We start from the raw sequence: 57,671 nt of genomic DNA on the forward strand, positions 1-57,671 counted from the left end.
CAGCACGATGAGGCCAAGGTAATTGACATTCTTCAAAAAACATGGCGAAAAATGTCCGAAGAAGGGCATGAAGCCGCATTAAAACTGCCCCTTTCCAAGAATTCACTGGAGTTGGTTTCAAAAGCCATTGCAGGTTAATTTAAGGAATAGCAATAGTACCCATGTACCATGTCAAAAGAAAAAAGCCAATTACCGCTTGACTCTGAAACCTTTCTAAGTATAAGAAAGTGGTACCTATGGGCTTTGGCCGGTATTGCAATTACCATTATAGTCTCTCAAATTCTTATTCAGTTGCACCTTAATTCGCAGCTGAGTGATTCGCGAGTCATTAACGTGGCGGGTTTCCAACGGGCCTATAGTCAAAAATTGACCAAAGAATTATTGCTCATAAAAGATGCGTTTCCAAATAATTCCATTACCAAAAATGTAACGGCCCTCTCTAAAACCATTTCAATTTGGAAACACTCCCATTTGGCATTACAGAACGGAGATGCGGAAATAGGAATTCCTAAAGAGACCCATGTTGAAATACTAGAGTTATTCCAGAAGCTAGAACCCCATCATGCGGCGATGGTAGGAGCCGCAGAAAAGATAATCCAATCCTACCATGATAAAAGTCTAGACAAGGCTAATTTAGAAGAAAATGTTGCTGTAGTTCTCCAAAATGAGAATAGTTTTCTTCAATTGATGGACGATATCGTAAACCAATATGACCAACGGAGCAAGGAACAGTTAAAAATCCTTAAGCGAAAAGAATATGTTCTACTTGGCATTTCATTGCTCATATTATTGCTAGAAATATTGTTCATTTTTCGTCCTCTTTCTTTACAAATTAGAAAGACCATTGGCGATTTAATGCAAAACCAAGTAAACTCGGAAGCACGGGCAAAAGAGGTTCAGCAGCTTTATTCGGAAAAGGAAAAATCCCTTCAGGAACTACAGGAGCTTAACTTTGTAATAGACAATGCCGCATTGTTTGCCAGTACCAGAAAAGATGGGAGCATCGTTTTTATAAGTAAAAAATTCCTAGAGCTATTAGGGATAACCGAAAAGCAACTGAACAAGCCTCTTTCCGAAATTTTAACCGCCGATCAAGGCCAGCAAGAATACCTTAGGGAGGTTCTAAAGAACAATAGAAAAAACGTAATCCGTACAGAAGAGATTAAAATAACTACCCTAAAAGGAAAACACTTTTGGCTGGATATGTCCATAGTACCCATGCATCAATCCAGTAGACAACAGAGTATTCTAATTCTTTGTTCGGATATTACGGAACGGAAAGAAAACAGCATAAAAGTAGAGCAGCTTACCCAACAGAACTTTGAAGCCCGCATGTTACAGAAAAAAGTACAGGCAAGCCAAATTGTTGAGGGCCAGGAAGAAGAGAGAAAACGGATTGCAAAGGACATTCATGATGGTATTGGCCAAATGTTGACCGCCCTAAAATTCAATATAGAATCTATTGACCCTGAAAACAAGGCTAAGACCATTGAAAAGATTGCCTATTTAAAAACTTTGACTTCAGATTTGATAAAGGGTGTGCGCACGGCAACTTTTAACCTAACACCACCGGAACTGAGCGATCACGGTATTTTTCCGGCACTTCAAAAAATGACTGCCGAGCTTTCTAAACTCACGGGTAAAACTATTCTTTTTGATAACCGTACCGATGAACACATTAGGTTTGACTCCTTGGCCGAAACCAATGTCTATAGAGTAGTACAAGAGGCGGTAAACAATGCCATAAAATATGCCGAAGCCAATTATATTTTGGTGACCATTAATTATAAAGATGATATCTTAAGTGTTGTTATTGACGATGACGGCAAAGGTTTTGACGATTCTATTTTGGGTCAAGTACCTAAAAACAATAGTGAAGGCGGAATGGGACTCTTTTTTATGAAAGAGCGCATAGACTATATTAACGGTAGGCTATTTATAAATTCTATTCCCGGCGAAGGCACTCGTGTCACTATAAATTATAAAACAGAAAAAGAAGAAGAACATGGAGCGGAATGAACTGTACCCCGTATTTCTTAAAGTATCCAATCTAAATATTTTAATCGTGGGCGGCGGAAACGTAGCCTTGGAAAAATTGACTTTCCTATTAAAGTCAAGTCCTAGTGCTCAAGTGGAAATGGTATCCCCTTTCTATAGGGAAGAAACTATTGCTCTCGCGACCAAATTTGGCATTGTTATGCATTTAAGCGACTACAATAAATCTTTCTTAAAAAGCAAACACATGGTCGTTGCTACTACCGATAAGGTAAAAGTAAACGAACAAGTATACCATGATTGTAGGGTGGAGAGCATCTTGGTAAACGTAGCGGATAACCCTCCTTTCTGTGATTTTTATATGGGCGGAATCGTTACCAAAGGAAACGTAAAAGTGGCTATTTCTACTAACGGAAAATCGCCCACCACAGCTAAACGTTTGCGTCAGTTTTTTGAGGATGTCATTCCTGAAAATATAGACGACCTGGTGAAGAACCTCAACGAATTTAGAAAAACAATTAAAGGCGACTTTGAAGAAAAAGTAGAAACATTAAACGAGTTTACCAAAGGTTTGGTAAGCAAAAAAGACAAGGACCCTAACTAAGCCTATACACGATTACAAAGTGTACCACGTTGCCCAAAGCCTAAAAACAAAGGTTGCCCCAAGGCCAAAAATGATATGGGCACCCACTAGCTGAATTAGAAACAGTTGCAATTCTATTTTGGGCGGAGCGCTATGAAACCGTATCATGGTCAACCAACCCAGCACACCAAATAACCCCAATATACATCCAAGAACAATGGCCAACCACCACGTAGGGTGGTTTTCCGTTGAACAGAAATAGGCGGCCATGGCCCCTGCAAAAAGAAAGCCCGTTAGATAGTGGAATATCCAGCCCCAAATGCTATCCTCTGCAACTTCAATGTCTAAGCGTTTGGAACGATCCAAGAATTTATTAAGAAGTTTGGGCTCGCCAAGTTCAGCATCGCATAATTGCCCCACCAAATAACTGAAAGCAGTCATCAAAGTAGTACCAACAAGCCCTGCTAAAAGAATTTTTGACAACTCCATTTGGGTAGGTTTAAAGTATCCAAAGAAAGGTAATCAATTCAAAATTAGTTAATTCAAATAAACAAAAATCTTTCGCAATCGAATATGCGGAGCAGGTATCTATCTTTTTAACACCTCGGTTTCCCTATAATTCCTGCATAACCTCGGAAAAAAGTCGGAATGAATTTATTCTATCTTGCTGATTATAAATATGTGAGACCGCAATAATCTCGTTTACGCCCGTCTGTTTTATAAATTCCGCTGTTTTCTCTTTTACCGTAGCTTTACTTCCCACAAAAGCATACTTCAACATTCGCTGAAAAGCAGGGTCTACGGAAATCTGTTTAAGCTCTGCCGTCATTTTCACCGGCGGTTGCATATAATCTATCTTTCCTGTCATCACGCCCAACATTAAGCGCAACATAGAAGTAGAAATGGTATCTGCCTCCTCATCGGTTTCTGCTGCTACAACATTTACACCCGCCATGGTATACGGCTCGTTCAGGTATTTTGAAGGCTGAAAATTATTATAATAAATGTGCAGGGCCTCTTGGAGCTGACTAGGAGCAAAGTGACTTGCGAACACATACGGAAGCCCTTCTTTTGCCGCTAAATGGGCACTATCCGTACTGGAACCCAAAATATAGATGGGCACCTCTACGCCTTCGGCAATGGGAACCCTAACTTTGGCATTTTGGTTCTCTTTTGAAAAATACTGCTGAATGTTATGCATTTCTTCAGGAAAACGATACACGGCCTGCATTCTATCCGGACGAATGGCATTTGCCGTTACCTGATCCGTACCAGGAGCTCTACCCAACCCTAAATCTATCCGATCAGGATATAATGACGCCAAGGTACCAAACTGCTCCGCTATGAGCAGAGATGAATGGTTGGGCAACATAATACCCCCGGAACCAACACGTATTTTTTTGGTTCCTCCGGCAATATGCCCGATAAGTACTGTAGTTGCAGAACTGGCAATGCTTAACATGTTATGGTGTTCGGCCAACCAAAAACGGTTGTATCCAAACTCCTCGGCCTTTTGTGCCAATTCAAGACTATTATCAAAAACTTCCTTTGGCTTAAAACCGGCTCCAACGGTTGCCAATTCTAATATGGAATATGGTATCTTCTTATCTGTCATCTTCATTACGATATACGTTCAAAATTGTGAAATAAACCCCTCTTAAAACCTACAAACGCCAGACTATAAAACTTCAAACCAATGTAGTCTAGAGGTTTGCAAAAAGTTAGCTGTAAGAAGAACATATAAGTCGATACAAAGGTGATAAACTTACGGCGTAAATAACAGTATGGCCGTTGTAAATCCCAACCAAAAATTAACCCAAAAAAATAAATTTAAACCTGAAGCGGAAGACCCTTTCGGCTGGATTCGTAGATTTTCTCCAAAACCGAAATATTAGGAATATAATTAGAAACATCCGTTTCAAAAGGCGCTCCAGATTGGAGGTTTGCAATAAAGTGTTGTTGGGTAGCAAAGACACAATCGCCTGCAAAGTTCTGTTTCTTCAAGGTATACTGATGCGGACGTTCTTTCTCGCCTAAAAGTTGAACCGTAATCTTACCGTCATCATAAAGTCGTAAACTACCTTTGTCCCCTTCAATAAGTACGGCACCAAAAGTTAACCTTGGATCTTCGGAAGTGTTTTCATTGTACCTATTGGCATCCAAAAAGCCCAAGCTTCCGTTCGCAAAATCAAAATTTACCCAAGCAAAATCTTCGCCTTTAATGTTGTTGTTAAGCGTTCTGAGTTTAGCGTATACCTGTGTGATTTCTCCTGCCAAGTATCTGAACACGTCTATAAAGTGAATTCCTGTTTCGTAGATGAGCAAACGCTCCATTTCCCTAAAATAGGGCTGTCTATTCATATAGGCATCGGTCTGCCAACCGTCTCCCATTCGCATTCGCAAATTTATGGTGTGTAATTTGGAACCAATTGTTCCTACGTCCAAAAGCTTTTTGAGTTCCCGGTGCCAAGGCTGAAACCGGAAATTTTCGTGTACCATCATCCTAACCTCCGAACCTGCAATAAGCGCTTCAATCTCTTGGACTTCTTCTAAAGTAGGTGCCAAAGGTTTTTGACAAATGATATGAATGTTATGTGCCGCCGCTAATTTACAAAGCTCTAAATGACTTTCGGGAGGTGTAATAATATCTACAAAGTCCGGCTTTTCATTCCGGAACATTTCCTCAACGCTAGAATAGGCCTGCTTAAAACCATAGGTGTCAACTATATCCTCCGCTCGTTCTTTCACCGAATCGCAAACACCAACAATATCAACCGCATCAATTCTTTTCCAAGCTTCAAAATGAAACTGGCTAAAATAGCCAGCACCTATACAAACTCCCTTTAATTTTGCCATGCTCCCTATTTAATACGTACTAAAATGCCTTTGAGGCTTCATATTGAACCACATTACAATTGCAATAGTATTCAATACTGCGCCCACTACAAAGAACGGCGTGGTAGATTCTGTCCAAGACTGCAGGTATGGAAACGCCAATGCGGTCAAAAATGCTCCAATATTTCCGGCCATGTTCATTGTACCGGATACGGCACCGGAATGTTCTTTTCCAATATCTACACAAAAGGCCCAAGAAGACGGCAATGTCATATCGGCACCAAAAATAGCCAGACTTAAAAATAGGATTGCGCCTTCAACAGTATCCATATAAATACTTCCAATAAGTCCTACAGCGGCTAGAAAGAACCCAATTGATGCCGGAACAATACGAGACATGTCCCAGTTCCCCTTTTTATAAATACGATCACTTAGGGCCCCGGAAGTCCAATTTCCAAAAGCACCAAAAACCAAAGGTATTGCTGTGTATATGCCAGCTTCCATAGTATTTAGGCCGTACTCACTCTTAACATGAGGAAACAGCCATGTAAGGGCAAAGAAAAAGGTGAAATTGCTGCAAAAGTATTGCCCCATGGCCAACCATATATTTTTGGATTTTAACAGGTCTCCCATGTTAATTTTTTCGGCCTTTACTTTAGTATTTTGTTGTTGTCTTGTTGATAGGATAAATTCCTTTTCTTTATCCGAAACATGGGGATGTTCTTCCGGCATATCCCTAAAAAGCACATACCAAGCAACGGCCCAAAGTACCCCTATAACACCTAAAATAACAAAGGAGACCCTCCATCCAAAATCATCTATCATCCAAGCTACTACGGGAAGTGCAAATGCCGCGCCTAACCTAGAACCCGAAAAATTAATGCCGGTTACAAGACCTCTTTCCTGTAGAGGAATCCACGTATAAATAGCTCGAGACATACCTGGAAAGGCACCGGCCTCTCCCGCCCCAAAAAGAAAGCGGACAATCAGAAGTGATATAAAGTTAAACGCTGCTCCCGTTAAAGCCGTAAAAACGGACCATATAGCTACAATTGCAGAAAGTACTTTACGCGGTCCCAAAGAATCTGACAGCATACCGGCCGGAGTTTGAAAAAGGGCATACCCTAGAGAAAAAGCCGCTAGGACCCAACCCATTTGTTTATCACTCAAGTCCAACATTGCAGAAATGGGCTCCTTGGCCACAGAAATACAGACACGATCTACATAAAGAAGCAAGGCCAGCAGAAATGTACCTGCCACCATAAAATACCTTTTAGGAAAATAGCCTTGTGTCTTCATATTTTTTATTTCAATAAGGAAATCAGTTCGTGTAAAGCTGTCTCGTCACCAACATTACCAGGAAATACGATGTAAGGTATGTCAGGAAATTTTGCCTCGTTACCCAGTTGCCAAACAGGCACCCCTTTTAGCACTTGCCCCATGACATTCGCTCGGCGCACATTAAGCCCTTTTGTAGCTACATCACTAGAGGTAATTCCTCCCTTGGCAAGAATATATTTTGGGCGTACCCTTACCTTTTTTACAATAGAAATAAGTGCATTGGAAACCCGATTTACAATTTCAAGGCTTTCCTTTTTTGTAGCTCCTTTTATCACTTTTCTACTTGTAAACACCACCACATCCTCTCCGGTCTTGAGGTAATCGTTTGCTTTTTGGACCAGTTGAACCAGCTCGTTGCAAAAAACTTCAATATTGGAAATATGGGAAACATCCAATTCTAGGAAAAAAGCATTACTTCTCTCCTTTAAATACGCCAACTGTGCAGTGGTTTTTGGCACATAGGAACCAATTACGACCAATGCCCCATTGGAGGACGTATCCTTTAAGATTTCATTTTTTGTCAGACATGGTTTTAGGGCAATACCCGAAATGGCGTTAACAAAAGAAGCCGCCGTCCTGAAAACCAATGCGTCCTTACTTTTTAAAATGGCCAGCGCCAAGGCCTGCAAATCGGCATAACACGTTGCGTTCGCTATGATATGGGTCGTTTTTGGCTGTTCTATTATTGATTTTATTTCTTCGGAAGTGGTATTTCTAAGCGTTTGAACAGACACACTTGCAATCTGTGATTTGTTGACCCTTCCTTCGGATTTTTCTACAATCCAATCCTTTAAATTGGATGCTGAATAACCAAAAGTATTGTCTGCTGCAAAAGGGGTTTTTGCGGCAGGAACAAACTCATTTCCTTCCTTTACATAATGAACATCGTCATACGTATAGCGTCCGCCTTCAAAAAAAGCAGGGGCCAAAATATGTTTTATTTTGCTTAGGCCCATTCCTTTTACCAAGGCATCAACTTCATTGGGGTAATGCCCCCTTAAAGTAGAATCGCTTCTGCTAATGATAAGAAGTTTCTTTTGGTGCTTCTTGGCCAATTTCTGTAGCCGTGAGCCTATGAGCTCTCCCAGGGCATCGGCTTTATCAACTTGAAGACTTCTGGAGTTGGTAAGAATAAAAAAAATAGGACTCGTCAAGAGTTCGTTTTCCAAAATCTCTTCGGTCCATTCAGTAATAACGGGAACATCGTACACGGTTTGGGTGCCTGTTGGGTCATCATCTAAAACCACAATGGATTTGGGGTTTTGAGCAAGCTCTGACCGAATATCCTTCTCATGGCCCAAAAGCGTAACCCCTTCTTCAATAGATTTTAAAAGTGCTGGATGCGACATGAAGTTCAATTTTCTATTGCAATGATACGCGCGGGAGCACCATCGCCATTTTCAACCTTTAACGGTAGTGCCACAAGGGTCACTTTTGGTTGAGAAAGTGCTTCTAAATTAGTAAGTCCTTCAACTATAATAATATCGTTTTTCATTAAGATGGTATGCACCTCCGTAACCTCCTTGATATTGTTGACATCTGCTACGGAAGGAGGTTCCACCCCAAGTATATTTACCTTTTTTTCACCCAACCAATGGGCAAGCTCGGTGCTGATTCTAGGTAATGCATCACGGTACTCGTCCGTGCCCAACTTTTTGCTCCAACCCGTATGTAAGAGCAAACTTTGTCCTTCCTCTACTTTTTCCGCAATAGTGCCCAAATGTGCTACGGTAATAGATTCTTTAGGTTTGATATGCGTAAGGTTAACCACCCAAGCTTCAGAAATAAAACGAGCGACCGGCAATTGATCTATAGTCTGATCATTGACCTCAAAATGTACCGGAGCGTCCATATGGGTACCGCTATGCGAATACAAATGTAAGGTTGTTGCGTTCCAACCGTCTTTGTCCAATGTTTTGGCCTGGTCTATAGAAACGCCCTTTACACCGGATACAATGGGTAAAGTGAGGTCAATGATTTTCCTATCTATCATTCTAATTTATATAGTTGACAATTTTGTTGCGTTTATAAACTGAACTACGCTTTCTGCAACTTCTGACGTAGTAGCCGTACCACGAAGATCTTTGGTTAGATTACCTTTTGCGGTCGTAGCCTCTATACCGGCCATAATTTCCTTTGCCGCCTCGGTCTCTCCTAAATGATCCAACATAATAGCGGCGGACCATATTTGACCAATTGGATTAGCAATATTCTGCCCTGCAATATCCGGTGCTGAACCGTGAATAGGCTCGAACATAGAAGGAAAATCTTTCTCCGGGTTAATATTTCCACTACCTCCAAGACCTAAACTTCCCATAACGGCACCACCAAGATCGGATAAAATATCACCAAAGAGGTTTGTAGTCAAAATAACGTCAAAAATCTCTGGGCGCAATACAAAACTTGCCGAAGCATTGTCTATGTACATTTTGTTATATTCTACATCCGGATACTCCTCTGCAACCTCTGCAATTACCCTATCCCAATAGGCCAAGCTATTGATCAATGTATTTGATTTGGTAACATTGGTAACCTTGCTTCTTCTCTTACGCGCCAATTTAAATGAATAATGTGCGATACGCTCAATACCGAATCTAGTAAAAATACTGGTATCCATAGCCATACCGCCGGGCTTATCCCCATGCATTATTTTTCCACTCTGCACGAACTCGCCTTCATTATTTTCGCGAACGACTACAAAGTCTATATCTTTTTCGGTTTTATAGCGAAGCGGACTTTCTACACCCGGAAACAATTTTACTGGTCTATAGTTTACGTATTGTTCAAAAGAAGTTCTTACTCGAAAGGTGTAATCTCTAGCTGGCAACGTATCGTCTACCTCTGGCAGACCTACTGCTCCAAAAAATATGGCATCGAATTTTTTTAAGGTTTCAAGAGCGTCATCTGACATGAACTTGCCATGCTCCTTAAAATATCCTGCTCCAAAAGGAAATTCCTCTTTATCTAGTTCAAAGCCATATTTAGTGGCTACCGCATCCAGCACGGAAACACCGGCAGGAACGATTTCGGCCCCTATTCCGTCGCCATTAACTACGGCGATTTTGTACGTTTTTCCCATTTCTAATCTTTTCTAATTGTAGTTCAAATGCTTTTGCGCAAATATTGCGCAAAATGTCATTTATATTGATAATTGTGTTGAATTTTGAGCAAATATATATAAATTAATCTATAACTTACCCAAAAAATATAGATTAGGATGTGTGATTTGTGCAAAATTTTGTATTTATGCATATTCAAAACGAACCGAAATAAACAGGATCGATACAAAATGTTCCTGCTTAGTTTTTTCTTATTAATCTATAAAGCAAACCGCTTTTTCTTGCCATCATTATTTCATATACGAATTCAACTTTAAAAAAATAAATCAAAGTAACTTCATCAACCTATTAACTCATACTCAAAACTGAAAACATGAACAGACTTTACATGAAAACATCATTTTTCCTGAGCGCTTTGCTCTTTATGACTTCCTTGGTTTCAGGATGCGAATCCGAACCGGAATATACCGTTCAGGGCGAGCTAAAAAAATGGCATAAGATCGAACTGGTCTTTAACGGCCCATCTACGGATGAAATGAACGAAGTAAACCCTTTTTTGGATTACCGTCTAGACGTTACGTTTACCAACAACGACCAAACCTTTGTAGTTCCCGGATTTTACGCGGCCGATGGTAATGCTGCAGAAACAGGAGCGGAAAATGGAAACAAATGGATTGTACGTTTTGCTCCCAATACTACAGGAAATTGGAATTTTAAGGCATCCTTTAAAAAAGGAACCAATATTGCCGTTGCAGATACCAGTAACAGCGCCACCAGTGGAGAATATATGGATGGTGTTACGGGAAGTTTTACCGTGTCCGAATCTGACAAAACAGGTATAGACAACAGGGCTAAAGGCAAGTTGGAATATGTAGGTGAACACTATCTTAAATTTAAGGAAACAGGCAAATATTTCATTAAAGTAGGTGTAGACGCCCCAGAGAATATTTTGGCATACAGTGATTTTGACGCCACTACCAACGCGTTAGACTTACTAAAGACATGGGAGCCCCACAGGAAAGATTTTAACGAAGATGCCAAGGATCTATTATGGCAAGGGGAAAAAGGTAAAAACCTACTAGGCGCCATTAACTATTTAGCTTCAGAGGGTCTTAACGTATTTTCATTTTTGACTTTTAACGTTGATGGTGATGACCGTAATGTTTTTCCATATCGCTTAAAGGTATCCGAAGAAGAGTACACCAAATATGCCAGTGACAAGAAAAACAAAAAAGCATGGCAGACCATGTTCCATAAAACCCGCTTGGATATTTCAAAGTTGGAGCAATGGGAACGTATTTTTGACTATGGGGAGCGAAAAGGAATGTTCCTGCACTTCAAGACCCATGAAACCGAAACCGACCATCTAATGGATAACGGTGTCTTTGGTGTTGAGGGCAAATTGTACTATCGTGAACTTATTGCCCGTTTTGGGCATCATTTGGCCATGAACTGGAATATAGGTGAAGAGAACAACCAACCCATAGAAAATGTTAGGGAAGTAACGGATTATGTGGCAAAATTGGACCCTTACAATACACACCGGGTATTACATACGTTTCCTGACCAAGATTACCGTTATGCAGAACTGGTAGGTGACCAATCTTCGCTTACGGGAGCATCTCTTCAACTAAGTGAGGCCGATTTTAAAGATGTGCACCCACGGGTTCTTAAATGGATGAAAAACGCCGATGATGCGGGTAAAAAATGGGCCATTGCAGTTGATGAGCCCGGAAAGGCCAAAATAGCCCTTTTACCGGACGCAGAAGACATGGAACATAATGATGCACGTGGCAACGCCCTATGGGGAACTTTACTTGCAGGAGGCTACGGTGTTGAATGGTATTTTGGTTATGCCAGTCCGCATTCTGACCTTACCTGTCAGGATTATAGGAGCAGGGACCTTTTTTGGAACCAAAACCTACATGCCAAACTCTTTTTTGAAAACTACCTTCCTTTTTGGGAAATGCGGCCCTCCGATGATTTAACCACAGATCCAGATTCATTCTGCTTTTCTAAAGCTGATGAGGTTTATGTAGTTTATCTACATCCCGGAAAGGAAACGACTTCTCTTAATTTGGGAGATTCGGGTAATACGTTTTCAGTGAAGTGGTACGACCCTAGAAACGGAGGAGACCTATTGGACGGTTCCGTAACTTCGGTTGATGCAAAAGGTGTAGTGGCGCTGGGCAACCCACCCAAGGACCAGGACAAAGATTGGGTAATATTGGTTCAAAAGAAGAATTAATTATATAAGACTATCGGTTTTGGTGATTTGTTTTTCTACAACTTGTTCTTGTTGGTAGAATTACGGATCACCAATTCTGATTTTAAGACCACTCGAGACACCTCTTTATCATAATCTTCAATTCGATCTATAATCAGTTTTGCAGATTCTACTCCCATCTGATAGCTAGGTTGGTCAATACTAGTAAGCGAAGGCTCCAGAAGTTCGTCTATAGGCTCATTATTAAAACCGATGATGGCTATATCCTCTGCCATTTTTAGACCTCGTTCTTTCGCTGCTAACATAACACCAATGGCCACCTGATCACTAAAGGCCAAAACGCCGTCCGGATGCTCCGGAGAATACAGTAATTTTCTTGCGGTACTAAGGTTCCCTTCCCTAGTAAAATCGGAATTTTCAATAAACTTTTCCTCCACCAATATATTAGCATCCAGTAAAGCCTTCTTGTAGCCTAAAAGTCGGGTTGAGCTTATTTGTAAAATTCTTGGACCTCCAATATATGCAATCCGCTTACAGCCCACGGATATTAAATGCTGGGTAGCATCGTAAGCTGCCTTGAAGTTATCAATAATCACCTTATCCGATTCTACCTCATCACAAAGGCGATTAAAGAACACTAAGGGAACCTTTCTTTTTTTAGCCTCTAAAAAATGGTCAAAATCCTTGCTTTCACTGGCCAACGAAACTATAATTCCCGCCACGCCAATATCCATAAGTTCTTTTACCAGTATTTTTTCCCTCTCGTACGACTCATTAGATTGACAAATGATTATTTGCATCTGATGTTTCTCCAAGATTTGCTCTATGCCCGAAATGGCCATAGCGTACAAATGATATTTTATACTGGGTACAATTACGCCAACGGCCTTAATCTTCTTTTTAGCATAAGGGTTTATATGCTTTGTCTGAAAATAATTATACTCCTGCGCCAACTCCAGTACTTTTTCCCTGGTCTGCGCACTTATACGTGTATTGCCCTGTAATGCTCTTGAAACAGTAGAAATAGAAACATTAAGCTCTGCGGCAATATCCTTTAAAGTCGTTTGTTTTTTATCCAAATCACTAATAATGAGAACAACAAAGATAACTTAAATTATCTGGTCGTTACCCAAACCTTGAATGGCTTAGTTTAAATTTCAATCTATAAAAATGTAACCGCTGCTTAATTTCTAGTTTTCAAAACCCATGAAATGCTATTTATTAATTGATTTTAGCCGCTCTTAACCTTAACGCGTTCGCAATTACAGATACCGAGCTAAAACTCATAGCAAGAGCCGCAATCATTGGCGATAACAAAAGCCCAAAAACAGGGTATAACACTCCCGCTGCAATAGGAATACCTATTGTATTGTAGATTAGAGCAAAGAATAGGTTCTGCTTAATGTTACGCATTACGGAATCACTAAGGTTTCGGGCTTTTACAATACCGTGCAAATCTCCTTTTACCAAAGTTATCATAGCACTTTCAATGGCTACGTCTGTTCCCGTTCCCATAGCAATTCCAACATCACTTTTGGCCAATGCAGGTGCATCATTGATTCCATCGCCGGCCATAGAAACGACATGTCCTTTTTCCTGTAATTTTTGTACCTCGGCCAATTTATCCTCGGGAAGCATTCCCGCTTTAAAATCAGCTAGATTTAACTCTGTAGCTACGGCTTGTGCGGTATCATGATTATCTCCCGTAAGCATAACAACGGCTATTCCCTTCTCTTGAAGTACCTTAATGGCCTTTGCGCTCGTTTTCTTTATTTTATCGCCAATTACAACATACCCTATTGCTTGCTCATTAACGGACAGGTACGATACCGTTTTACCCTTTTTTTGGTGTTCATTGGCCTCATATTTTAAGTTTGAATTTAAGGCGGCATTAACATACTCCATCATCTTAAGGTTCCCTAAAGCCATTTTTTGACCATTTATTTTCCCTTCCACCCCTTTTCCGGTAATAGCCTCAAAATCCTCTGTCCTTAAAATTTCAACACCCTGCTCCTTTCCATACTTTACCGTGGCTTCGGCAAGAGGGTGTTCACTGGAGTTGTTTAAGGAAGCTATAAACTGTAACACCTCATGTTCAGAATATTTGCCCTTTAACACACCAATCGTTTCCACTGTTGGTTTTCCTTCGGTAATAGTTCCCGTTTTATCTACTATTAACGTATCTACCTTATCCATTTTTTCCAAAGCTTCGGCATTCTTGATTAACACCCCGTTCTGTGCACCTTTGCCCACACCTACCATAATGGACATTGGCGTTGCCAACCCCAAAGCACAAGGACAGGCAATAATTAGCACGGCTATAGCATTTACCAACGCAAAAACATAAGCAGGTTCAGGACCCCAAATGGCCCAAACAGCAAAAGTAATTACAGAAATTACTACCACGATAGGCACAAAATAACTTGAGACCTTATCCGCCAACTTCTGAATAGGCGCCCGACTACGGCTAGCGTCATTCACCATTTGTATGATCTGCGACAATAAGGTTTCATTCCCTACTTTTTCCGCCTTCATTAAGAAAGACCTATTTCCGTTTATGGTTCCACTATTGACCTTGTCCTCCGTTACTTTATTAACAGGTAGCGGTTCTCCTGAAATCATGGATTCATCTACACTGGTCTCGCCTTCAATTATAATACCGTCTACTGGAATTTTATCTCCAGGTTTTACCTTTAACGTATCCCCTTTTTGAATTTTATCTATGGCAACCTCTTCTTCCTTTCCATCTACTACTCGGATAGCTTTATTAGGTGCCAGTTTCAATAATTCCTTTACTGCAGAATTGGTTTTACTATGCGCGCGCGCCTCTAATACCTGCCCCATAAGAACCAAGGTGAGAATTACGGTAGCCGCCTCAAAATAGACATGCACCGCACCTGAATCCGTCTTGAACTGTGGTGGAAAGAAATCTGGGAACAACATTCCAAAGACACTAAAAACCCATGCCACTCCCGCACCAATACCTATTAGAGTGAACATATTTAAGTTCCATGTTTTGATACTTCGGTAAGCACGCTCAAAGAACATCCACGTGGCGTAAAAAACTACAGGAAGGGAAAGTCCAAACTGGATCCAGTTCCACCACTTTTGCCCCATTATATCGTAAAGGGGATTGTTTGGAACCATCTCGCTCATAGCAATCACAAACACTGGTAGGGTAAAGCCCAATGCGATCCAAAACTTCTTTATAAGCTTCTTGTACGTTTTCTCCTCAGCGGAGAGATCCGGTTGCATAGGTACCAAATCCATACCGCAAATAGGGCAACTTCCCGGCTCATCGCGAACCACTTCCGGGTGCATAGGGCACGTCCATTGTTCGGAAGCGTTAGCACTTAGGTTTTGCTCCTCAACCAGGTCCATTCCACATACAGGACAATCACCTGCCTGATCATAGGTTTTATCACCCTCGCAGTGCATGGGGCAGTAAAAAGTACCTGTGCCCTTACCTTTAGGACTTTCTTTTTTCTTTACTTCATGCCCGTGTTCCCCTAAATTATGGATGCTGTACGAACCACCGTCATCTAACAATGCCTTTTGAAATATTTTTAAAGGAATATGGGACTCCATTTGGATTACTGCTTCCGCTTTCTCTAGATTTACCGAAGCATGGGTTACACCTGCTACTTTAGAAAGCGTCTGCTCTACATGACCGCGACACCCGTTGCAGGTCATTCCGTGTATATGATAGGTATGTGTCATTTCCTCTTAATTTTAGAATGTAAAATTACTAAGAGGCCAAGCGAATCTTTTACACAATTACGATTCTTATTTATACAATTTTGTCCAAGGTTTTTCTATCCCAATTTTTTAAACTTTTGTAGTCGGTCATAGACATTCCCGTTACGGTTTTAAACTGCCTTGCCAAATGGCTACTGGTCTTATAATTTAGGCTGTATGCTATTTCAGAAAAATTGAGCTGGCCCAGCTGAATGTATTCCTTTACTTTTTCAATTTTTAGGTTGATGGTGTATTTTTCCAAGGTCATACCTTCGGACTTGCTGAATAGCTTGCTAAGTGCCGTTTCCGTCTTACCGAATTCCTCGGCCAGGGATTGAAAGAGATTTTCGGTTTCTCCGGCTTCAATTTTATGAATCAGCTTCACTTTTATCTGTTCTAGAAGCGTATCCGTTTCGTTTATGATGAGTTCAAATCCGGTCTGGACAAGAGTATGGGATAGTTTTTTCTTATCACTTTCGGGGCCTTCGGCAGCAACTACTTTTCCCAATTCAACGGATTCTACGGTATAGCCCTCCGAAGTGAAAATTTCCAAAACCGAAGCTATACAGCGGTTACAGACCATATTTTTAATGTAGAATGTTTCACTCATCGTTTTTACAAGGTAGATTTTGTTTTATGGTTGGTCGGGACAATGATAATCGAAAAGTAAAATATAAGTCTAACGAAGTTAGATAATTACAATACCATTTCTTTAAAAAAACTTCTTAAAACAATTAAGTATCATTTACTATAAAAAAGATATTTTAACTCATCTTTGTTTTCATAAAGTGACAGGCCTTACCATAAATTGAAGATTCAATAGTAAAAGGAGTTCCATGAGTTATAGTATAGGACCCTCCTAACTTGCTTGTCCAAATACCAGTTTCCGGACTTGCTGTTAGTTGTCGTGCAGCATGGGTTGCGACTCCATTCAATTCATAAAATGCAACCTTCCTAAAGCCTTCTTCATATAATGAATCTATACAATCAACATATTTCAAGTGACTAAACAAATCAATTAAAGCACTAATAGAAAATTCACTTTTAATATCAAATGGCCAATCAAGTTTAACGCCTTCTAAAGTGTATGAGGGGCGTTTATCGAATGGTAAAGCTTCCCACCAAACGTCACTTCTATTTCCAGCCCAAGCAATACAATTAAAATTTGGATTTGGTTTACCTACAATTTTGAAGTGTGAATCAGTTTTAAGATTCGGAAAGCCCGTAATTATGCGATTTCTATTTTCTGGAGAATTTAGCAATTAACTTTTTTAGTTTAAAGGGATTTTACCAGAATTAAATAACTTAACCCACCTTTTGCAAGCTTCTGTTAAGGTTAAGCGTTGCCTTGTTTTTAGGCTACTATCCGTAATTATATTTAATGCCCAAACAAGCTGACTTGGTTTTTTATTAATCTCATTTATGATTAAAGGTATTGCATCTTTCCCCATCTTTAAGATTTCCTGAAAATTATGATCCTCAATTATCCCAGTCATTGACGAACTAAAAATAGTGTTTTTCTCCCAAGAATGTACAAGAGACTCAAACCTATCCATTAGGAAAACATTTCTGACCAAGTCATCATCTAGATGAACCAAATCGTCACTCAATTGAAAATCATTTATATTACGTGATTCTTTGTCTCTATTAAAAAGCTCAACCCTAGTTTTGGGTAATTCGGTTGACTGCGGCGGTAAATCGATTACAAATGGCATATTATTTTATTAAGGATTTTGTTTTTTCTGTAATACCGTCATTAAAAAGAAAGTTTTTCTTTTCTCTGATTAAATTAAATTTTTGAATCAACTCGGAATTTTCATTTGGTATAGTGGCATTTATAAGAACATCAATATCAAATAAATAAGGTAGTTTGTCTCCTAGTGGCTTCTCTAAAGAATGGGCAATGTTCCAATGCATAGACTCTTTATCATCACGAGCCGTATATTTAAGCTGAAAATTGCTTATTGCATGTGTTCCGGTATTAGAATTAATGTATGTTGTGAAGTATTCTGTTAGTTCAGAAGTGTCTAGGGGTAAATTAATCCGATTTACAAACCGAATAGATATACCTGTTAATGAAGCAACGTTCAAAATATCTTTATACGACTCCCATAATTCGAAAACATCATTAACAAAGTTTTCCCACCCACTATATTTCTCAAATACTTCAAAGGTAAACTTCTCATCAGTTATTGTAAACCTTCTCTTCTCATCTTCAGAAAAAAACTGAACACCATTTATATTTCTTTCACCAAGACTGACATTTGTTTCTAATTCATTAATTTTAATTTGTTGTGTAAACTGCTCCTTTACTTTTGGATATGATTTTTCAAATTTCTTCCCAACTTTCCTTATTGCTGCTGAATCAAACTCTTCAATCTTTTTATACCTGTATTGAAGAATTGAAACGATTATTGGAGAGTTATCGTAATACTCATAATTTGTACTACTCATTGAAATCTGGATTAGATATTTTCAACAAAAATAATGTATAATTTCAATTAAAATTATACATTCATGTATGATTTTTAGAAAATGATTAAAAAGGTTTACAATTCTCGATTGAGCATTCATTTAAAACTAGAAGAGAAAACTTTTAGAAAGAAAGACATAAATATATCTTATCGATTAATAAATCATTATGATAAAATGGGTTTAATCGAAGATAAGAGGGAATCTCAAAAAGAATGGAGAAAGTTTAATGGCTTTGATTTAATATGGCTAAATATTATTGAAGAACTAAGAAATATAGGTATTTCCATAGATAACCTAAAACTTCTAAAAGAAAACATTTTCAATAGTGGCAATTACGGAAGTGTTGATAAAGCGAATTTTATAACAAAGACCTTTAAAGATGAGATTGTAGATTCAATCCACTACAAATACAAATTATACTTAATTATATTTAGCGATATGAGCTACACTTTTCAAGATAGCTTATCTGAAAAACAATTATCAAATTTGACCTATAAAGATGTCATAACTATTAATATTCCTCTGAGATTCAAAATATTATCAGTGTTCAAAAGAATTAAGCACATTGAGGATTTATAAAGAATCAATAAAGTTTACCTAACTTAACATAAGATTCTTAATCTAATCCTTATGCGACCCATCACAATTGGGCATTCGTTTGGAACGGCCGCAGGTGCAATCATTTAGTCCGTAACCCTCAAAAATACGGTCTGTGTTTTTTTCAATTCTAGCTATTCGTGTAGTAGCCTGTTTTGCCTTTGAAAAATGGAGCAAATACCCCTTTTGTCTACCTGGGGTTAGTTTTTTAAACGCCTTTTCAAATTCTGGATTCTCCTTGAATTTCTCAATCAACTCATCTGGGGTTTCAAAATCCGTTACCTTTTTTACCTTTAGTTTCAGTCCCAATTTCTCTACCTCAACCGCCTCTAAGATATATTGTTTGATGATGGTTTTTTGACTTTCTATTTCAGCCACGTTGCTAAAACGTATTTGCCGGGCAGATCGGGTATGCTCCGTTTGATGAATCAAAATTTGCGCAGCGTCCTGTAGTAGTGCCCCTTTATTGAAAAGTAAAGCGCAGTAGTTCTTGAACCCGTGAATAAGCACAATATTTTTGCCCTTATAAGTGTAACAGGGCTGATTCCACTTAAAGTCTTCTGCTAGCCCACAATCCAAAATTAACTCATGAAGTCTTTTTAGCTCTTCTTGCCATTGGTCTAGGCCGTTCAAGAATTCATCTACTTTTGGGTTCATTGCTACTAGCTGTTTGTCAATATTATATGCTTTTTATCCTCATTGGATATATTTATAAAAGTTATACAATTGACGTTCGTCGATTGACAATCGATAAGTTACCTAAACTTTTAACAAAGAATATTTTTTGCCTCATAGTTTTAATAAATGTATTGATTTATCCAAAAGCTTCCAATATATTCAATTTGGTATCCCAAATATTTTTAGTTGAACCCTCATAAAAAACTACTTATGCCCTTATACTTTTATTACCTCATTTTTGGACTCACATTCTCCATCATTGCATCGGAAATTGATAAAATGGATATAGAGAATCATTCAAAGAATATTATGACCAATACGGATAGGATTATCTTCATCTTGCTTTGGCCAATCATTCTAATTTATACAATTAAAAATTTAAAAAAATAATATTCTAAAAAATGTGGAAGCTCCTATACCATTCTATACTAGAATTTGAAGTCAAAGATTTCAATAGCCATAACTACCAAAATAAAGACAGTACCTACAGTAATCCAAATGAAGAAAAAAATAGTAAAAATAAAACAAACACTTATGTCATTCTTTATGAAAAGAAAGTTATTGGGCATTTACATGGAAATCAAATACTAAAACTAGAAATAGAAACGTTTTATTCGGAATTAATACGGACTGTGTCACCTATTGAAATTGACTGCTTAAGTATAAAAAAGACTTTAAGTATTATTGTCAATAGGATTATAAAAGATAAAGACTCCTTTATAGCCCCCGAGGACCTTGAAATTTTGCAAAAATCCAGTTCAGAGGAGATTATCCCTTTTATGAAAAATATCTATTGTTTAGATAGCTCTGAATTATCTAAACTACGGTTATATCACATCTGTAACACAACATATTTCAAACAGATTAAAAATAAATATTCTAAAAAATGGAATACAATAGTGGCCATGAAAGATTTCAAGGTTACCAAATTATATTACAAAAAACACCTTTTGATTGGTTTTTCCCTTTACAGAGAAGAAGATGGCGAACAGTTCTTTTGGAGTGGACAATTTCAGGAGGTTTTAGAGAGTCTAATAATTAAATAAAAAATAATGCACAAAATAAACCATCAGTTTTTAAACATGCCATTCTATACACCTGACTGGGAAATTTCACATTTATTTTTAGGAACTTTTAACCCTGAAGGTGGCGATAATGTAAATTACTTTTATGGCCGAAGCAAAAATAAAACATGGAAACTCTTAAGTGAAATATTTAATGAGGATTTCAATCCTGAAGAATTGGAAATTTTTTTGGATAAATTAAAAAAACACAAAATTGCATGTATGGATATAATTAAATCCGCAAATGTTCCAGAAGAAAAAATCTCCTCAATAAACGGTAAAGGATACTCCGACAGTAAACTAATAAATAATTCTATTCAAAGAGACTACAATACTCAGAACATTCTAAATACTATTAGTCAAAATAAAAACATAACTATTTATTCTACTTGGGGATCGGGCCCTAAATTAACAAATTGGACTGACGAAGTAGGGAAAATAAAAAATATTACCCCGCTTGTATCACCAAGTATGGCCGCAAGAGTTCCATTAGGAACTGAAAAATTTAAATATATGCTAGACGATTGGTCTAAAAAAATAACTCCAACTAATATTTAAGCTAAGTCAAAATATCAGATGTTCGTGTTTAAAGCCCTTTACTAAAAACAAATAGAAAAAAAGGAGAAATCGCAGCTTTATCCGTCTTCAGAGCAAAATAAAAACCCCTAAAAATCAATGATCTAAAGGGGTTTTCTGTGGTCCCACCTGGGCTCGAACCAGGGACCACCTGATTATGAGTCAGGTGCTCTAACCAACTGAGCTATAGGACCAAAAATTGGACTGCAATATTACTACTTATTTTTTGGTGGTGCAAGCTATTTTATAAGCTACTACATTATTTCTTGACATAATTCTATCAACACCCCATTACTGCTCTTGGGGTGGAGAAAAGCAACTAGCTTATTGTCAGCACCTTTTTTAGGTTTTTCATTGATCAAAGTAAAGCCTTCCGCCTTTAATCTTTCCATTTCTTTTTCAATATCGTCTACGGCAAAAGCTATATGGTGCATTCCTTCTCCATTTTTACTTAAGAATTTAGCAATAGGGCCCGTGGGTTCTATAGATTCCAAAAGTTCTATCTTACTTTCCCCTGTTCTAAAAAAAGACGTACGCACACCTTCACTGGGCACTTCTTCAACTTTATAATGAGGTTGTCCTAAGAGCTTTTCAAAGCGTTCGTTGGCCGCATCTAAGTCGTGTACCGCTATGCCTATATGCTCTATTTTTTCCAATTGAAATGCAAATTTTGTCCGTATCGGTGTTTATCCCCCTAAATTACGCTATTTCTCCGTATTTTTGCAGTATGGAAACACAACGACAGAAAAAGATTGCGGGGGTCATACAGGAAGATATCGTAGATATTCTACAACGTGCCGCCATTGACGGAGGTTTGAAGGGTACGTTGATTTCGGTTTCGAAAGTTTCGGTAACTACGGATCTCTCTATTGCCAAAGTTTATATTAGTATTTTTCCCAACAAAGATGCCAAGGAGCTCATGGAGGGTATAAAATCCAATCAGCCATTAATTAAACATGAATTGGCACAGCGTACCAAAAATCAATTAAGACGGGTTCCCGAACTATTGTTCTTTTTGGATGATTCCCTTGATTATATTGAAAATATTGAAAAGTCATTAAAAGGCGAAGAGAACCCAATTGAGAACAGGGACCTTTTGGACAAAAGAAAAAAGATGTAAGGTTGAATTTTCCGTTCTACATCGCCAAGCGCTATGTTCGTTCCAAAAGCAGTCAAAATGCCGTAAACGTCATTAACTTTATCACTTTTTTGGTAACGGTAATAGGCTCTGCAGCCCTGTTTGTAGTACTTTCCGGATTTGCCGGACTTAAAACCTTTAGTTTATCCTTTAGTAATACTTTTGACCCAGATCTAAAAGCTTTGCCCGCAACGGGCAAATTCTTTTCCATTACTCCGGAACAAGAAGAGCAGCTCTCCCAAATAGATGGCCTTGCTTTTTATTCCAAAGAACTGGAGGAAAAAGTATACCTAAAACACCGCGAGAAAGGGCATATTGCTTTTATAAAAGGTATAGATACCAATTACACTCATGTTACGGGTATAGATAGTACTTTATTGTACGGCACTTGGCGCATCAATAGCCAAGAAGCGGTAGCCGGAATTGGGGTAACCAATATTCTAGGAGTAACCATTAATCAATACCGTAACCCTCTGGTGGTGCTGGCTCTAAAACCCGGTAAGGGCTCACTCACTCAAAAATCCTTAAAAACTAAATCGCTTGTACTTAGCGGAGTCTATTCCGTAGAAGAAAATTTGGATAAAAAATACGTTTTCGCCCAATTGGCTGAGGTGCAACAGCTATTGGAAAAAAAACCCAATGAAGTTTCCGGAATAAATTTTAAGGTGAAGGATGTATCACAATTGGCCAGTATTAGGACTAAAATTGCAGGTATATTTGGCGATAAAGCAATTTTAAAAGACCGACAGGAGCTTAATAGTACCTTGCACCGAATGCTCAACACCGAAAACTTGGCAACTTACCTCATTTTCACCCTAGTTTTGGGCATTGCCCTTTTTAATGTAGTGGGCGCCATTATCATGATGATCCTGGATAAACTGCAAAACCTAAAAACGCTGTACAGTTTGGGCACCACGCTGAAAGAACTGCGCCGTATCTATTTTGTACAGGGCGTGCTGGTAACCGGCTTAGGTGGACTTATTGGTGTGGTAACGGCATCCCTGTTAATATGGTCCCAGATTGCCTTTGGATGGCTAAAAATTACGCCATCACTAGCCTACCCGGTAGAATATCAGTTTGTAAATGTTCTGATCGTTTTTGGGACTATATTTATTTTGGGGATAATTGCCTCTAAGATAGCTAGTAGCAGAATTACCAAAAAAATGATATCTATTTAATTCTTCTGTGTTTAGGAAGTAAACTGATAGTCGCCAAACTTCTCTAGCACCTCGTCAAACGCTTGAAAAACATCAACGGAATCATCACTGGTTACCATTTTCATTCGGTATTCCTTAAAGTTGGGAATGCCTTTAAAGTAATTGGTATAATGCCTTCTGGTCTCAAAAACACCTAACTTTTCGCCTTTCCAATCAATGGCCATTTGCAAATGCCTTCTAGCCGCTTCTACGCGCTCGGGCATGGTAGGCGGTGCTTTGTGTGTTCCGGTTTCAAAGTAATGCTTTACTTCATTAAAAAACCATGGATAACCAATACTGGCACGACCGATCATGGCTCCGTCCAACCCATACTCATCACGCATCTTCATTGCGGCTTCGGGAGAATCTACATCTCCGTTACCAAAAACGGGAATATGCATGCGCTGATTATTCTTTACTTGGGCAATAGGTTTCCAATCGGCCTCACCCTTATACATCTGTACCCTGGTCCTACCATGAATGGCAATGGCCTTACAACCCACATCCTGCAGACGTTCGGCCACCTCAACTATTTTAATGGAATCACTGTCCCACCCCAACCGCGTTTTTACGGTTATTGGTAGTTTGGTGTGTTCTACCATGGCTTTAGTAAGCGATACCATTAGATCTATATCCTTTAGTATACCTGCACCGGCACCTTTGCTCACCACCTTTTTTACCGGGCAACCAAAATTAATATCAATGATATCGGGCTTTGACTTTTCTACAATCTCTACAGATTGTAACATACTGTCTAAATTGGCACCAAAAATTTGAATACCTACTGGGCGCTCCTTTTCATAAATATCCAGCTTCATAACGCTTTTTGCGGCATCACGAATCAATCCTTCCGAAGAAATAAATTCTGTATACACCACATCGGCTCCTTGCTCTTTACAAAGGGCTCTAAATGGTGGGTCGCTTACATCTTCCATTGGCGCTAAAAGCAACGGAAAATCAGGTAGTTGTATGTCTCCTATCTTGGGCACTGCTGTCTAATTTTGGGTTGCAAAGTTATATAAAAATACGGGAAGCGCATTACTTAAGCTTTTTGATAAATTCTATGGTTTTACAGGCTATTATCACTTGTTAAAACACTTGTTTGTAGAAACGACGTAAATTAGTGTCCCAATGAAGTATTCATATACGCATCTAAATATATTTCAAATTTTAAATAAAGCTTTGACAATAACTTCATGACCCAAACGCTACTTATTGTCTCGATACCTTTTGAGACTATTGTATTTGGTGTAAAATTAAACATGCACCTTATTCTTGAATACCTAGCGTTTTTTGTAGGGTTTAGATACTATATTTTTCTACGGAAAAAGAGCGCTGATGTCATTTCTTCCAATAACCGACTCTCCATTATCATAGGTGCGGTTTTTGGGGCGCTGTTCTTATCAAGATTAGTGGCATTTTTTGAAAACCCTATAGCCCACTTAGATCAAGGTTTGCTTTACAACCTAAACAACAAAACCATAATGGGCGGACTCTTTGGTGGCTTGCTGGGTGTGGAGCTTGCGAAGAAGATTATTGGCGAAAAACATTCGTCTGGAGACTTGTTTACACTGCCTATCATCTTAGGCATTATCATAGGCAGAATTGGTTGCTTTTTAGCAGGTGTTAAAGAGTTTACCTACGGAAAAGAAACTTCCTTATTTACCGGTATGGACTTAGGTGATGGTGTTTTAAGGCATCCCATTGCACTATATGAAGTGCTGTTTTTATCCGTGCTTTTCGTCATCATCAAAAGGTTACAAAAGTTGAATCTTACTTTTAAAAACGGGGATCTTTTTAAGCTCTTTATGGTTACCTATTTCTCCCTTCGGTTCGGTATCGAATTTCTAAAACCCAACCCTTTTTATTTCTTAGGGCTAAGCAGTATTCAAATATTATGTCTAATTTGTTTAATGTACTACCAAAAATTCATCCAACGGGGATTAACATATGTCAGAAAAAAACTATACCTATTATGATTTTACACTAAGCCTATGCCCAGAATGTTTACGTAGGGTAGATGCCAAAATCGTTTTTGAGAACGAGAAGGTGTATATGCTTAAAAACTGTAGAGAGCATGGTAGGTCTAAAGTGCTTATTGCAGACGATATTGAGTACTATAAGAACATAAGAAACTATAATAAGGCTTCTGAATACCCAAAAACGTTCAATACAAAAACCCATTATGGATGCCCTTATGATTGCGGACTTTGTCCAGATCACGAGCAACATTCTTGTCTTACGGTCATTGAACTGACCGACCGCTGTAACCTTACCTGCCCTACCTGCTATGCTGGTTCTTCGCCTACTTATGGTAGACACCGAACATTAGAGGAAATCAAAAAAATGTTAGATGTTATCGTTAAGAACGAGGGCGAACCAGATGTAGTTCAACTTAGTGGTGGTGAGCCTACCATACATCCTAACTTTTTTGAAATTCTTGATTACGCAAAAACCCTCCCTATTCGGCATTTAATGTTGAATACCAACGGAATTAAAATTGCAAAAGATTTTGATTTTGCGATACGATTGGCAACTTACGCACCAGATTTTGAAGTGTATTTACAGTTTGATTCTTTGGATAACCATGTACTGCAAACCTTAAGAGGGGCAGATCTGGCAGATATTCGTCTACAAGCGTTAGATCACTTAAATCAATTGAACCTTTCTACAACATTGGTAGTCACATTACAAAAGGGGCTGAACGACCATGAAATGGGAAGCACCATAGACTTTGCCCTAAAACAAAAATGTGTGCGTGGCGTAACTTTTCAGCCCACCCAAATTGCTGGTAGATTAGAAAATTTTGAAGTAGATGAAAACCGTATTACATTAACTGAAGTACGAAGAAAAATTTTAGAGCAATCGCCCATTTTTGAACCGGACGATTTAATACCGGTACCCTGTAATCCCGATGCCTTGGTAATGGCATATGCTCTAAAATTGGAAGATGAGGTAAACCCGCTAACTAGGTTCATCAACCCAGATGACTTATTAAACGAAGGTAAAAACACCATTATTTACGAGCAAGATGAACAACTGCACGGTAAAATGATCGAGCTTTTTAGTACAGGCAATTCCGTTGAAAAAGCATCGGAAAACTTGAAGAGTATAATGTGCTGCCTACCTGAAATTGACGCTCCAGAACTTGGGTATGACAATCTATTTCGTATCATTATCATGCAGTTTATAGATGCCCATAATTTTGATGTACGCGCCATTAAAAAATCTTGTGTGCACATTGTAAACAAAGATTATAAAATCATTCCTTTTGAAACTATGAACTTATTTTACAGAGATGATAAAATAGAACGATTAAAGGAATTACAAAACGAAACGGTATGATTACGCTTGTATTTCTAATGATAGGACCTCCTATAATTTTCTTGATTTTGGCCATTGTAGGTTTGGCGAGAAAAAACAAAAAAACGGCTAAGATTTTCTTTATTCTAACCGGTGTTTATCTACTCATAAGCTTTGGTACTTGCGGAATTATGCTGAGTAATTTTAGCTTGGATACGAAGTAACCCGCAGATTTAGATTCGGTTGCGCTCATCAACCCTTTTAGACTTCTTATTGTCTCGCATTTTAGAATTACCAAACCTATAACGTAAACCCAGAACAAACAATCTGTTCTCTCCTCTTTTAAAGGATGTTCCGTTTTGATCTTGGTAATTTCTGGTGTTTAGCTGGTTGCCTTGGTTAAATATATCCTCAAGCCCCATAGACACACTAAGCTTCTTATCGTAAAACGTTTTACGCAACATTAAATTTATTGCTCCAAAAGGGTCAAATCTAGAATTCCCCGAAAGCAGGGCAGAGGTATAGACAAAATTAAGGTCTGCAGTAAGAGATCGGTCTTTTAAAAGCGAAAAATTGTTGCTACTGCGTATAAACCAACTAAACTGATCCAAAGATACCTGATTGCTGGTACTTAGGTTATTGAACTTAAAGGTTTCGTCATAGAAACTGATAAGAACGTAACTATTATAAAAATTGGTAAAATTCTTATTGAGCGAAAAGTCTATTCCGTACGCCGTTTCTTGGTCTAAGTTGGAAGAAATAAAGCGTAATAAGTTACTATCATTATTCTGAAAAATTAACTCGCCTAGTCCGTTTTTTTTGTTTTTGTAGAAAACCTCAACTGTATAAGTATCATCAAAAGTATAACCGCCCGCCAAATAATATCTGGTTGCCGGTAAAAGTTCCGGGTTTCCCTCAATGGTAGAAAACGTACTTTGGAAAGTTTGAAAAGGGTTGATGCTACTGTATCTTGGCCTTGTAATCTTTCTAAAGTAATACAGGTTAAAATCGTGCTTATCATTTGGTGTATACTGTATAGAGCCGGAAGGGAATAGCTGAAAATTATTACGTTCACTACTCTGTCTTTCCATATCCCATTCTCCTTCTGTCTCGGCATATTCCGCACGAAGCCCTAGCTTAAGCTTCCAATGCTCCCATTTACCCGAATACTGTGTGTAGGCCGCATAAATAGATTCGTCATAGTCAAAAATACCGGATGCCGATGGGTCTATACCGGGCTGGTCGCGATCAAAACCTTGCTGAAGAATGCTACTATTAGAGGCAATTCCTGCAAATCTAAGTCCGGTTTCAAGGGTACTTGCATCGCCTAAAGGCGTTAGGTAATCTCCTTGTAAGCTATATAGGTTCAGTTTTTGATAGGTTTCCGTTGTAAATTGGTTTTCCCCCGCGAGTTCTCTGTCCGTATCAAAAAAAGTAGTGTTCAACAATTGTGAATCCGACTCTTCATAAAACGTAAAATGCGCATTAAAGGATAGTTGTGCTCCCTCTGTATTCAAATCTTGAATGTAATCTAAGTAGTAAGAGGTATTGATCTTTTCTCTTGTTGCATTGTTAAGGGTCTCAAAACTAGACCAGCGGCTATCCCCTACCAAATCAGTGTCTGTATCGTAAACTCTGGACTTATCAGGTTCCCAAAGGGTAATGGTCGTAAAACTGATTTTACTTTTATCGCTAATATCGTAGTCGAAAAATGTAGATAGGTTGTGCTGTTTATTATTGTTCAAATACTCCTGTTCCGCAGACCAAGTTGAAATAGACCCATCGTCTTGAGAAAAGTTAGTAATGTCCGTATAGTATATAACATCCCTATCATGGCGAAAGTTATAATTGAGCGAAAGTTGTGTTTTCTTCCCCTTAAAAAAGTGATCCGTTCCTACGGTGTGTTTGGGAAGTACACCTTGAACGTATTTATTATAGATAGCCCCATTATAGCCCGCAACAATATTTTTCTTCATTACAATATTAATGAGCACACTTTCCTCTGCGCTATATTTTGCAGGAGGGTTAGTTATGACCTCAATACTTTGAACATTGGATGCAGAGGTTCCCGATAACAGGTTTACAATATCATTGTAAGGAATGTTTATTTTTCGCCCATTGATCAATACGCCTACCGCATTAGTGCCCTTAACGCTTATCTTATCATTCATGATCATAATGCTGGGAGTAATCTTTAGCACATCCCAAACATCACCATCTGAATATGGGGTGTTCTCTACATTAAAAACCAATCGGTCTACTTTTCTTTCCAACCTAGGTTTCTGGGAGATAACCACTACTTCATCAAGGTTTTGGCCATTCTCATTTATAACTAATGGCTCTAGTTCAAGGTCTCCGTTAACAGTAATGCGTCTGAGTGGACTTTCGTTGCCTATGTAACTGGCCTTTATTAAATATTCCCCTTGGGAAATTTTATTCATCTGGTAAGTACCGGATTCATCAGTAGAAGTTCCCGTTATTAAGGTGGAATCTATTGCGCTCATTAACTGAACATTTGCAAAGGCAATACTTGTATCCTCATTGCTTGTTACCGTACCCGTAAGAACAAAATCTTGGGAATAAAGTAGGCAATTGGAGAGCAGTAGGTAAAATAAGGGGCAAATAAATTTCTTCACTCAATATTAAATTCTGTTACCAAATCTAATATATTTTATGTAAAATCCTACACGAAACGATGTATTATTATGCAAGCATAGCAATTAAATCTTAAATTACTAATCAGAGCTTTTTCTATTATGCCTTTTGTTCATTAGTACTCCTAGACCTTCGCACATATCGGAAGATTGTTTTCCGCCAGAGGCTACAATGACAAATTTAACCTTCAACTTATTTTCATAGTCTACCTCTATAATCGTACCCTCATCTGTAAGGGTTACCTTGTAAACTTGAGTTTTCCCGAAAAATTCCAACCAATACAATTTCTTAGTGAAATCTAAATATTCTTGTACTACTACAAATATTGAAAAACAATAAGGACATATATATGCTTCCTCTTTTGTGTGATCTGTGTATAAAAGCAAACAAATATCTTGGTTGACTTCCCCCCACTTCTTTACTTTATACAAAAACCTATCTGTGCTATTGTCTGGTGATAACATAAAAAATGCTTGTTTGCTTTTCAAAATAGCCTTAAATTTAATAGCCTAGGCCATCACAACTGTTACGATTTCCGAAATTGTAACAACCCCGACCTCTAACCAAAACTTATTTTTATGCTAATAGACATTCTTCAGTTCGTTGGAGTCCTCTTTTGTCTTTTTACAGCATTCCTTATACGATTTAGGCTAAATAAGGAGAATTCGTTTTCTGGGCATTTGTTAGCTGTGCTACTGGTTCTGATCGCACTTTGCAATAGCTTTTACCTCTTTATTGTGTATGGTGTTATTAACTATTTTCCGTACCTATATAAAATTCCCGCCCCTATTACCTACTTAATTTTTCCATTATCCTATCTCTACGTGCGAGCTGTTTTGAACGGTGAAAAGTCCTTTAAAAAGATAGATGCCCTACATTTAATACCATTTCTATTTTTCGCGGTCAATTACTTTCCGTTTTACATCATGGACTTGGATGAAAAGTCTAAAATGGTATTTGAGATTACGCAGGACTTTTCAAAAACTTATACCGGTCAAGACGGATTGCTACCTGAGTGGGTAAACATTGCTTGTAGGGCCTCCTCATCGGTTATATATTTATTATTTCAATGGCGTTTGATCAATTCGTTTTTCAGAAAGCGGCAACACGTATTTTCCAAGCAATTTGCTCTGGTGAAAAAATGGGTATACGATCTTACTATTATTCAGACCATACACAGCCTCTCTCTGGTAATCCTCTACATTGTTAATGCATTAATCGCCATTGGCTTTATACCCATGTTCCAATTTGTACATATTGTTCTTGGCCTTCTGGTTTGCTGCAGTTTTCTGTTGGTTTCCTGTTATCTGCTGTGGAACCCCAACCTTTTGATAGGTCTACCCAACTTGTACATTAAAAATCCTGATGCGGACATACCCCCTACAGCAGAAAATGTAGAAGATGTCTTGACCGAGCTTGATAACCACCTTAAGCAAACCAGGGCCTTTCTTGACCCTAACCTAAAAATAGATACCCTATCCAGGGCCACCAACATACCTACAAGAAAATTAACCCATACTATTAGTGAGTCTAACTACGATAATTTTAATGATTACATCAACCAAATGCGCATTAGTTATGCAGCGGTTAAAATTGAGGACAATTACCTTCATACCTATTCTGTAGAAGCCCTTTCCATTACTTGTGGTTTCAACTCTAAAAATGCGTTTTACAGAGCTTTTAAAAAAGCCCATGATTGCACACCCGTACAATATTGTTCCAATCATTTTGGGTCATCCAACGACACAAATACCCTATAAAGTGCTTTGCCCGTATGCTCTTTGATGAAACAGGATTAAAATAACGTATCTTTGCCAACTTAATGTAAAACGATTTGCTTGCCGAAATAAGCTCACCATCAATGAAGAACATTAGAAACTTTTGTATTATCGCCCATATTGACCACGGTAAAAGTACCTTGGCAGACCGTTTGTTGGACTTTACTGGCTCCGTAACCGCCCGTGAGAAAAAAGAGCAGTTGCTAGACAGCATGGATTTGGAGCGAGAACGTGGGATTACCATTAAAAGCCACGCCATACAAATGGATTACACCTATAAGGGTGAACAATATATTCTTAATCTCATAGATACCCCGGGCCACGTAGATTTTTCATACGAGGTATCCCGTTCCATTGCTGCCTGTGAAGGTGCCCTATTAGTGGTAGATGCCGCGCAGAGCATTCAGGCACAAACCATATCCAATCTATATCTGGCTCTAGAGAACGATTTAGAGATTATTCCGGTTCTGAACAAAGTAGATTTACCAAGTGCCAATCCGGAAGAAGTAACGGACGATATTGTGGATTTATTAGGTTGTGACGCAGAAGATGTAATCCCGGCCAGTGCCAAGACCGGTATTGGTATTGAGGAAATTCTTGCTGCCATCATAGAACGTGTACCAGCACCAAAAGGAAACCCCGATGAAGCCCTTCAGGCATTGGTTTTTGATTCGGTTTATAATCCTTTTAGAGGTGTAGAGACTTATTTTAGAGTCATTAACGGAGAAATTAAAAAAGGACAAAAGATAAAATTCGTAGCTACGGATAAAAGCTACTTTGCCGATGAGGTGGGTACCTTAAAATTAACCCAACACCCTAAGCAAACTATAAAGGCAGGAGATGTAGGCTATTTGATTACAGGTATTAAGGATGCCCGTGAGGTAAAAGTTGGTGATACCATTACGGATTCCGCCAATCCTACCATAAACGCCATTGCCGGTTTTGAGGATGTAAAACCAATGGTTTTTGCCGGAATCTACCCTGTGGATACCGAAGACTTTGAAGAGCTCCGTTCTTCTATGGAAAAACTTCAGCTAAACGATGCCTCACTGGTTTTTGCGCCGGAAAGTAGTGCTGCCTTAGGTTTTGGTTTTCGTTGCGGGTTCTTGGGCATGCTTCATATGGAGATTATTCAAGAACGATTGGAACGCGAGTTTGATATGACCGTAATTACTACCGTTCCTAACGTTAGTTATCATGCATTTACCAGAAAAGATCCGGATAAACCGTTAATCGTAAATAACCCTACGGACCTACCTGACCCTTCTACGGTAGATCGCGTTGAGGAACCGTATATTAAGGCCACTATTATTACTAAAGCCGATTTTGTGGGTAACGTAATGTCTCTCTGTATTGAAAAAAGAGGAATTATTACCAATCAGACATATTTGACCACAGAGCGTGTCGAGCTCACTTTTGATATGCCTTTGGCAGAAATTGTTTTTGATTTTTATGATCGATTGAAAACCGTTTCCAAAGGGTATGCTTCATTTGATTATGCTCCAATAGGTATGCGTACCTCCAAATTGGTACGTGTAGACATTCTATTGAACGCACAACCTGTTGATGCCCTATCGGCCCTTATACATGCCGATAATGCCCAGAGCATTGGTAAAAAGATGTGTGAAAAATTAAAGGAGCTTATTCCAAGACAACAGTTTGATATTCCTATACAAGCCGCAATCGGGGCCAAGATCATATCTAGGGAAACCATAAAAGCCTTGCGTAAAGATGTAACTGCTAAATGTTATGGTGGTGATATATCTCGTAAGAGAAAATTATTGGAAAAACAGAAGAAAGGTAAAAAACGTATGCGCCAAGTTGGTAACGTAGAGATACCGCAACAAGCCTTCATGGCCGTTCTTAAATTAAACGATTAAAAAAACCCTTGCTTTTAAGAGCAAGGGTTTTTTTCTGAGATAATTTTTATTATTCTTTTACAGCTATCATATAACCGTCTTCTTCAAGAGTTTTTTCTCCTAGAAGGTCGCCTATGGTAAAAGTTTCATCGGACATGTCCTCTAAGGCGTAGTTTACTAAATATCCTTCCTCTGTCTTGGACCAACTAAATGCACTTTCTTCAAGAACGTCACCATTTGTAGCATCTTTATAATTACCGGTTGCATCATTTCTAAATACCCATTCTTCACGGTAATTAGTGGTAGATTCATTAACGGTAATACTAGATTCTGAGACCCAAGTACCTACAATGGCATCGGTATCATCCTCATCTTTTGAACAACTTGTAAAGGCAACTGTACTCGCTAAAGCGAAAAATAAAAATAGTTTTTTCATAATAGATTTGGGTTGAATAAATTAAACTTTAAGTAGGGATAAAACGACCCGAATCTTATTATATTGCCACAATATATTAACGCAAAACCAGTTTTACTTTCCCCTTGAAGCATAACATCAAGGATGAAAACGTCGCTTATTAATTCTTACTGTTATATTGTTTTTTTTCTTACAAATATTTTATTGTTTGAACAATTTTTAACTTTACTTGCTGTTTAAAAGATGTAAAACTATTTCGCCCAAAGATGACCACGTATATAGCCCATTTTATCGCAAAGCATGAACAGATTCCAACAGAACAGAACTCTATATTCACATGGCAGCAAGAGAGTGGTGAAGTAGATATTAAACTTCTAGAAGATAAGATTAAAAGAGAGTCTGCGCTGCACTTCTACGCTCTGGTGGCAGATTCGAACACAGAAGTAAAACAGGACAATATTACTATTAAGGTTATAAAAACAATGCCTTTTTCGGGCTAAACGAAATTGGTTCAATCCTCATCTTCCTGTTCAACTTCAACCTCGTCCTCGGTTTCATCAACATCAAATATTTTACCAAGATAAACCAATCGGTACTTATTTGTAATGTCCTCAAAATCCGTGCTAAAACTAGAAATAATTTGTAAGTCGCCCTGAGGTGTTTTCAAGAAGATGGGTACTATATTCTCATCTGCCTTAGTAATCTCTATTAGCGCCTCATAGTGCTCTTTATCCTTTAGCTCTATTTCATGCACAGCAGGATACTTACGTGCCGTTTCCGTTAGTTTAATAAAGTCGTCCGTATGCGAGAACAGTCCTTCTTTCGGGTTGTTTTCAGGGTTGCTCATTTCATCAGCATTTACCAGTCTGTATGAACCGTTAGCTCCAAATTGCTTGCCAAAGTTACTAACCGCATATTTGTTAATATCAGAGTTACCGGTCAACGCCATAAGATATCCTACATCATTAAGCTCTATATTATCCGTTAACGAGTCCGAATAAATATTAGCGGTAAATGCTTCAAGCCCCAAAGCCTTGGCTTTACTAATATTAGTCTGGTTATTATCTATTAAAACTACATGGCGATCGTTCTTGTTCAAATAATCTGCAATAAGACGAGACGCTTTTGAGGCACCTATAATCAATATTCCCTCAGATTTGGTTAAAAAGACCCCTACCGCTTTAGCGAACATACGTGCCGTAGTAGCATTTAAGAGTACCGTTCCTAGTACGATCATAAACACCAATGGGGTTATGAATTCCGCACCAGGCTCTCCTTTAGCCAAGAGTTTAGAGCCAAAAAGAGAAGCAATACCCGCTGCAACAATACCTCTAGGTCCTACCCAACCAATAAACAGCTTTTCATTAAATTTTAGATTAGACCCCATAGAACTTAGAAAAACACCAAGTGGTCTAATAACAAAAACTATAATAGCAAATAGAGCTACGGTATTCCAATTATAAATTAATTGGAGGTCTGCTATATTTATGTTTGCCGATAAAAGAATGAACAGAATCGAAATCAATAGAACGCTCAAGGATTCCTTAAAATAGAGCAGCTCCTTTATGTTGGGCAAATCTGTATTACCCATGACCATACCCATGACCACAACGGCCAATAGACCGGATTCGTGAGCAAATACATCGGACATTACAAACACCAACAACACCGCTGAAAGCGATACTACGTTCAACAAATAATGCGGAATAAAGTTCTTTTTAATAACGAAGGTCAAAGCATGTGCAAAGGTGAAACCAAACGTAAAACCGAACAATAAAATTTTTCCGAACTCAATAAGGGCCGTAAGAGTATAGGCCTGTCCCTCTCCTACACTAATAAACTCAAATACCAATACCGCTGCCAAAGCACCAATTGGATCAATTAGAATCCCTTCCCATTTTAATACTGCGGAGATATCGTTCTTTAAAGGAATGTTCCTAAGAATAGGTGTTATTACGGTGGGTCCGGTAACAATAATCAAGGCAGAGAACAAAAAAGAAACTTGCCAACTTAAATCAAAAATAAAGTGGGCCGCCATAGCAGCGGCAAAGAAGGTAACAAGGCTTCCAACGGTAATCAGTTTTGTGATAACCGGCCCCACATTCCTAATTTCGGAACGTTTAAGGGTAAGCCCTCCTTCAAAAAGAATTATACTTATGGCCAATGAAACAAAGTAGTACAGGCTTTCCCCAGGAAAAAGACCTTTGGTACTGTTCCAAATAGGCTCAATCAATTTCTGACCATCCTCTGTATAAAGACTAGCAACAGGGCCTACCAAAAGACCTATCAAAATTAACGGAAGTATAGCGGGTAGCTTAAAGCGCCATGCCACCCACTGCGCAATAATTCCCAATATAACGATACCGGCAAGTTCTACCATATGATTTAGGTTTGAACCAAAAATAGTGATTTTAATATCAGTATTTCGTCTAGAAAAACCGTTTTCCACAGTTATTTGCCCAACCAATAAACAGAAAGATACCCAGAACTCTTGAAAAATCTCTTTAATAGTTGGTTTATAGTAGTTTGCAAAAAATTGGAGCTTCTGTTAAAAAATACCAAAGGCCAATCTATTGCCTGTTCAATTTACTAATTTGCGCGTACTCTAAAAACACCAATATGAAACTATACCCCGTAGAAACAGGAAATTTTAAGTTAGATGGTGGTGCTATGTTCGGTGTGGTGCCAAAGGCTATATGGCAACACACCAATCCAGCGGATAACAATAATCAAATTGATATTGCGGCGAGAAGTCTTCTTATTGAAGAAGAAAACCAATTGGTATTAATTGATACAGGAATGGGCAACAAGCAGTCCGATAAGTTCTTTGGATATTACAATCGTTGGGGAAATTATTCAATAGATAGTTCTCTTAAGAAGCTAGGTTTTCATCCTGATGATATTACGGATGTATTCTTAACTCATTTACATTTTGACCATTGTGGCGGATGCATTCAGTGGAACGAAGAGCGTACCGGTTATGAGCCAGCATTCAAAAACGCTACTTTCTGGACCAATGAAGACCATTGGAAGTGGGCTACAAAACCCAATGCTCGCGAAAAAGCCTCTTTTCTGAAGGAAAACCTTTTGCCCATGCAAGAAAGCGGGCAACTCAAATTTATTGAAAGAACATCGGACAAGTTTCAAAGCGAATCGGAATTAGGTTTCGGAATTCATTTTGTAGACGGTCATACGGATAAACAAATGCTGCCACATATTTCATACAAAGAAAAACAGTTGGTATTTATGGCAGATTTGCTTCCTACAGTAGGGCATATTCCATTGCCGTATGTAATGGGGTATGATACTAGACCTTTGCTCACTCTTAAAGAAAAAGATTTGTTTTTGAACGAAGCTACCTCAAAAGGATACCATCTGTTTTTTGAACATGATGCATATAACCAGATCTGTACGCTTAAAGAAACGGAAAAAGGAGTACGGTTAAACGAACTCTTTACTTTTGACCAACTTTTTAATTAAGACCAATTGGTTCTAACCCCAGAAATCCATTTAAATAATCGTATACGAAACATAAATTTTATCAACTATTTATGGTATTGAACAAATTTTAATCTCTCTATCATAAATGTTTTTACTAAAATGACTAACCGTTATATCCACATCGTTATTTATCTATAAATAGCTGGGCATCTTACTTAAACCTTAGATACCAGCGACTCGTTTTTCAATAAAAAAATCATAAAAGCATTATGATTTGGTTAAAAAATTGTGCCAAATCTTACCTTTGCAGCCAATTACGTTAAATTTCCGAGTCGGTTCAACGGTTAATTTAACCTTAAACGAACCTTTTATTCTTCTAAATTAAACCTCTAAAAAGAAACACTAAACTCAATTCAACTATATGACATCATTTTTTTCAAGACCTTTAATAGGCTTATCTGCAGGACTTGTACTTATGGGCTGCGGCTCTACGGCTTTAGTATCTACTCCAATAGAGAACATTGATACTACCCCATTAAAAATATCCGACCTTTCTGACACCGAGAAAAAGAATTGGGGTCATTTAGACCTTGTAGCGGACACCATTCCAGGAATGAGTGTAGATAAGGCGTACGCCGAAATTATAAAAAACAAAAAAGGAGAAACCGTTATTGTTACCGTCCTGGATTCCGGTATGGATTTAGACCATGAGGACCTTAAGAATGTGCTTTGGACCAATAAGGGCGAAAAACCAGGTGATGGTATTGACAATGATAAGAACGGTTATGTAGATGATATCCACGGATATAACTTTTTAGGCAAATCCTATAACGAACAACTGGAAGCAACCCGTATCGTTAGATTAAAATTGGGCGATGCAGCGCTTCAGGCCAAGGCAAAAACCAAGGTAGAAACAGAATACGCTAAAGCATCACAACAAAAACAGCAATACGAGCAAATCTTTCAGACCGTAAAGAATGCGGATGAGGCCGTTAAAAAAGAACTAGGAAAAGATACCTACACAAAAAAAGACCTTGCCGGCATAGAGCCAAAGGATGAGGCCATGCAACAGAATGTGGGCATCTTAACACAAATGCTATCCTACGAAGATTCCATAGACAAAGTTTTGGAGCAAGTTGAAGAAGGTCTAAAATATTTTAGCGATCAGCTTAACTACAACTACAACGTAGATTTTAACGGTAGAAAAGAGGTTGGAGACAACCCTTATGATATTACCGACTTAGGTTACGGTAATGGAAATCCTCAAAATCTTGAAGAAGACGAAAGCCACGGTACGCATGTTGCCGGTATCATTGGTGCAGAGCGCAATAACGGAAAAGGGGTTAACGGCGTTGCCAACAACGTAAAAATCATGAGTGTGCGTGCCGTACCTAACGGAGATGAGTACGATAAGGATATTGCCTTGGGTATTCGTTATGCGGTAGATAATGGTGCCAAGGTCATTAACGGTAGTTTTGGAAAAGCTTTCTCCCCAAATGCTCAATGGGTGTACGATGCCATAAAATATGCAGCGGACAACGATGTACTTTTTGTGCATGCAGCAGGTAACGATGGTGCTGATTTAGACAGCCCGGCAAACCCTAATTTTCCAAATGACCAAGTAAACAACGGACCTGAAATTTCCGATAATGTCCTTACCGTAGGTGCGCTAGCTTCTAAGTACGGTTCGGAAATGGTTGCTGTGTTCTCTAACTACGGTAATGTAAATGTTGATGTTTTTGCCCCAGGTGACGAAATCTATTCTACCATGCCAGGCAACGAATATGAATTTCAAGGAGGAACATCAATGGCGGCTCCTGCCGTGGCAGGTGTTGCTGCTTTGATTCGTTCTTACTATCCTAAATTGACCGCTTCCCAAGTAAAACATATCATTATGGAATCTGGCCTTGCTCCAAGGGCGAAGGTTATTTTGGGTGGAGATACCTCCAAAACTTCTACGTTGGACGAGATTTCTACTTCCGGAAAAATAGTAAATGCTTACAACGCCTTGATTATGGCGGATAACGTATCCACAGGAAAGATAAAATTATAATATACCATGAAGTATTTTTTTAAAGGGATTGCTGCCATAATGCTCATAATGGGCCAGATGGTAGTTGCACAAAACGAATCATATTGGCAACAGCATGTAGATTACAGCATGCAGGTTGATATGAACGTTGAAAATTTTCAGTATACCGGTACTCAAAAATTGGTCTATACCAACAATTCTCCGGATGAACTTACCCGTGTATATTATCATCTGTTTTTCAATGCTTTTCAACCTGGGAGTGAAATGGACATGCGCCTACAAAGCATTCCCGACCCGGATGGAAGAATGACCGATGAACAGAAAAATAGCCGAATTGCTGTCTTGAAGGACAATGAAATAGGTTATTTACATGCCACATCGCTTACGCAGGATGGTGTTAAGGTCAATTTTGTTGAAGAAGAAACCATATTGGTCGTTGAACTGGCAAAACCAATTCCACCTGGTGGCAAAACTACTTTTGACATGGAATTTAAAGGTCAAGTTCCCGTCCAAATACGCCGTTCAGGAAGAAACAGTGCAGAAGGTGTTGCGCTTTCTATGAGCCAGTGGTACCCAAAATTAGCCGAGTATGATTTTGAAGGCTGGCATGCCGATCCGTACATTGCCCGTGAGTTTCAAGGTGTTTGGGGCGATTTTGATGTAAAGCTAACCATAGACAAGGACTATGTTGTGGGGGGAACAGGTTATCTACAAAACCCACAAGAAATTGGTCACGGATACGAAGCTTCAGGCACAAAGGTGAAAAAACAGAAAGGAAAGACCCTTACCTGGCACTTTAAGGCGCCTATGGTACATGACTTTATGTGGGCCGCAGATCCTGAGTACATTCATGATACATTACCCATGGAAAACGGGCCAACCCTTCATTTTTTGTACAAGGACGATAAGGAAATTATTGAAAATTGGAAGAAGCTTCAGCCAAAAACTGCGGAGTTCATGGAGTTCTTCAGCAAGAATATTGGAAAATACCCGTACGAGCAATACTCTGTAATTCAAGGGGGAGATGGTGGTATGGAATATGCCATGTCTACTTTGATCACAGGTAAACGAAAATTTGGAAGTCTGGCCGGTGTCACGGCACATGAATTGGCACATTCTTGGTTTCAGCATATATTGGCCACCAACGAATCCAAACATGAATGGATGGACGAAGGCTTTACCACCTTTATCTCTACATTGGCCATGAACGAAGTCATGCAAGAGAACAAGGAGAATCCTTTTGAAGGCACCTACAAAGGCTATTACAATTTGGTGAATTCCGGAAAGGAACAGCCGCAAACCACGCATGCAGACCGTTACGATCTTAATTTTGCCTATGGTATTGCCGCTTATAGCAAAGGTTCTATATTCTTGTCTCAGCTGGGTTATATCATAGGTCAGGACAAACTAATGGAAACCATTCGCAAATACTATGAAGATTTCAAATTCAAACATCCTGTACCCAATGATATTAAGCGTACGGCCGAAAAGGTTTCGGGTATGGAGCTAGATTGGTACCTAACGGATTGGACACAGACCACCAACACTATAGACTACGGCATAAAAGAGGTAAAAGAGAATGATGGTAAGACCAAAGTTTCCATGGTACGTACAGGTGCAATGCCAATGCCTTTGGATATTTTAGTGATTTATGAAGATGATACCAAAGAGACTTTTTACGCTCCATTACGTATGATGCGCGGCGAAAAAGAAAACCCTTACCCACAAATAAACCGAACGGTATTAGAAGATTGGCCTTGGGCACAATCCAGCTACAATTTTACCATAGATAAACCTTTGGCAAGCATTAAGGCTGTGGTCATAGACCCGTCTCAATTAATGGCCGATGTAAACCAAGAGGACAATGTTTGGCAGAATATGAAGTAATTGCTAACGAAAAAACCGTTATCTTTTATTCAATGATTAAATTTGCAATTGCCCCCGTTTAGCGGGGGCAATTTTATAAAATACCTCTATGCCAGAATTCACTTTCCCAAAAAAAGAAAAGCTGAAAAGTAAAAAGCTTATAGAGCAGCTATTTGCCCAAGGGAAGTCCGTTTCTGCATTTCCTATAAAACTAATTTATCTCCCCACAGAATTCACCGAAGATACCCGTGTAAAAGCTGGTGTTGCCGTTCCAAAAAAGAATTTTAAGAGTGCCGTAAAACGTAATCGTGTAAAGCGTCTTATGCGAGAAAGTTACAGACTTAACAAACAACACGTTTTTAACAATAGTGAGGGTTCTTTTGCGTTTCTATTTTTATACCTTGGTAGAGAGATGCCTTCTCAAAGCAATGTAACCAAAACCATGAAAGAGGTCATGAAGCGTTTTTTGAGCAAGCATACACCAGAAAACAGACAACCAGAATAGAAATTTAGGGAAGGTTTAAGACCAAATACCCATCAAATTATAGAAAGCGATGAAAAAAATGCTAGGCAAAAAAATCCTTATTCCAGCCTTTGCAATAGTCATTTTGGTAGCAGGGAGTAGTTTCGTAAAAAGTGATTTCTTTGAAATTGCCAAGCAGATCGAAATCTTTACCACCCTGTTCAAGGAATTGAACATGAACTATGTAGATGAAACCAATCCGGCAGAACTTATGGATACCGCCATCAAGAACATGCTAGATGACCTTGATCCCTACACCAAATTTCTAAATGAACAAGATGTAGAGACGTATCGCATTAACAATGCTGGAGAATACTCGGGAATTGGTGCTTTAGTCCGTTCCTTTAAAGACCGCTTATTAATTGTAGAACCGTACAAAGGTTACCCTGCGGACAAGGCCGGACTTAAAGCAGGTGATGAAATTATTAAGATCGGTGCCATTAACGTTTCAGATTTTGACGATAATGCCAGTGAACTCCTTAAAGGCGCCAATAATACGGCTGTGGAAGTCACTTATAAAAGGCAAGGGGAAACTAAAACTGCTACCATAACGCGGGCTGCCGTAGAAGTAGATGCCGTACCCTTTTACAAAATGGCAGATGATAAAACAGGCTACATTGTACTATCTAGGTTTAACGCAAAAGCATCGGCACAGACCAAAGAGGCCCTTTTGGACCTTAAAGGAAAAGGTGCAGAAAAAATTATACTGGATATAAGGGATAACCCAGGCGGACTTTTATCCGAAGCTATAAATGTTACCAACTTGTTTGTTGACAAAGGCGAGCTGATCGTAACAACAAAATCAAAAGTTAAAAAATTCAATACTGAATACAAGACCCGTAACAAGCCTGTGGATATGGATATTCCGTTGGTGGTCTTGGTTAATGGTAGTAGTGCTTCCGCTAGTGAGATTGTATCGGGCGGACTTCAAGATTTGGACCGTGCCGTAATCATGGGGGCACGCAGCTTTGGAAAAGGCCTTGTACAGCGCCCGTTAAAGCTAACTTACGGTACACAGCTAAAAGTTACCATAAGCCGTTATTATACGCCCTCTGGGCGCTGTATACAGTCTTTGGACTATTGGAACCGGGATGAAGACGGTAATGCCGTGCAAAAGACCGCTTTTAAAGATTTTACTACGCGCAATGGTCGCAAGGTACAAGATGGTGGCGGCGTGTTGCCCGATATTGAGGTGGCTTCTACCAAAGCCAACGAGCTTACTACGGCACTTATGAACAATAATGTAATTTTTGATTACGCCACGAACTATTTCTACAAGCATCAATTAAAAGATGTATCCAGCTTTAAATTCTCAGAAAGCGATTATAAGGACTTTAAGACGTTTGTATCCAAAAGCGACTTCTCCTATGAAACCAAAACCGAGAAAACCTTAAAAGCCGCAATGACGGACCGCGAAGAGGTAATTTTTAATGATGCCATAGAAAACGATTTTAGAACGTTATTGCTGGACATCGAAAAAAGTAAAATTGTTGCTTTGGACGATTATCAGCGTGAGATAGAAAGCAAGCTTCAAGACGAAATAGTTAAACGCTACGCCTACCGTGAAGGGCTATATGATTACTATTTAAAAAATGATGACGCCATTTTAGCGGCTACCGAGCTTTTAGGTAACGAAAACAAATACTGGAGCATTCTTAAATAAGCGCTTTTTACCATAACTATGGCTTTCAATAAAGTACACCACATTGCCATTATTTGTTCCGACTATCAAAAGTCCAAACATTTTTATGTTGAAGTGCTAGGTCTGGAAATTCTAAACGAAGTATATAGGGAAGAACGGCAATCCTACAAACTGGACCTTGCCCTTAACGGAAATTATATAATTGAACTATTCTCATTTCCCAACCCACCCAAACGTCCTTCAAGACCGGAAGCATTAGGTTTACGTCATTTGGCTTTTGAAGTAGAAGATGTGAGCATAGAGCGGCAAAAACTCATGGAAAAAGGTGTAAACGTAGAACCCATAAGAACGGATGAATTTACGGGCCGCAAATTTACCTTCTTTGCAGACCCGGATAATCTTCCTCTAGAACTCTACGAGAAATAACTTTTAATCAAGGCTTTAAATTCTTGATTTTTATGTTTCTGAAATCTATGGGCTGGCCTTCGCTCTGTAAGGCAATCATACCTTCTTTTAATAGTTTCCCGTCCTGTTTCATCTTTGGGTCATAACCTACCACGGTACCCCCACCAACTTGGGGCTTGGTGTATTCTAGAACAACCTTTCCGTTTATAATCTGTGTAACCAAGGAATCGCCCCTCACTATCAATTCCGCCTTTACCCATTGGTCTCCATAATAAGTGTCAGAAGACGATCTTAAACAATGGCTAGGATATATTTTACCCTCATACTCAATCTCCGTTCCCGGAGAACACATATTTCCGGTTGGCCTAGCTTCGCCCTCTTTTATACCTCCTAAAAATTGCATTTCTACGGAAATGGGCCAATTCTGTTCTTTCAACATGGTCCTAGGGTCTTGGGAGTGGTACATAACCCCACTGTTCATTTCGGTAAAAACGGGCGCTCCAGGGTGTAAATCCCCCACAAATCTATATTCCATGCTCAGGTGAAAACTAGAGTAGGGCTTATCAAAATATAAATGGCCGAACCTGTCGTTAAAATCACCCTCATATTGGTCATAACGAACTTTGATCATACCGTCTTCGGCACGAAAGGTATCACCAAAATTATCTCCAGTTTCATAATGATGGATTTTTGTGGTCCATCCGTCCAAATTCTTACCATTGAACATATCTTCCCAACCCGCATCTGCAACCGTTGTTTTAGTTGCGTTACACGCCATTAGGGCTATTGAGGAAACAAAAAGGGCAATTTTAGTGCAGTTCATAGTATGCGTATTGAGTAAATTTATATTTGAGATATGAGTTTATACTTTAAAGTAAATCTTATGCTTGTCCAAAAAGTAGGTAATGTACCAAAAAATATACAGTACAAACAGCGCATTAATAACCATTATGACATTTTCCGAAATGCCAATAGGAGCTAGCAAACCTTCCGTCCATATTTGACCAAACCCCCTAAACCACTGCACACCCACAGTTTCAGCAAAGAGATAGATAAAAATAGAGTTTGTACCTACCACCGAGAAAATTTTCAACCAATTTTTTTGATATCCCTTTATATCAATAAGCCAGTAAAAAAGGGTTAGCGTTAAAATAGCGATACCTCCAGATGCCAAGGTAAAGGAACTCGTAGCAATACGCTTAACTATTGGCGTAATACCGGCAAAATCCATCGCAAATCCTACAATGACCAAAACGGTTCCCCAAATTAAAAAGGGTTTTATTTTTTCTGCTGAAGGCATATGTGACAACAGCATTTTTCCGCAAACAACACCCCAAATGGTATGTGCAGCAGTAGGTATAAAGTTTACGAACACCCAATACCCATCATTTACTTGCCCCATAACCAACATGTCTAAATACGAACCAAAACTTTCGTGTCCCTGTGCATATGGTGCGGCCGGGTTATATGCACGATACAAAATCTCGGTCAACACCAACAACCCTAAGGATATACCAATCTGTATTTTATTTGGAAGTTGCATTATCGCGTATGCAATTAAAATAGTAAAGGCCAATTGTACCAGTACATTCCATAGTTCCCAGACCAGAGCGTGACTGTAAACACAATGCAGTAAAACACCAAAAGTGAACAACAAAAAACATCTGCGTACGATGTGTTTGGTAACCCCTTTTTTATCTCCTGAGGCTAGTCGTTTTCTTAAAGAAAAAGGCATGGCCACCCCAACAATAAACATGAAAAAAGGTTGAATTAGATCCCAAAACCAGAGTCCGTTCCATGGGTGATGATGCAATTGGTGCGCCAATCCTGAAAAAGCTGTACCCTCGGCCAGTTCAGAAAAATTATGGTGAAAACCTGCTGCTTCGGCAATCAATAAAAACATGGTAAGACCTCTAAAAACGTCTAAGGAAAAAAGACGTTTTGATACATTTTCGGCTAGTTGAGACATATGTTGGTTGGATAGGGTTAGAATTTCAGCCGTTGCGGATTTTTTTGATTAATGCAAAAAATAGGGCCGTTTGGGTTGAAATTTGCCCTAATTTAGAAAAAATAATACCATTGTGGTTTATGAATTGCAGCTATCTTGCTACCGTTTAATTCTACATACCTTCATTTTCATGTTAACACTGTTCATTAGTTGGCTAAAAACGGCCACCGTACTATCTATATTATTTTCGCTGGTTACAGTAAACTATGTTTCGTCACAATCTGCAAATACACTTTGGTTTGATCGGCCAGCCGAACATTTTGAGCAAACCTTGGTTCTAGGGAATGGAAAAGCTGGAGCATCAATCTTTGGCGGTGTTGCTACGGATTCTATCTATCTGAACGATGCCACCCTTTGGAGCGGTGAACCCGTAGACCCTAGTATGAGTCCAGAAGCGTATAAAAACGTTCCGGAAATCCGCGAAGCGCTAAAAAAAGAAAATTATAAACTAGCAGATTCTTTACAAACCAAACTACAGGGAAGCTTTTCCCAATCGTATATGCCTTTGGGTACACTTTACCTTAATTTTGAGCACAAGAACAAACCCATATCCTATCTACGTAAGCTTGAATTAGAAAAAGCGCTTTCTACCGTAACCTATGAGGTAGATGGCACCGCTTTTACCCGTGAGTATCTTATTTCCCATGATGAACAGGCCATGGTCATTAGGCTAAAGAGCAGTAAAAAAGGAGCGCTTAATTTTAATATTGGATTTAACAGTTTGCTTAAATATGAGGTTACGAGTAACGAATCTACTCTAGAAGTAAGCGGTTATGCCCCTTATCATGTAGAACCCAGTTATCGTGGAAAAATTCCGAATCCGGTACAGTTTGACTCGAATAGAGGAACACGTTTTACATCACTTTTCAAAATAAAGCATTCGGATGGGGAATTAGTCAGCACAGACAAATCCATCTCCCTGAAAAATGCTACGGAAGCGGTTATCTATATTTCAATGGCCACGAGTTTCAATGGATTTGATAAAAACCCAGCTACTGAAGGGGCAGACCATAAAGCCATTGCAGCCTCACAACTTTCAAAAGCAAGCTCAAAATCTTTTGAATCCATATTGGATGCCCATCTGAAGGACCATCAGAAATATTTTAGCCGAGTGCATCTAGACCTTGGAGAAACTACAGCCGAAGACCTGCCCACAGATGAACGTTTAAAACGCTATGCCAAAGGCAAAGAAGATAAAAATCTGGAAATACTTTATTTTCAATATGGGCGGTATTTGCTGATTTCCAGTTCTAGAACCCCAAATGTACCTGCCAATTTACAAGGAATTTGGAACCCCTACATAAGACCGCCATGGAGCAGTAATTATACTTTAAACATTAATGCGGAAGAAAACTATTGGTTAGCAGAGAACGCCAACCTTTCCGAAATGCACCAACCCATGTTGGGCTTTATAGAAAATATAGCACAAACGGGAAAAACAACTGCAAAGACCTTTTACGGTGCCGGTGGATGGGCCGCATGCCATAATTCTGATATTTGGGCGATGAGCAACCCTGTGGGCGACTTTGGTGAAGGAGGAATCAATTGGGCCAATTGGAATATGGGCGGAACTTGGTTAAGCTCGCATTTATGGGAACACTATACGTTTTCTCAGGATTTGGATTTTCTACAGGATAAAGCCTACCCCCTACTGAAAGGAGCGGCAGAGTTTTGTTTGGAATGGCTCGTAGAAGATGAAAAAGGAAATTTGGTGACTTCCCCTGGAACATCACCAGAAAACAAGTTTATTACTCCAGACGGATATGAAGGTTCCACCTCGTACGGTTCAACATCCGACCTTGCCATGATCAGGGAATGTTTTCAACAGACCATAGCAGCATCGGAAACTTTACAAACAGATGCAGCCTTTAGAACCCAACTAGAAAAGGCGCTTGCCAAACTCTATCCCTACCAAGTAGGAAAAAAAGGAAATTTACAGGAATGGTACCATGACTGGGAAGACGTAGATCCCAAACACCGTCACCAATCGCATTTGTACGGCTTATATCCTGGGCATCATATCAGTCCGGAAAAAACACCGGAATTGGCAGATGCTACAAGGACCACTTTAAACATTAAGGGAGATGAAACTACAGGATGGTCAAAAGGATGGCGTATTAATCTTTGGGCCCGCTTGTTAGACGGAAACCGAGCGTACAAACAATATCGTGAACTGTTGCGTTATGTTGCCCCAGATGGTGTGCGTGCTTCCTATGAAAAAGGAGGTGGAACGTATCCCAACCTGTTTGATGCACACCCACCCTTCCAAATTGATGGGAACTTTGGCGGAGCCGCTGCAGTTGTAGAAATGTTGGTACAGTCCTCTTTGAAAGAGATTACGCTTTTGCCTGCATTACCAGATGTGTGGGCCAATGGTTCAGTAGCAGGTCTAAAGGCCCGTGGAAACTTTGAAATTGCCATTACTTGGAACAACAAAGTACCCACCCAAGTAAAAATACATTCCGTTACTGGAGGAACCACCGTTTTAAAACACGGAAACAAACAGAAGAAAGTGACTTTAAAACCCAATGAAACAGTAGAATTTGATTGGTAGAAATTTCATTGCACCCTAGTTTTCAGTTTTTGCCTACATTTAGGAAAGCTATACTTTCTCCTATATGTTTTCAAAAAAAATAATTTTACCCCTGTTGTGCACTGCTCTGGGTATTCTGTTTTTTAGTTGTCAATCAGATACAAAACAAGAACCAGCAAATAAGGCCTATACCACATGGTCTTCCTATTTGGGAGACCCGGGCCGTAGTCACTACTCCACCCTTTCCGAGTTTACCAAAGAAAACGTAAAAGACCTAAAAGTGGCCTGGACGTATGAAGCGGCAGATTGGGGCCAGATGCAGATGAACCCCTTGGTGGTGGATAGTATACTGTACGGGGTTACCGCAGCGCTCAGAGTGGTAGCTTTAAATGCCAAAACGGGTAAGGAAATTTGGCAGTTTGGCGATTCCATACAAGTTTGGCATTCTACCAGCAGGGGTGTGTCGTACTGGGAAGAGGGTGAAGACAAACGAATCCTCTGTACACGCGGACCTCATCTTTTTGCTTTGGATGCCCTAACGGGAAAACCTATATCCACTTTTGGCGATAACGGTAAAATAGACCTGCGCTCAGGAATGCCCGAAAGTGCGCGGGAAAAGTTCGTAATATCCAATACGCCAGGAACCATTTTCCAAAATCTAATTGTAATGCCCCTTCGGCTCTCCGAAGGTTCTGGTGCCGCTCCGGGAAATCTTATAGCATTCAACGTCATTACAGGTGCCGTGGAATGGGTTTTTCATACCATTCCGCATCCTGAGGAGGAAGGTTATGATACGTGGGAAGAAAATGCCTATCTAAGTGATGAGGTAGGCGCGGCCAACAATTGGGCCGGTATGGCGGTAGACGAAGAACTGGAAATCATTTATGCCCCTATAGGTTCCGCTGCACCTGATTTTTACGGGGGAGCACGAAAAGGAAGTAACCTTTATTCTGACTGCCTGTTGGCTTTGGATGCAAATACGGGCCAAAGGCTATGGCATTTTCAATTTACGCATCATGATCTATGGGATCGCGACCCCCCCGCCCCACCCAATCTTTTAATGGTAGAGCGAGAAGGTAAAAAAGTTGCAGCCGTGGCTCAGGTTACCAAACAAGGTTATGTGTATGTTTTTGACCGAAAAACGGGCGAACCCCTTTTTGATATCAAAGAAATTCCTGTACCGTCATCTACTTTGAACGGTGAGGAGACTTGGCCAACCCAGCCAATTCCCATAAAACCGAAGCCTTTTGCACGGCAATCCACAGACATCACAGAAAATAATGTGAGTCCGTATGCGGAAAATCCGGATTCCCTTAAAGCCATTTTGAGGAAATTGGACAAGCGTATCTATGCCCCACCAAGCTTAGAGCCTACCTTACTTTTACCCGGTTACGATGGGGCCGCAGAATGGGGCGGTACGGCGGCCGACCCCGAAGAAGGGATTATTTATGTGAATTCTAACGAGATGCCTTGGATTATGCAAATGGGCGTAAACGACACCAAATTAGAAACCTTACCCTTGGGCGAGGCTACCTATAGTCAATATTGTGTAAGCTGTCATCAAGCGGATAGAAAAGGACTGGCCGCAAGCGGATTCCCTTCATTGGTAGATATTGAACTCCGTAAATCTAAAGATGAAATCTCTTCTATTATTGCAAACGGGAAAGGGATGATGACGGGTTTTCCACAATTGAAACAGAAGGAAAAAGATGCACTCATCCGTTTTCTGTTCAATCAGGAAATTAAACATAACGTTTCGGAAAACACCAATTCTGAAAAAGGATATCGAACACCCTACAAACACTTGGGCTACCATAAATTTTTGGATAACCACGGGCTGCCGGCCATAGACCCGCCATGGGGAACAATGCATGCCATTAATTTAAATACCGGAGAGTATATTTGGTCTATTGTTTTGGGCGAATCTCCAGAACTCTTGGAAAAAGGCATCACCGGAACAGGAACAGAAAACTACGGAGGCCCCGTAATTACGGAAAACGGACTCCTGTTTATAGCTGCTACCCGCGATGGTTATTTTAGGGTTTTCGACAAACATACCGGAGTAAAACTGTGGGAATATAAATTACCTGCCCCGGCCTTTGCAACACCAGCCCTATATGAAGTAAACGGAAAACAATTTATTGCTCTAGCCTGTGGTGGTGAAAAATTAGGAACCAAAAAGGGGAATACCATTATTGCCTTTGCCTTAGATTGAAAAAATCATTGTTAATGTCATACACTTAGCAGCGTGGATAAACGTCTAAAGGAACATATTGCCTATTTGCTCTGTGTGAATATTGAACGTATCCAATCCGTTTCTGGGGGTGATATTTCCGAAGCCTACTTGCTGGAAACCGAAACGGAACGTTTCTTTTGTAAAATCAACCGAAGAGACAATGGTTATGAGTTGTTTAAGGCCGAAAAATTAGGTTTGCAAGCCATTGCCCAATCCAAAACGATAAGCGTACCCAATATTTTACTCTGCGAATCCTTAGAAAAGGGCGGTTTTTTGGTGATGGATTATATTGAAGCCAAACGCCCTTCAGAAACCGACTTTGAACTTTTGGGTCATCAACTGGCAGCCCTACACCACTATACGACCCAAGACGAATTTGGGTTTTCCACGGACAATTATATTGGCAATCTTGAGCAGTCCAATTCCAATCATCTGGATTGGGCGGAGTTCTATGTTCAAGAACGACTTGTTCCCCAATTGCAACTGGCAAAAGATACAGGTAGGCTGAATGAAGACGAAGTTCCTTCCGAAGACCAACTTTTAACAAATTGTAAAAATCTATTTCCCAACACTAAACCATCTTTATTGCATGGCGATTTATGGAGCGGAAATTACCTTATATCAAAAAACGGCACCCCTTATTTAATAGACCCAGCGGTGTATTTTGGCCATCATGAAGTAGATTTGGCCATGACCCGGCTCTTTGGAGGTTTTGGTGCTTCTTTCTATAATGCCTATCAAGAACATTTTGCACCAATTGGTAATGAAAACGAACGAACAGATCTTTACCAACTTTACTACCTCTTAGTGCATTTAAACCTTTTTGGTAATTGTTACAAGGCTTCGGTTTCGGAAATATTGCAGCGGTATTTTTAAGTTTTTACTTACATTTATATGCTCCGTTTCTTAAACTAATGCCACAATATTAATTATGAAAATCAAAAAAATAAAACTTGGGAAATTTTTTTTTGGATTTCGTATCAGTATTTTTCGCAGTCATAGCTGCCTTTGCACTAGATAATTGGAACGAAAATCGAAAAGACAATCTTGCAGAAGAAAAAATTCTAACCGAGATAAGAAATGGACTGTATTTAGATTTGAAAGATTTAAATGAAAATCGAGAAGGGCATTTAAGGGGTCTTCGAGCTTGTAACTCATTCGAGAAGATATTTAAAGGCGAAACTATTCCTCAAGATTCAGTGAAAATTCATTACCCTTTTCTAACCATGGTAGAAAATACTTCCACTATGAATACCATAGGCTATGAATCATTAAGATCTAGAGGATTGGAAATAATAAAAAACGATTCTATTAGACTAAAAATTATTGAGCTTTATAATTTAGATTATCAGAATTTAAAAAAATTTACAGAAGAAATTCCTTCATCACAAATCTTTGAGTACTCTTATACACCAATAAACAATGTAATATCTAATTATCTAAATTATGGATTAGATGGTAATATTAACGGTTTAGATCAACCTATTTCTCTACCTAAAAAAACACAAAAACTTATGTTAAGTCATATTTGGAGACTGAGAGTTATAAGATCAAGTATGCTTCCCTTGTATCAAGAAACAGAAGTTAAGATTAATGACTTATTAAAGCGCATTAATCAAGAACTGGATGATTAACCCTCAATTTTGACAAGTGTATCCTGTGTATTACCAGCAAAGGCATAACGCTAATGCTTTCAATCTCGCAAAACCTATTAATTCTAATCCTTAAAAACAGGATTTTTAACCAAGCTAATCAAGGCATCATCATTTTCCTTTAAGATGCGTTTTGAGCGCAAATAACGGTTATGGTTATGCTCATCATAATTATCCGCATTTTTGTCCATACTGCTTATACGTACCATCTCTGAGGCATGAATGAATTCATTGTTCCCAATCCACATACCCACATGTACCACTTTTTCTGCGGTTGAGTCCGTGGCTTTTCTTCCAAAGAACAGCAAATCGCCTTTTTGCAGCTTATCAAAATTCATAACAGAATCAATGGCTTTACCCGTATGTACCTGCTGCGAAGCGTCTCTAGGAATAACCATTCCGTTAAGAAAAAAGATGGTCTTGGTAAACCCGCTACAGTCCATACCCTTTGTTGAGGTTCCTCCCCATAAATAGGGAACACCCATGAGTGTTTTTGAAGTCGCTATAAGGCTCTCTTGACTTGGATCCAATTTTTCCAACCAAGTTTCATACGGATCTGCTTCTTCTTTACTCACAAAAGCCTTTCTACCATCTGGGTACTGCACTTCAAAAAATTGCCCGTTCTCCCCTTTTAATTCTAGAATATCCCCGGCAACCAAATCGGATACGCGTTGCCCAACTTGTTCATTTTCATATGAATATCCCGCGGTTTGGGTGTAAATCAGCTTTGAAGTGCCTTTCCACTTTTGAGCTTGGTTATCATCCATCAAAACAATTCCGCCTGCATCTACCCATGACAGATATTTATCCGGGGTTTGAATATAGAACCAATCGCCTTCTTTCTTAAAGACTTTTACCGGTGTACCTAATGTTGCCTGTGTTGCCAGCTCAGCAGAGTGTTTGGGATTACTCCTAAGATTGGCCACCGAAATATTGATTACCGCATTAGTTTTCCCCTCTAAATTTTTAGAAGGTAAAATTTCAATTCTACTTTCATAGGTAATATTTTCAGCATCTAAGGTGGTTTTCAAAAGTTCTACCGCTTCAGGGATGTTACTTTCGCCCATTAAAATATACTTTTCAGTATCTATAAAGGTGTGAACATCAAAAAGCGCCGTTCGTTTATCCGGAGCGTATTGTTTTTTTACATCTGTAATGGTCTGTAATAGTTTTGCTTCTCTCTCACTCTGTTTGGTGCACGAAACCAGAAAAAGCACAAAAATACCGGTAACTAAAACCCCTAACTTATATCGCTTCATTTTTAAATCTATTATCATGTTTACTTTGCCTTAGTGAAATTATGTAATTTTATCGCAAATGAGCAAACTCAAGGCAATAGAACTTTTTGCAGGAGTAGGTGGATTTCGCCTAGGCCTGGAAAAAACCGGACAATATGAGGTAGTCTGGAGTAACCAATGGGAACCTTCAACCAAAGCGCAACACGCTTCTTTGGTGTATGAGGCCAATTTTGGCAAAGAGAACCACAGTAATCAAGATATTGCGGAAGTTGAAACGCAAACCATACCCGATGCAGACCTTCTGGTAGGCGGATTTCCCTGTCAAGATTACTCCGTAGCTACTACATTACAGAACTCCAAAGGTCTTATAGGTAAAAAAGGCGTGCTGTGGTGGAGTATTCATAAAATACTTTCGGAAAAAAAGAATCCGCCAAAATACTTATTTCTTGAAAATGTAGACCGTTTATTAAAATCACCTTCTGCCCAACGTGGGCGTGATTTTGCCATTATGTTGAAAAGTTTGGATGACCTGGGTTATGCCGTAGAATGGCGGGTTATTAATGCCGCGGACTATGGAATGCCACAACGGCGCAGACGCATATTTTTCTTAGGGTATCACAAATCAACTTCGCTTTACAAAAAACTTAAAAAGTCCGTTTCAACGGATTGGGTACTTTCGGAAGGTACTATAGCTTCTGCTTTTCCTGTTCAACAAACCACTCAAAAACCGATTTCCTTTGAAATTGAGGGTGATTTGGTCCATATTTCAAACAATTTTAATTTGGGTGAAAAGCTTTCCCCCTTTCAAAATACGGGTGTGTTCATAAACGGTAAAGTATTTACGGTAAAGACGCAAGCCAGTTATGATGGTAAACGTACCGTTTTAGGGGATGTGCTCCAAAACGGTGAAGTAACGCCTGAATTTTTTATTCCCGAAGAGGATTTTCCTAAATGGGAATATTTAAAAGGGGCCAAAAAAGAGGTGCGAACGGCCAAAACCGGTTTTACCTATAATTATAGTGAAGGCGGGATGATTTTTCCCGATGCCCTGGACAACTCGTCAAGGACTATTATTACCGGTGAAGGTGGAAAATCGCCTTCACGTTTTAAACATGTAGTGCAGACATCAAAAGGATTGCGACGATTGACACCGGTAGAATTAGAACGTTTAAATATGTTTCCGGATAATCATACGTTATTAGAAGGTATAAGTGATACCAAACGCGCCTTTTTTATGGGAAATGCCCTTGTGGTAGGCGTGGTAGAAAAAATTGCAGACGCCTTGGCCGCTAAAATTCAGGTTTAGTTCTTCTGCGTAATATTAACAACTGTACTATGCCGCTTCAAAGTAATTTCAAGTCAGATTTGGAAAGGGAGCAGAAGCTGTGCATTTTATTAGATCGCTATTACCGCCAATATCTAAAGCAATACTCTTTTGAGCGGGTGTCCAATATGAAACAGCAAATGGCGGGTATAGATTTAATTTTCACCCGTAAAACCTGTGGTAGAACTTATTCAATTGACGAAAAGGCCCAACTAGATTACCTAAATGAAAATTTACCCACTTTTGCCTTTGAACTAAGTTACCAGAAGAACGGTATATTAAAAGAAGGTTGGTTGTTTGACACTTCAAAAAAAACGGATTTCTACGCATTGATAACTTCAATTTATGCGGATGCACCTAAAGAATTTACTTCGTGCAAAATTACCTTGGTAAATAGACAAAAACTAATAGACCTTTTAACGGTCCGATCTATTACCTCATCAAACTTAAAAAAATACATTGTGCCTGATAAAGAGCTTCATGGTAAAATTAAGATTAGTGAGTTGAACCATAGGAACGAAGGATACCTGTACGCATCCACAAAAAACAAGGCCGAAAAACCATTGAACCTTATTTTAAAGCTCGATTTTTTAGAAGAAACCGGTGTTGCCAAAAGATTGGCTTAACAGATATTTTAGACTGATCAGTCTGTAAAGTTTTATTATAGCTTTAAGCTTTGGTTTTGATTTAATTACAGCGTTATCAACATGTTTTTAAACGATGAAAATAGTTGATTTTTATTTCCGAATTGTATCCAATTAGACCGGTCAGTCGGTTCTGTAAAATTGAATACAATGTACAAATTGAAGGACTCAACGCTCTTAAAATGCTGTTAATCAACACTAAAAATTTGCAATTGCGGTTATTTTTTATATCTTATCCTTTATGGTAAGAACAGAAAAGTCAGAAAATCAGGAGTTTTTAGAGAAGTCGATCAATCATCTTGAAGCCACAGGTTTCGAAGATATTAAAGCGGATATTGAGGGGTACGATACTCCCAAATCCTATGTTAGAAAAGGTACGGATTCCAAAATTACCCCAGACATAGTAGCGCTTAAAAACGGTAGAAAATATTACTTTGAAATAAGCCTGAAATCATCTAAACCCAGACTACTAAAAACAAAGTGGCTTTTCTTGGATACCTTAAGCAGAATGAATTCCAATAGATTTAGAATTATAACCACCAAGGGGCATTACAAGTTTACTGACAATATGTTGGAAGATATTAACCTATCCAATAAAGAACCTATTCGTATATAACATTACAATCATAAGAAACAAAAAGGTCCGTATGTAACGGACCTTTTTTATTTTCTAACCATACCTATATGTGGTATGCCATCTTCAAGATAGCCATCTCCTACTTGGTCAAAACCTAAAGTATGATAAAAACGTTCTAGATATAGTTGAGCGGATACTTTCATGACCGGCGTATTAAAGTGTTCCTCTACCGCCGCAATAGATGCTTTCATAATATCTTTTCCATAACCGTATTTTCTTTCGGAATATTTAACCACTACCCTACCAATACTTGCTTCATCAAAATAATCTCCCGGTTTAAATATTCTAGTATAAGCAACTATTTCATTATTTTTAGTGGCTAAAACATGTAACGCTTTTTGATCCTTATCATCTATATCTTGGTAAACACAATCCTGTTCAACAACAAAAACTTCACTTCGTAACCTAAGAATATGATAAAGTTCCAATTTGGTAAGCGCTTCAAATGATTTTACATTTATTTCCATCATACTATCAATCTTGTACAATTATTTACGTGTTTTTACATTTTGGTATTTAAGTTGAATAGTAACGTTCTGAAAACCTAATTTGTGATACACGATGTCTTTTATGTCTTAAGAATGTTGTAAAACTCCTTAACCTTGATGTTTTTATTGCGGTAACTGTTCTAAAACCAACTTTTAAGCAAAAACAATAGTTTGGGAACTTGATTACATCAACAATACACTACCCATATTAAAATGGATTCACATTGTATTGAACATATTTGGATACCTCATAACCTTCATAACAAGATTGCTCCAGTTATAAACATCTGGTAACTTAGCAAGATGGTTGGATAAGAAAGTGACTATAAAGAAACTTTCCTTTTTAAAAGTAAAACTTTGGAAGCTTACTTACAAGGAATTTTTTCTATTCTCCTTTCATGTCTACCTCCCTCAAAATTGGTATTCAAAAAGGTCTTTACCATTTCCAATGCCTGTGGTAATGAAATAAATCTAGCCGGCAGACTTAATATATTAGCGTCATTATGTTCTCTACTTAATTGAACAATTTCTTTTGTCCAACACAAAGCACAACGTACTTTTTGGTGTTTGTTGGCAGTCATTGAGGCACCGTTACCGCTACCACAAATAATAATTCCAAAATCAACATTACCGTTATCAACATCTGAGGCAACAGGATGTACAAAATCTGCATAATCAACACTATCAGCTCCGTCAGTTCCGTAATTGCTAACCTCTATATTCATAGATTTCAATAAACCAACGATGGCCAATTTATAATCTGTACCCGCGTGATCGTTTCCAATAGCTATTTTCATTATGCGTAATCTCGTTAGAAGCTTAAATTTGTACGGTTTTATAAGTGTATAAAACCCTTTTATAGCTCTCAAAGGTACAAATACTAGTGCTTTACCACAACATGGATAGAGTTCACAACATTAGTTTTCTGTAAACACTTGTTCATTGTTAATTTGTTATTGTTAAAAGGTGTTTATATTGTTAATAACCTTGCAAAAGAAAGTAGATCTTAAATTTTGATTTCTCACCTGAATAGTACTCTACAAAACTAATCTCTAATTGAGAAAATTATTTTTACCCATTTTGTAATACGCTATCAAAATGTTATTGGAGGTAATTAACATTAAATTTACGTTTACTTATTAAATAATTTATGTTGATATCGCTTATCAACGAATATTGATAATGTAGTTATCACCCTGATTCTGTGTTATATTAGATCGGTACAAATTGTCAACAACTTCTTTAAGTAACATGGAACAACTATTTCTTCAAATTTTTATAAGCCTTATTAACACTCTATAATAACCACCAATTTTATTTTAAATTTTAAAAAAGAAAAACAGATTATAATATAGTTGTTGATAACCTTGTTTTGAGATCAAGGATGTTCAATAACGGATGTAATGGATTATAATTCGTAATTTACCGTATAAATTAAAGATAGTTAATGTCAAAGAACAAAAAGAAAGCTCGTAATCATAGAAACAACG

At 38.8% G+C, this 57,671-nt stretch carries 55 protein-coding genes and 1 tRNA gene (2 of these 56 running past the window's edge); 30 read left to right on the top strand and 26 right to left on the bottom strand.

Annotated features, from left to right (window positions below):
* The 3 genes in view from Q4597_RS02790 to Q4597_RS02800 are tightly spaced (at most 30 nt apart) and all read left to right on the top strand, a layout consistent with a single transcriptional unit that may run on beyond the window.
* Nucleotides 1–138, top strand: the 3' portion of a protein-coding gene (locus tag Q4597_RS02790; protein ID WP_215436911.1) for a DUF4202 domain-containing protein. Its footprint begins 456 nt before the window's first position; the window shows 138 of its 594 coding nt (coding positions 457–594); its start codon lies off the left edge, out of view; the stop codon is at nucleotides 136–138.
* Nucleotides 139–168: 30 nt separating this feature from the next.
* A complete protein-coding gene (locus Q4597_RS02795; RefSeq protein ID WP_215913500.1) occupies nucleotides 169–2,019 on the top strand; it encodes an ATP-binding protein in 1,851 nt (616 codons plus the stop codon).
* Nucleotides 2,006–2,599, top strand: coding sequence for a bifunctional precorrin-2 dehydrogenase/sirohydrochlorin ferrochelatase (locus Q4597_RS02800; protein ID WP_303404654.1), 594 nt, complete (start codon nucleotides 2,006–2,008; stop codon nucleotides 2,597–2,599). The genes Q4597_RS02795 and Q4597_RS02800 overlap by 14 nt, the downstream gene beginning before the upstream one ends.
* Nucleotides 2,600–2,611: 12 nt before the next feature.
* Here Q4597_RS02800 and Q4597_RS02805 read toward each other — a convergent pair whose 3' ends face one another.
* The 7 genes from Q4597_RS02805 to Q4597_RS02835 form a co-directional block, all read right to left on the bottom strand.
* Entirely contained in the window at nucleotides 2,612–3,067 is a 456-nt protein-coding gene (locus Q4597_RS02805; RefSeq protein WP_289037663.1) for a hypothetical protein, read from the bottom strand.
* Nucleotides 3,068–3,191: 124 nt separating this feature from the next.
* The gene (locus tag Q4597_RS02810) at nucleotides 3,192–4,193 is read right to left on the bottom strand and encodes an LLM class flavin-dependent oxidoreductase (protein ID WP_303404811.1); all 1,002 of its coding nucleotides are present in this window, start codon (nucleotides 4,191–4,193) and stop codon (nucleotides 3,192–3,194) included.
* A 215-nt stretch (nucleotides 4,194–4,408) separates the two neighbouring features.
* The gene (locus Q4597_RS02815; RefSeq protein WP_303404655.1) at nucleotides 4,409–5,434 is read right to left on the bottom strand and encodes a Gfo/Idh/MocA family protein; all 1,026 of its coding nucleotides are present in this window, start codon (nucleotides 5,432–5,434) and stop codon (nucleotides 4,409–4,411) included.
* 9 nt (nucleotides 5,435–5,443) lie between these two features.
* Nucleotides 5,444–6,712 carry an MFS transporter gene (locus Q4597_RS02820; RefSeq protein WP_215913496.1) on the bottom strand — a complete coding sequence of 423 codons (1,269 nt, stop codon included), beginning with the start codon at nucleotides 6,710–6,712 and terminating at the stop codon, nucleotides 5,444–5,446.
* Nucleotides 6,713–6,717: 5 nt separating this feature from the next.
* A complete protein-coding gene (locus tag Q4597_RS02825) occupies nucleotides 6,718–8,103 on the bottom strand; it encodes a four-carbon acid sugar kinase family protein (protein ID WP_303404656.1) in 1,386 nt (461 codons plus the stop codon).
* A gap of 5 nt (nucleotides 8,104–8,108) precedes the next feature.
* Nucleotides 8,109–8,747, bottom strand: a complete 639-nt coding sequence (locus tag Q4597_RS02830) for a cyclase family protein (protein WP_303404657.1) — start codon at nucleotides 8,745–8,747, stop codon at nucleotides 8,109–8,111.
* Between the two features lie 6 nt (nucleotides 8,748–8,753).
* The gene (locus Q4597_RS02835) at nucleotides 8,754–9,833 is read right to left on the bottom strand and encodes a tartrate dehydrogenase (RefSeq protein ID WP_215913494.1); all 1,080 of its coding nucleotides are present in this window, start codon (nucleotides 9,831–9,833) and stop codon (nucleotides 8,754–8,756) included.
* Nucleotides 9,834–10,186: 353 nt separating this feature from the next.
* Here Q4597_RS02835 and Q4597_RS02840 point away from each other — a divergent pair, with 353 nt between their 5' ends.
* On the top strand, nucleotides 10,187–12,061 hold the full coding sequence (locus Q4597_RS02840) for a DUF5060 domain-containing protein (protein ID WP_303404658.1): 1,875 nt from the start codon (nucleotides 10,187–10,189) through the stop codon (nucleotides 12,059–12,061).
* Nucleotides 12,062–12,096: 35 nt separating this feature from the next.
* On the opposite strand, the gene Q4597_RS02845 is transcribed toward Q4597_RS02840, so the two are convergent.
* The 6 genes from Q4597_RS02845 to Q4597_RS02870 all read right to left on the bottom strand — a co-directional run bounded on the left by Q4597_RS02845 (nucleotide 12,097) and on the right by Q4597_RS02870 (nucleotide 18,232).
* A complete protein-coding gene (locus Q4597_RS02845) occupies nucleotides 12,097–13,119 on the bottom strand; it encodes a LacI family DNA-binding transcriptional regulator (protein ID WP_303404659.1) in 1,023 nt (340 codons plus the stop codon).
* 142 nt (nucleotides 13,120–13,261) lie between these two features.
* The gene (locus Q4597_RS02850) at nucleotides 13,262–15,760 is read right to left on the bottom strand and encodes a heavy metal translocating P-type ATPase (protein WP_303404660.1); all 2,499 of its coding nucleotides are present in this window, start codon (nucleotides 15,758–15,760) and stop codon (nucleotides 13,262–13,264) included.
* Nucleotides 15,761–15,830: 70 nt separating this feature from the next.
* Complete coding sequence (locus tag Q4597_RS02855; RefSeq protein ID WP_303404661.1) at nucleotides 15,831–16,388, bottom strand: AraC family transcriptional regulator; 558 nt, start codon at nucleotides 16,386–16,388, stop codon at nucleotides 15,831–15,833.
* Between the two features lie 154 nt (nucleotides 16,389–16,542).
* Nucleotides 16,543–17,040 (bottom strand): hypothetical protein, encoded by a 498-nt coding sequence (locus Q4597_RS02860; protein ID WP_303404662.1) that lies wholly within the window; start codon nucleotides 17,038–17,040, stop codon nucleotides 16,543–16,545.
* A 9-nt stretch (nucleotides 17,041–17,049) separates the two neighbouring features.
* Nucleotides 17,050–17,493, bottom strand: coding sequence for a hypothetical protein (locus Q4597_RS02865; protein ID WP_303404663.1), 444 nt, complete (start codon nucleotides 17,491–17,493; stop codon nucleotides 17,050–17,052).
* A 1-nt stretch (nucleotide 17,494) separates the two neighbouring features.
* Nucleotides 17,495–18,232: a TIGR04255 family protein gene (locus Q4597_RS02870; protein WP_303404664.1), complete on the bottom strand. Its 738-nt coding sequence runs from the start codon at nucleotides 18,230–18,232 to the stop codon at nucleotides 17,495–17,497.
* A gap of 108 nt (nucleotides 18,233–18,340) precedes the next feature.
* On the opposite strand from Q4597_RS02870, the gene Q4597_RS02875 reads away from it, so the two are divergent.
* Entirely contained in the window at nucleotides 18,341–18,832 is a 492-nt protein-coding gene (locus Q4597_RS02875; RefSeq protein ID WP_303404665.1) for a MerR family transcriptional regulator, read from the top strand.
* 42 nt (nucleotides 18,833–18,874) lie between these two features.
* On the opposite strand, the gene Q4597_RS02880 is transcribed toward Q4597_RS02875, so the two are convergent.
* A complete protein-coding gene (locus Q4597_RS02880) occupies nucleotides 18,875–19,507 on the bottom strand; it encodes a DUF1801 domain-containing protein (RefSeq protein ID WP_303404666.1) in 633 nt (210 codons plus the stop codon).
* 231 nt (nucleotides 19,508–19,738) lie between these two features.
* Here Q4597_RS02880 and Q4597_RS02885 point away from each other — a divergent pair, with 231 nt between their 5' ends.
* Genes Q4597_RS02885 through Q4597_RS02895 form a run of 3 tightly spaced genes read left to right on the top strand, consistent with a single transcriptional unit; the run spans nucleotide 19,739 to nucleotide 21,150 of the window.
* Complete coding sequence (locus Q4597_RS02885) at nucleotides 19,739–19,918, top strand: hypothetical protein (RefSeq protein ID WP_303404667.1); 180 nt, start codon at nucleotides 19,739–19,741, stop codon at nucleotides 19,916–19,918.
* Nucleotides 19,919–19,929: 11 nt separating this feature from the next.
* Complete coding sequence (locus Q4597_RS02890) at nucleotides 19,930–20,574, top strand: hypothetical protein (RefSeq protein WP_303404668.1); 645 nt, start codon at nucleotides 19,930–19,932, stop codon at nucleotides 20,572–20,574.
* Nucleotides 20,575–20,580: 6 nt separating this feature from the next.
* Nucleotides 20,581–21,150, top strand: coding sequence for a hypothetical protein (locus tag Q4597_RS02895; RefSeq protein ID WP_303404669.1), 570 nt, complete (start codon nucleotides 20,581–20,583; stop codon nucleotides 21,148–21,150).
* Between the two features lie 138 nt (nucleotides 21,151–21,288).
* Here Q4597_RS02895 and Q4597_RS02900 read toward each other — a convergent pair.
* Both Q4597_RS02900 and mce read right to left on the bottom strand, forming a co-directional pair.
* Nucleotides 21,289–21,362, bottom strand: a tRNA-Ile gene (locus Q4597_RS02900).
* Between the two features lie 60 nt (nucleotides 21,363–21,422).
* Nucleotides 21,423–21,824, bottom strand: a complete 402-nt coding sequence (gene mce, locus Q4597_RS02905; protein ID WP_215436871.1) for a methylmalonyl-CoA epimerase — start codon at nucleotides 21,822–21,824, stop codon at nucleotides 21,423–21,425.
* A gap of 71 nt (nucleotides 21,825–21,895) precedes the next feature.
* Between mce and rbfA the strand changes: the two genes are divergently transcribed.
* Together rbfA and Q4597_RS02915 are read left to right on the top strand one after the other, a co-directional pair.
* Entirely contained in the window at nucleotides 21,896–22,288 is a 393-nt protein-coding gene (gene rbfA, locus Q4597_RS02910) for a 30S ribosome-binding factor RbfA (protein ID WP_215436869.1), read from the top strand.
* A gap of 2 nt (nucleotides 22,289–22,290) precedes the next feature.
* Nucleotides 22,291–23,484, top strand: a complete 1,194-nt coding sequence (locus Q4597_RS02915) for an ABC transporter permease (RefSeq protein WP_303404670.1) — start codon at nucleotides 22,291–22,293, stop codon at nucleotides 23,482–23,484.
* Between the two features lie 11 nt (nucleotides 23,485–23,495).
* Here the strand turns inward: Q4597_RS02915 and dusB are convergent, their stop codons facing one another.
* Nucleotides 23,496–24,491 carry a tRNA dihydrouridine synthase DusB gene (dusB, locus tag Q4597_RS02920; protein WP_303404671.1) on the bottom strand — a complete coding sequence of 332 codons (996 nt, stop codon included), beginning with the start codon at nucleotides 24,489–24,491 and terminating at the stop codon, nucleotides 23,496–23,498.
* A 207-nt stretch (nucleotides 24,492–24,698) separates the two neighbouring features.
* On the opposite strand from dusB, the gene Q4597_RS02925 reads away from it, so the two are divergent.
* From Q4597_RS02925 to Q4597_RS02935, 3 genes are read left to right on the top strand one after another with little or no spacing between them, the layout of a single operon-like run.
* Nucleotides 24,699–25,481 (top strand): prolipoprotein diacylglyceryl transferase family protein, encoded by a 783-nt coding sequence (locus Q4597_RS02925; protein ID WP_303404672.1) that lies wholly within the window; start codon nucleotides 24,699–24,701, stop codon nucleotides 25,479–25,481.
* Nucleotides 25,453–26,847: a radical SAM protein gene (locus tag Q4597_RS02930; protein WP_303404673.1), complete on the top strand. Its 1,395-nt coding sequence runs from the start codon at nucleotides 25,453–25,455 to the stop codon at nucleotides 26,845–26,847. Before Q4597_RS02925 ends, Q4597_RS02930 begins: the two co-directional genes overlap by 29 nt.
* The gene (locus Q4597_RS02935; RefSeq protein ID WP_289037739.1) at nucleotides 26,844–27,029 is read left to right on the top strand and encodes a hypothetical protein; all 186 of its coding nucleotides are present in this window, start codon (nucleotides 26,844–26,846) and stop codon (nucleotides 27,027–27,029) included. Before Q4597_RS02930 ends, Q4597_RS02935 begins: the two co-directional genes overlap by 4 nt.
* A gap of 9 nt (nucleotides 27,030–27,038) precedes the next feature.
* Here the strand turns inward: Q4597_RS02935 and Q4597_RS02940 are convergent, their stop codons facing one another.
* Together Q4597_RS02940 and Q4597_RS02945 are read right to left on the bottom strand one after the other, a co-directional pair.
* Entirely contained in the window at nucleotides 27,039–29,441 is a 2,403-nt protein-coding gene (locus tag Q4597_RS02940) for an outer membrane beta-barrel family protein (RefSeq protein ID WP_303404674.1), read from the bottom strand.
* 99 nt (nucleotides 29,442–29,540) lie between these two features.
* A complete protein-coding gene (locus Q4597_RS02945; protein WP_303404675.1) occupies nucleotides 29,541–29,948 on the bottom strand; it encodes a hypothetical protein in 408 nt (135 codons plus the stop codon).
* A 90-nt stretch (nucleotides 29,949–30,038) separates the two neighbouring features.
* On the opposite strand from Q4597_RS02945, the gene Q4597_RS02950 reads away from it, so the two are divergent.
* Together Q4597_RS02950 and lepA are read left to right on the top strand one after the other, a co-directional pair.
* A complete protein-coding gene (locus Q4597_RS02950; RefSeq protein ID WP_303404676.1) occupies nucleotides 30,039–31,220 on the top strand; it encodes an AraC family transcriptional regulator in 1,182 nt (393 codons plus the stop codon).
* 101 nt (nucleotides 31,221–31,321) lie between these two features.
* Nucleotides 31,322–33,118: a translation elongation factor 4 gene (lepA, locus tag Q4597_RS02955; protein ID WP_215436848.1), complete on the top strand. Its 1,797-nt coding sequence runs from the start codon at nucleotides 31,322–31,324 to the stop codon at nucleotides 33,116–33,118.
* 49 nt (nucleotides 33,119–33,167) lie between these two features.
* Here the strand turns inward: lepA and Q4597_RS02960 are convergent, their stop codons facing one another.
* The gene (locus Q4597_RS02960) at nucleotides 33,168–33,533 is read right to left on the bottom strand and encodes a hypothetical protein (protein ID WP_215436847.1); all 366 of its coding nucleotides are present in this window, start codon (nucleotides 33,531–33,533) and stop codon (nucleotides 33,168–33,170) included.
* 245 nt (nucleotides 33,534–33,778) lie between these two features.
* Between Q4597_RS02960 and Q4597_RS02965 the strand changes: the two genes are divergently transcribed.
* Nucleotides 33,779–34,012: a GTP-binding protein LepA gene (locus tag Q4597_RS02965; RefSeq protein ID WP_289037748.1), complete on the top strand. Its 234-nt coding sequence runs from the start codon at nucleotides 33,779–33,781 to the stop codon at nucleotides 34,010–34,012.
* An 11-nt stretch (nucleotides 34,013–34,023) separates the two neighbouring features.
* Here the strand turns inward: Q4597_RS02965 and Q4597_RS02970 are convergent, their stop codons facing one another.
* Entirely contained in the window at nucleotides 34,024–35,892 is a 1,869-nt protein-coding gene (locus Q4597_RS02970; RefSeq protein ID WP_215913451.1) for a sodium:proton antiporter, read from the bottom strand.
* A gap of 239 nt (nucleotides 35,893–36,131) precedes the next feature.
* On the opposite strand from Q4597_RS02970, the gene Q4597_RS02975 reads away from it, so the two are divergent.
* The 6 genes from Q4597_RS02975 (at nucleotide 36,132) to Q4597_RS03000 (ending at nucleotide 43,442) form a co-directional block, all read left to right on the top strand.
* Nucleotides 36,132–36,992, top strand: a complete 861-nt coding sequence (locus tag Q4597_RS02975; RefSeq protein WP_303404677.1) for an MBL fold metallo-hydrolase — start codon at nucleotides 36,132–36,134, stop codon at nucleotides 36,990–36,992.
* A 382-nt stretch (nucleotides 36,993–37,374) separates the two neighbouring features.
* The gene (locus tag Q4597_RS02980; protein ID WP_303404678.1) at nucleotides 37,375–39,006 is read left to right on the top strand and encodes a S8 family peptidase; all 1,632 of its coding nucleotides are present in this window, start codon (nucleotides 37,375–37,377) and stop codon (nucleotides 39,004–39,006) included.
* Between the two features lie 6 nt (nucleotides 39,007–39,012).
* The gene (locus Q4597_RS02985) at nucleotides 39,013–40,872 is read left to right on the top strand and encodes a M1 family metallopeptidase (protein ID WP_408065827.1); all 1,860 of its coding nucleotides are present in this window, start codon (nucleotides 39,013–39,015) and stop codon (nucleotides 40,870–40,872) included.
* 88 nt (nucleotides 40,873–40,960) lie between these two features.
* A complete protein-coding gene (rnpA, locus tag Q4597_RS02990; protein ID WP_303404679.1) occupies nucleotides 40,961–41,356 on the top strand; it encodes a ribonuclease P protein component in 396 nt (131 codons plus the stop codon).
* A 49-nt stretch (nucleotides 41,357–41,405) separates the two neighbouring features.
* A complete protein-coding gene (locus Q4597_RS02995) occupies nucleotides 41,406–43,037 on the top strand; it encodes a S41 family peptidase (protein WP_303404680.1) in 1,632 nt (543 codons plus the stop codon).
* 18 nt (nucleotides 43,038–43,055) lie between these two features.
* Nucleotides 43,056–43,442 carry a VOC family protein gene (locus Q4597_RS03000; protein WP_303404681.1) on the top strand — a complete coding sequence of 129 codons (387 nt, stop codon included), beginning with the start codon at nucleotides 43,056–43,058 and terminating at the stop codon, nucleotides 43,440–43,442.
* A 7-nt stretch (nucleotides 43,443–43,449) separates the two neighbouring features.
* On the opposite strand, the gene Q4597_RS03005 is transcribed toward Q4597_RS03000, so the two are convergent.
* Together Q4597_RS03005 and Q4597_RS03010 are read right to left on the bottom strand one after the other, a co-directional pair.
* Nucleotides 43,450–44,244, bottom strand: a complete 795-nt coding sequence (locus Q4597_RS03005) for a DUF1080 domain-containing protein (RefSeq protein ID WP_289037759.1) — start codon at nucleotides 44,242–44,244, stop codon at nucleotides 43,450–43,452.
* A 39-nt stretch (nucleotides 44,245–44,283) separates the two neighbouring features.
* Nucleotides 44,284–45,390, bottom strand: coding sequence for an acyltransferase family protein (locus tag Q4597_RS03010; RefSeq protein WP_303404682.1), 1,107 nt, complete (start codon nucleotides 45,388–45,390; stop codon nucleotides 44,284–44,286).
* Between the two features lie 169 nt (nucleotides 45,391–45,559).
* Here Q4597_RS03010 and Q4597_RS19790 point away from each other — a divergent pair, with 169 nt between their 5' ends.
* The 4 genes from Q4597_RS19790 to Q4597_RS03030 all read left to right on the top strand — a co-directional run bounded on the left by Q4597_RS19790 (nucleotide 45,560) and on the right by Q4597_RS03030 (nucleotide 51,832).
* Entirely contained in the window at nucleotides 45,560–47,983 is a 2,424-nt protein-coding gene (locus Q4597_RS19790; protein ID WP_303404683.1) for a glycoside hydrolase family 95 protein, read from the top strand.
* A 64-nt stretch (nucleotides 47,984–48,047) separates the two neighbouring features.
* Nucleotides 48,048–50,177, top strand: a complete 2,130-nt coding sequence (locus Q4597_RS03020; protein ID WP_303404684.1) for a pyrroloquinoline quinone-dependent dehydrogenase — start codon at nucleotides 48,048–48,050, stop codon at nucleotides 50,175–50,177.
* A gap of 33 nt (nucleotides 50,178–50,210) precedes the next feature.
* The gene (locus Q4597_RS03025; RefSeq protein WP_303404685.1) at nucleotides 50,211–51,074 is read left to right on the top strand and encodes a fructosamine kinase family protein; all 864 of its coding nucleotides are present in this window, start codon (nucleotides 50,211–50,213) and stop codon (nucleotides 51,072–51,074) included.
* A gap of 77 nt (nucleotides 51,075–51,151) precedes the next feature.
* Nucleotides 51,152–51,832, top strand: coding sequence for a hypothetical protein (locus Q4597_RS03030; protein ID WP_303404686.1), 681 nt, complete (start codon nucleotides 51,152–51,154; stop codon nucleotides 51,830–51,832).
* An 83-nt stretch (nucleotides 51,833–51,915) separates the two neighbouring features.
* Here the strand turns inward: Q4597_RS03030 and Q4597_RS03035 are convergent, their stop codons facing one another.
* Complete coding sequence (locus Q4597_RS03035; protein WP_303404687.1) at nucleotides 51,916–53,109, bottom strand: SH3 domain-containing C40 family peptidase; 1,194 nt, start codon at nucleotides 53,107–53,109, stop codon at nucleotides 51,916–51,918.
* Between the two features lie 58 nt (nucleotides 53,110–53,167).
* Here Q4597_RS03035 and dcm point away from each other — a divergent pair, with 58 nt between their 5' ends.
* From dcm to Q4597_RS03050, 3 genes are all read left to right on the top strand, one after another.
* The gene (gene dcm / locus Q4597_RS03040) at nucleotides 53,168–54,394 is read left to right on the top strand and encodes a DNA (cytosine-5-)-methyltransferase (protein ID WP_303404688.1); all 1,227 of its coding nucleotides are present in this window, start codon (nucleotides 53,168–53,170) and stop codon (nucleotides 54,392–54,394) included.
* A gap of 29 nt (nucleotides 54,395–54,423) precedes the next feature.
* A complete protein-coding gene (locus Q4597_RS03045) occupies nucleotides 54,424–55,038 on the top strand; it encodes a hypothetical protein (protein WP_303404689.1) in 615 nt (204 codons plus the stop codon).
* A gap of 259 nt (nucleotides 55,039–55,297) precedes the next feature.
* Entirely contained in the window at nucleotides 55,298–55,672 is a 375-nt protein-coding gene (locus Q4597_RS03050) for a hypothetical protein (protein WP_215436802.1), read from the top strand.
* 47 nt (nucleotides 55,673–55,719) lie between these two features.
* Here the strand turns inward: Q4597_RS03050 and Q4597_RS03055 are convergent, their stop codons facing one another.
* Both Q4597_RS03055 and Q4597_RS03060 read right to left on the bottom strand, forming a co-directional pair.
* On the bottom strand, nucleotides 55,720–56,163 hold the full coding sequence (locus Q4597_RS03055; protein ID WP_303404690.1) for a GNAT family N-acetyltransferase: 444 nt from the start codon (nucleotides 56,161–56,163) through the stop codon (nucleotides 55,720–55,722).
* Between the two features lie 383 nt (nucleotides 56,164–56,546).
* Nucleotides 56,547–56,978, bottom strand: a complete 432-nt coding sequence (locus Q4597_RS03060; RefSeq protein WP_215436796.1) for an RpiB/LacA/LacB family sugar-phosphate isomerase — start codon at nucleotides 56,976–56,978, stop codon at nucleotides 56,547–56,549.
* Nucleotides 56,979–57,628: 650 nt separating this feature from the next.
* Between Q4597_RS03060 and rnr the strand changes: the two genes are divergently transcribed.
* Nucleotides 57,629–57,671 carry the start of a ribonuclease R gene (gene rnr, locus Q4597_RS03065; RefSeq protein WP_303404691.1) on the top strand. 2,150 nt of this gene lie beyond the right edge of the window, so only the first 43 of its 2,193 coding nucleotides appear in the window; its start codon is at nucleotides 57,629–57,631; its stop codon lies off the right edge, out of view.

Source organism: Zobellia sp. 1_MG-2023, assembly GCF_030549125.1.
GTDB classification, from domain to species: domain Bacteria; phylum Bacteroidota; class Bacteroidia; order Flavobacteriales; family Flavobacteriaceae; genus Zobellia; species Zobellia russellii.

Coding starts and splice junctions, on each gene's coding strand:
- Q4597_RS02895 (WP_303404669.1), top strand. CDS start 20,581: ATGCACAAAATAAACCATCAGTTTTTAAACATGCCATTCTATACACCT.
- Q4597_RS02840 (WP_303404658.1), top strand. CDS start 10,187: ATGAACAGACTTTACATGAAAACATCATTTTTCCTGAGCGCTTTGCTC.
- Q4597_RS03020 (WP_303404684.1), top strand. CDS start 48,048: ATGTTTTCAAAAAAAATAATTTTACCCCTGTTGTGCACTGCTCTGGGT.
- Q4597_RS03050 (WP_215436802.1), top strand. CDS start 55,298: ATGGTAAGAACAGAAAAGTCAGAAAATCAGGAGTTTTTAGAGAAGTCG.
- Q4597_RS02865 (WP_303404663.1), bottom strand. CDS start 17,493: ATGCCATTTGTAATCGATTTACCGCCGCAGTCAACCGAATTACCCAAA.
- Q4597_RS02995 (WP_303404680.1), top strand. CDS start 41,406: ATGAAAAAAATGCTAGGCAAAAAAATCCTTATTCCAGCCTTTGCAATA.
- Q4597_RS02975 (WP_303404677.1), top strand. CDS start 36,132: ATGAAACTATACCCCGTAGAAACAGGAAATTTTAAGTTAGATGGTGGT.
- Q4597_RS03005 (WP_289037759.1), bottom strand. CDS start 44,244: ATGAACTGCACTAAAATTGCCCTTTTTGTTTCCTCAATAGCCCTAATG.
- Q4597_RS02950 (WP_303404676.1), top strand. CDS start 30,039: ATGCTAATAGACATTCTTCAGTTCGTTGGAGTCCTCTTTTGTCTTTTT.
- Q4597_RS03000 (WP_303404681.1), top strand. CDS start 43,056: ATGGCTTTCAATAAAGTACACCACATTGCCATTATTTGTTCCGACTAT.
- Q4597_RS02885 (WP_303404667.1), top strand. CDS start 19,739: ATGCCCTTATACTTTTATTACCTCATTTTTGGACTCACATTCTCCATC.
- Q4597_RS02835 (WP_215913494.1), bottom strand. CDS start 9,833: ATGGGAAAAACGTACAAAATCGCCGTAGTTAATGGCGACGGAATAGGG.
- Q4597_RS02850 (WP_303404660.1), bottom strand. CDS start 15,760: ATGACACATACCTATCATATACACGGAATGACCTGCAACGGGTGTCGC.
- Q4597_RS02800 (WP_303404654.1), top strand. CDS start 2,006: ATGGAGCGGAATGAACTGTACCCCGTATTTCTTAAAGTATCCAATCTA.
- Q4597_RS03045 (WP_303404689.1), top strand. CDS start 54,424: ATGCCGCTTCAAAGTAATTTCAAGTCAGATTTGGAAAGGGAGCAGAAG.
- Q4597_RS02880 (WP_303404666.1), bottom strand. CDS start 19,507: ATGAACCCAAAAGTAGATGAATTCTTGAACGGCCTAGACCAATGGCAA.
- rnpA (WP_303404679.1), top strand. CDS start 40,961: ATGCCAGAATTCACTTTCCCAAAAAAAGAAAAGCTGAAAAGTAAAAAG.
- Q4597_RS02870 (WP_303404664.1), bottom strand. CDS start 18,232: ATGAGTAGTACAAATTATGAGTATTACGATAACTCTCCAATAATCGTT.
- Q4597_RS03035 (WP_303404687.1), bottom strand. CDS start 53,109: ATGAAGCGATATAAGTTAGGGGTTTTAGTTACCGGTATTTTTGTGCTT.
- Q4597_RS02935 (WP_289037739.1), top strand. CDS start 26,844: ATGATTACGCTTGTATTTCTAATGATAGGACCTCCTATAATTTTCTTG.
- Q4597_RS02925 (WP_303404672.1), top strand. CDS start 24,699: ATGACCCAAACGCTACTTATTGTCTCGATACCTTTTGAGACTATTGTA.
- Q4597_RS02810 (WP_303404811.1), bottom strand. CDS start 4,193: ATGACAGATAAGAAGATACCATATTCCATATTAGAATTGGCAACCGTT.
- Q4597_RS02820 (WP_215913496.1), bottom strand. CDS start 6,712: ATGAAGACACAAGGCTATTTTCCTAAAAGGTATTTTATGGTGGCAGGT.
- Q4597_RS02855 (WP_303404661.1), bottom strand. CDS start 16,388: ATGAGTGAAACATTCTACATTAAAAATATGGTCTGTAACCGCTGTATA.
- Q4597_RS02795 (WP_215913500.1), top strand. CDS start 169: ATGTCAAAAGAAAAAAGCCAATTACCGCTTGACTCTGAAACCTTTCTA.
- Q4597_RS03055 (WP_303404690.1), bottom strand. CDS start 56,163: ATGATGGAAATAAATGTAAAATCATTTGAAGCGCTTACCAAATTGGAA.
- Q4597_RS02930 (WP_303404673.1), top strand. CDS start 25,453: ATGTCAGAAAAAAACTATACCTATTATGATTTTACACTAAGCCTATGC.
- Q4597_RS02980 (WP_303404678.1), top strand. CDS start 37,375: ATGACATCATTTTTTTCAAGACCTTTAATAGGCTTATCTGCAGGACTT.
- Q4597_RS02815 (WP_303404655.1), bottom strand. CDS start 5,434: ATGGCAAAATTAAAGGGAGTTTGTATAGGTGCTGGCTATTTTAGCCAG.
- Q4597_RS02825 (WP_303404656.1), bottom strand. CDS start 8,103: ATGTCGCATCCAGCACTTTTAAAATCTATTGAAGAAGGGGTTACGCTT.
- Q4597_RS02960 (WP_215436847.1), bottom strand. CDS start 33,533: ATGAAAAAACTATTTTTATTTTTCGCTTTAGCGAGTACAGTTGCCTTT.
- Q4597_RS02830 (WP_303404657.1), bottom strand. CDS start 8,747: ATGATAGATAGGAAAATCATTGACCTCACTTTACCCATTGTATCCGGT.
- Q4597_RS03010 (WP_303404682.1), bottom strand. CDS start 45,390: ATGTCTCAACTAGCCGAAAATGTATCAAAACGTCTTTTTTCCTTAGAC.
- Q4597_RS19790 (WP_303404683.1), top strand. CDS start 45,560: ATGTTAACACTGTTCATTAGTTGGCTAAAAACGGCCACCGTACTATCT.
- dcm (WP_303404688.1), top strand. CDS start 53,168: ATGAGCAAACTCAAGGCAATAGAACTTTTTGCAGGAGTAGGTGGATTT.
- Q4597_RS03060 (WP_215436796.1), bottom strand. CDS start 56,978: ATGAAAATAGCTATTGGAAACGATCACGCGGGTACAGATTATAAATTG.
- Q4597_RS02970 (WP_215913451.1), bottom strand. CDS start 35,892: ATGGTAGAACTTGCCGGTATCGTTATATTGGGAATTATTGCGCAGTGG.
- Q4597_RS02805 (WP_289037663.1), bottom strand. CDS start 3,067: ATGGAGTTGTCAAAAATTCTTTTAGCAGGGCTTGTTGGTACTACTTTG.
- Q4597_RS02965 (WP_289037748.1), top strand. CDS start 33,779: ATGACCACGTATATAGCCCATTTTATCGCAAAGCATGAACAGATTCCA.
- rbfA (WP_215436869.1), top strand. CDS start 21,896: ATGGAAACACAACGACAGAAAAAGATTGCGGGGGTCATACAGGAAGAT.
- Q4597_RS02985 (WP_408065827.1), top strand. CDS start 39,013: ATGAAGTATTTTTTTAAAGGGATTGCTGCCATAATGCTCATAATGGGC.
- Q4597_RS02890 (WP_303404668.1), top strand. CDS start 19,930: ATGTGGAAGCTCCTATACCATTCTATACTAGAATTTGAAGTCAAAGAT.
- lepA (WP_215436848.1), top strand. CDS start 31,322: ATGAAGAACATTAGAAACTTTTGTATTATCGCCCATATTGACCACGGT.